The sequence below is a fragment of the Microbacterium yannicii PS01 genome (assembly GCF_000304335.1).
Classification (GTDB): Bacteria; Actinomycetota; Actinomycetes; order Actinomycetales; family Microbacteriaceae; genus Microbacterium; species Microbacterium yannicii_A.
In genome coordinates this window covers 1-56284 of sequence record NZ_CAJF01000023.1, presented here as the reverse complement: position 1 = coordinate 56284, position 56284 = coordinate 1, and the positions used below count along the sequence as shown (strand labels likewise).

Genomic DNA, 56284 nt, shown 5'->3' with positions numbered 1-56284 from the left:
CGCCCGCTCGCATTGCCTCCGCCGAGAACGGTCTCGTCCACGCGTCGAGCGTACGTCACACGGAATCGGCCGCAGATGCGACACCGCCCCACCCGAAGCCGGGTGAGGCGGTGTCGTTGCAGCCTTGCCGGCAGCTCAGCGGCCGGCAGGAGACGTCAGGAGCGCGTGACTCCCCGACGACGGGCGAAGAAGACGTACAGGCCGAGCACGATGATCGCACCGATGATCGATCCGATGATGCCGGCCGGCTGCAGGAAGCCACCGTTCGGGTCGCTGCCGAAGATGAGGAATCCGAGGAAGCCTCCGACGAACGAGCCGACGATACCGAGCACGATCGTCATCAGGATGCCCATGCTCTGCTTGCCGGGGATGATGGCACGAGCGATGAGACCTGCGATCAGGCCGATGATGATGAGGCCGAGAATTGTCCACAGCATGATCTCTCCTTCGGGTTTCGGCGCCGGCGAGGTTCGGCGCTCGAGTTGAGATGCGGATCAGGCTATCCAGGCTGTGAATGTCCACACACGGTCTTGACGGAGCCGCCTTTCCCGAGGTAGGAGAATCGACGCCTAGGACTGCGTGGGACTCTGCGCGTCGCCGGTCGACACCTGCCGGGCGAGCTCTTCGACCTCGGAATCCGGCAGATCGACGCCCGACTGGTCGAGTCGCTGATGCAGCACCTCGACGATCCGCTCGAGCGGCTCGGTCCCCACGTCCGCGCGCGTCTGCGCGACGATCCCGGCGACCTTGTCGACGTCCGGAGCGTTGTTCTGATCCATGGCAGGCAGCCGCTGTTCCTGCTCCGATCCCAGTGCGCCGGGGGTCTGCTGGGCAGAGCTCACGGTGAGCGTATCGCGGCCCTCGTCGTCGCCGTGGTGATCGGTGCCGTCGATGACGCCGATGCCGACCGCCGTGTGGCTCGCGTCGTCGGGCATCCCGGCGTCTCCGCCGGCCTGGCCCGCCGCGTCATCGGTCTGCGCCACGCCGGGAGCGCCGCCGGTTCCCGCTGCTCCACTCGTGGTCTCGTCGCGGGTCGCATCCTGCGATTCCGGCGTATCGGTCGCGCCGCCGGCGTCCCCGCGGTCGGGGTAGTTGACGCCCGGACGCTCGGACTCGTTTCCTGTCGTGCTCATGGTGTTCCTCTCAGGGCTCTTCGCCGCGGTCGGCGTCGGCGGCAAGGTCGGGATCGGCGCCACGGCGGGCTGCCTCCCCCTCGACCGGATCGTCGGGCTGCAGTGCGGCATCCGTCAGCAGCGTGTCGGCATCGGATGCCTCGGCACTGCGCTCCTGGGTCTCCACATCGTCGACCTCATCCCAGCCGCCGGCCGGCTCGGCGTTGATGACGCCGTCAGGCAAGTCGCGTTCCATGGCGCGCTCCTCTCGTCTGTACCAGCGTCCCCCGGCCGGGCCTCCGGCGGCATGGGCTTGACAACGCTGATCAGTCCTGCGAAGTCCCGATCACTCCGTCGCGGCGGCGCGAGTCGCGGACTTGTCCCGGGCGATCGCGTCGCCCACCATCTGGCCACCGCTGCGCAGCAGGGCCCGTCGCCAGGGCAGGGTGCCCTCGATCTCGATCTGGATGGAGATCGACAGAACGGTCCGGATCAGGACGATGAGCCCGAGGATCAGGGCGTCCTCGAGGGACGGCTTCGACGTGATGGTGCGGATCAGATCGGCGGCGACGAGGATCTCGAGTCCCAGCAGAATCGCCGAGCCCAACGCGGTGCGCAGCACCTGGAAGGCCGTCCGGCCGCCCTCGCCGCGGGCGAGCGAGCGCACCCCGAGAACGACGGCGGTGAGGAACCCGGCCAGCATGGCGGTGGCGCCCAGCGCCTCGAAGCCGACTGCGACCGCGGTGAAGACATCCTCCATATGCACGGCGCCAGCCTAGGCCTCGGCTGCACCGAGTGCCGCGACGCGCCGAACGTCTACGCCGAGCGACGCCCCGCGAGGATGCCGCGGCGGTCGGGATTCTCGTCGAACCAGTCGGCAACGTACCAGCAGACCGGGATGACCTGGCGATCGCCGCTGGTCTCGAGCTCGGCGACGGCGCGCTCCACGACCTGTCCGGCATAGCCCTGACCGCGGAAGGTGGGGATCGTGTAGGCGCGGGTCATGGCCACGGTGCGACCGTCGTCGCGATAGTCGAGGACGCTGACCAGCTCGTCGCCACGTCGCAGCGTATAGCGCGAGGCATCCGCTTCCTTCGTGAAGTTCAGCCCGGTCGTGAAATCCTTCTCAGTCACGTTCGTCAGGCTACGCCTCCCCCACCCCACTGCGGCCAGGCCGGCGGGATGTCGCGGCGATCGTCCGGGGAGATCCCGGCGGACTCCCAGGCGTCGCCGCGACAGCCGCCTATTCGGGCAGGACGCCGGTCTTCGCCAGCTGCGCGTACCAGTGGCCGCTGTCTTTCACGGTGCGCTCGAGCGTGTCGAAGTCGACGCGCACGATCCCGAACCGCTTGGCGTAGCCGTAGCCCCACTCGAAGTTGTCCATCAGCGACCACACGAAGTATCCGCGCAGATCGACGCCGCGCTCGATGGCGCGGTGCGCCGCCGTGAAGTGGCGCCGCAGGTAGTCGAGGCGCTCGGGATCCGGGACGGTGCCGTCTTCGGCGACGACGTCGTCGAACGCCGCCCCGTTCTCGGTCACCATGAGGGGCTGGTCGGGGAACTGCTCGTGCAGCGAGACCAGCAGCTCTTCGAGCCCTTCGGGCGCGATGTTCCAGCCCATGGTCGTGTACGGCCCGGGCTGCTGCACGAACTCGACGGCCTGGTCGCAGCCCGGCCACGCCGTGCCGCCGGCGGCCCCCTTGTGCCCGTCGTTCATCTGCTTCGGCGAGACGCCATCCCACAGCTGCACCGTCGCGGTCGAGTAGTAGTTGACGCCCAGCACGTCGATCGGCTGATTGATGGTCTCCAGGTCGCCGTCCTGCACGAACGACCAGTCGGTGACCGATGCCGTGTCTTCGAGGAGGTCCGCCGGGTACTCACCCTTCAGCAGCGGGCCTGTGAACGCGCGGTTCGCGAGTGCGTCGATGCGTCGCATCGCCTCGGCTGCGCCGTCGCCCACTCCCCGAAGGACGTGGAAGTTCAGCGTGATCGAGTAGTCCGGGTCGCCGGTCGAGGTGGCGCGCAGCGCCTGCACGGCTCGGCCGTGCGCGAGGTTGAGGTGGTGCACCGCGGCGAGCGCGGCGGCCGGCTCGTGCCGCCCCGGGGCGTGCCCGCCCTGGCCATAGCCGAGGTAGGCCGAGCACCAGGGCTCGTTGAGGGTCGTCCACGTGTGCACGCGGTCGCCGAGCGCGGCGCCCATGATCTCGGCGTACCGCTCGAAGGCATCGGTGGTCGCGCGCGAGGTCCAGCCTCCGGCATCCTCCAGCGTCTGGGGCAGATCCCAGTGGTACAGCGTCGCGACGGGCCGGATGCCGCGCTCCAGCAGGCCGTCGACCAGGCGGGAGTAGAAGTCGATGCCCGCCTGGTTGACCTCACCAGTGCCGGTCGGGACGATGCGGGGCCACGCGATGGAGAAGCGGTAGGCGCCGAGCCCGAGCTCCTTCATGAGGTCGAGGTCGCTCTCCCACCGGTGATAGTGGTCGCAAGCCACGTCGCCGGTGTCGCCGTTCCACACCTTGCCGGGCGTCTTGCTGAAGGTGTCCCAGATGGAGGGGAGCCTGCCGTCTTCGGCGGCGGCGCCTTCGACCTGGTACGACGCAGTCGCCGAGCCGAACGTGAACCCGGGCGGGAAGACGAGCCCCGAATCGCGGTAGTCAGGGCTGCCCTGGACGGTGCGGGCGGGCGTGGACGGAGTGGAGGTCACGGGGTTCACTCTGTCACCTCCGTGCGGTCGACCGCGAACGTCTCGGAACGGCCGTCGGGCGTCGTGACCGTGACCTCGGCCGTGCCGCTGCCGCCCGCGAACACGCGCAGCGACAGCCCGTCGAGATAGTCGTAGTCCGGTCGATCGGCGCGTGCGCCCCACGGGATCACCGCTCCGGGACGCGCGTAGAGGGGCAGGCTCGCAAAGCCATGGGTCTCGCGCACCCAGCGACCGCCCTCGACCCGCTCGCCGGTGATGAGGCTCGTCCACGTGCCCCCGGGCAGGTAGAACTCCACCTCGCCCGATGCGGAGAACACCGGGGCCACCAGGATGTCGCTTCCGAGCATGTACTGACGGTCGAGGTAGGCCACCGCGGGGTCGTCGGGGAACTCGAGCAGCATCGGCCGCATCACCGGAACACCCGTGCCCGCCGCGTCGACGCCCGCCTGATACAGGTACGGCATCAGGCGCATCTTCAGGTGAGTGAACACGCGCGTCACCTCGACGGCCTCGTCGTCGAACGCCCACGGCACCCGGTACGAGCTCGAGCCGTGGAAGCGGGAGTGGCTGCCGAGCAGCCCGAACGCGGTCCAGCGCTTGAAGACCGCGGCATCCGGCGTGCCCTCGAATCCGCCGATGTCGTGGCTCCAGAACGCGAACCCGCTCATCGCGAGCGAGAGGCCACCGCGCAGCGTCTCGGCCATCGAGGGGAAGGTGGAGGTCGAGTCGCCGCCCCAGTGGACCGGCATCGACTGCCCGCCGGCGGTAGCCGAACGAGCGAACAGCACAGCCTCGCCTTCGCCGCGTGCTTCGACGAGGACGTCGTGCACGGCCCGGTTGTACAGGTGCGTGTAGAGGTTGTGCATGCGCGAGGGATCGGAGCCGTCGAAGTAGTCGACCTCGAGCGGGATCCGCTCACCGAAGTCGGTCTTGAAGCAGTCGACGCCCTGGTCGATCAGGCGGCGGAGGTATCCCTGGTACCAGGCGGTCGCGTCGGGGTTGGTGAAGTCGACCAGACCCATCCCTGCCTGCCAGAGGTCCCACTGCCACACCGATCCGTCGGGGCGGGTCACCAGATAGCCCTGCGCGGCAGCCTCGGCGAACAGCGGCGAGCGCTGGCCGATGTACGGGTTGATCCAGACGGAGACCCGGAGGTCCTTCTCGTGCAGTCGCGCGAGCATGCCCTCGGGATCGGGGAAGGTGCGCGGGTCCCACTCGAAGTCGCACCAGTTGAACTCGCGCATCCAGAAGCAGTCGAAGTGGAAGACCGAGACAGGCAGCTCGCGTGCCGCCATCTCGTCGATGAACGACGTCACCGTGGCCTCGTCGTAATCGGTCGTGAAACTCGTCGACAGCCAGAGCCCGTACGACCACGCCGGCACCACCGGGGGCCGCCCGGTGAGCGCGGTGTACCGCGAGAGCACGTCCTTGGGCGTCGGCCCCGCGATGACGAAGTACTCCAGCACCTCGCCGGGCACCGAGAACTGCACGCGCTCCACGGCCTCGGAGCCGATCTCGTACGAGACGTGGCCCGGGTCGTTGACGAGGACGCCGTACCCGCGGCTCGAGACGTAGAACGGCACGTTCTTGTACGCCTGCTCGCTCGAGGTGCCGCCATCGGCGTTCCACACCTCGACCGTCTGCCCGTTCTTGACCACCGGCCCGAACCGCTCGCCGAGCCCGTAGATCAGCTCACCGACGCCGAGGTCGAGCTGCTCGTGCACGAACGTGTCGGCCTGCGGCACCCGGGCGCCCGCGCGCGCATTGCGCACGACTCCCGGGTCGACCTGCGCGTCGGCGGCGAGCCGTACGTATCCGGCCGACTTGTGGCCGCTGCCGGTCACCCGCCGCCCGTCGATCTCGAACGAGAGGTTCCACGGTGCCCCAGGGGTCACTCGCGCGGTGAGGGCGCCGGTCGTGAGCACACCGCCGTCGTCGGTGACGGTCCCCACGCCCACGCCTCCCTCGACGGCACCGGTCAGCTCGAAGCCGCCGTGCCAGTCTCCGCCTTCATGATGCGCGACGCGCACCCGCACCACGCCTTCCAGCGGCGAGGAGAGCGTGACCGTGAGAACGGGGCGATTGAGGGTGTCGCCGCGCTTGGCGATGACGCCGGTCGGGGCCGTCACTACCAGCGCCTCACCGTCGGCGGGCGACTCGGTCTGCCAGATGTCGTACGCCTCTTGCGCGTACAGGGCGGTGACCCCGGGTCGAAGCTGCCAGAACCCGTCGGTGAACTTCATTACTTGACTGCTCCTGCCGTGATGCCACGCGTGAGCGTGCGCTGGAAGATGAGGAAGAAGATAAGGGTGGGGATGAGGCCCAGCAGGGCCGACGCGCTCGTTGTGGTGACGTCCATGAGGCGGTCGCCCTGCAGCACGCTGATCGCGACCGGGACGGTCTGGTTGGCGTTCGAGACCAGGAACGTCAGCGGGATGAGGAACTCGTTCCACGTCCAGATGAAGAAGAAGATCAGCAGCACCGAGAGCGTGGGCCGGGAGATCGGGAAGATCACACGCCACAGGATCTGCCAGCGGCCGGCGCCGTCGATCGACGCGGCCTCGAGCACCTCCTTGGGGAACGTGCCGTACACGGACGCGAGCAGGTAGGTGCCGAACGCCGCCTGGATCACCGTGAAGATGATGATGACAGACCACACGTTGTTGTAGAGACCGACTGCTTTGAACATGTAGTACAGCGGATACAGCAGCGCCTCCTGCGGCAGCAGGTTCGCCAGCAGGAACAGCAGCACGACCCAGGAACGGCCGCGCACCCGCCCGATGCCGATCGCGAAGGCGTTCAGCACCGAGATGAGGACCGCGAGCACCGCGACGGCGCCGGAGATGAAGAACGAGTTCCACACCTTCTCGGGAAAGTTCACGCGCTCCCAGAACGCTGCGATGCCGTCGAGGTAGATGCCGGTGGGCAGCGACAGCGGTCCGCTGTTGGAGTAGTCCGCCGGCGACTTGAACGAGTTGACGAGGATCAGGTAGAAGGGCGCGATGATCAGGATCGCGGCGGCGACCGCGAACGCCAGCATCAGCCAGTCGACCCCCTTCTTCTTGTACATGCCGCCGCGCCCGCGCCGTGCGCGACCGGGCCCGGTCGCCGACTTCTTGTCGGCGGTCGTGAGGGTCATGGTGGCGGCCATCACAGTCCCGCCCTTTCCTTGCGCTCCGCGGCGTTCTGCGCGCGGATGAAGAGCACCGACACGATCGCGATCACGATCGTCAGGGCCGTGGCGATGGTTGCGCCGTAGCCCACCTGCTGCGACTGGAAGAACTCGGTGTAGGCGTAGTACGCCGGCACGTTCGTGGAGTCACCGGGGCCGCCCCGCGTGAGGACGTAGACGGGACCGAACACCTTGAGCGCCGCGATGGTGCAGGTGAGGGTCACGACATAGATCTCAGGCCGGATGATGCTCACGGTGATCGCACGGAACCGCTGGAACCAGTTCGCGCCGTCGAGTTCGGCGGCCTCATAGAGCTCGGGGTCGACCCGCTGCAGCGCGGCCATGAAGACGACGATCGGGTAGCCGATCTGGATCCAGACCAGCACCACCATGAGGCTCGCCAGGGCGGTGTCGGGGCTGCCGAGCCAATTGCGGGTCAGGGCGCCGAGACCGATGTTCTCGAGGATGGTGTTGAGCGCGCCGTCCTGCGGACGCAGGATCCAGCCGATCACGATGCCCGCGATCGCGGCGGGCAGGATCTGCGGCAGGTAGTAGGTGGCGCGGAGGAAGCTCGCCAGCTTGCCGCCGAACTTGCGGCCGACGAGGTCGAAGAGCAGCGCGGCGAGGATGAGGCCGATGATCGTCGGGAAGACCACCATCGCGACGATCATCCAGATGCTGTTGCCGAACGACGTCCAGAACTTGGCGTCGCCCATCAGCTCGATCCAGTTGTCGAGGCCGATGAACTCCGGCGGCTTGATGCCGCGCCACTCGGTGAAGCTCAGGTAGATGTTCCACACCAGCGGGATGATCACGATCACGGTGAGCAGCACGAAACCGGGCAGCAGGTAGAGCCAGTACGCCCCCGAGCCGCCGCGCCCGCGCTGCGGGATCAACGGCTCCTCGGGAGGAAGCTTGGTGCGCTTGGCCTTCTCGGCCCGCACGAAGGGGACGGCGGTCATGTCCTTCTCCAGGTTCGTCGGGTGTGGGATGCCGCGGCACCGCGTGCTGCGGCATCCCACCGCCGGCTCGGCGAGGCGAGCCGGCGGGGTGCTCGGGCGGCGCGCCGCCCGGGCATGGGATCAGCGGAAGTCCGCCGCGTAGGACTCGTACTCGTCGCCGAGGGACTGCTGCACATCGGCCGGCGTCTTGGTGCCGTTCACGAGTTCCTGCAGCTCGGCCACGAGCGTGTCGTAGAAGGTGGGCGTGGGCCAGTCGGGGTAGAACGACAGCCCGTCCTCCTCGTTGATGGCGTTGAACGCCTGGATGAGCTCGAGGCTCTTCGGGTCGGTGATGTCCGCCTCGTCGGCAGCGACGGGTAGTCCGCCGTTGTTGCCGATGAGTGCCTGGATCTCAGGGCGCATCGTGATGTCGATGAACTCGTATGCGAGGTCCTTGCTGCCCGAGCGCTCCGGCACGACCCAGAGGTTGCCCGACGAGCCCAGGCTGAGCTCGCTGTCAGGGAAGGGGAACACGCCCCAGTCGAAGCCGTCGATCTCGTCGACGAAGCGGCCGTACCACCAGCTGCCCGACACGAAGATGGGCGCGCTGCCGTTGATGAACGAGACCCCGGCGTCCTCGGCCTTCAGGCCCGTGACGTCGGACGAGATGTAGCCCTTGTCGACGTACTCGAGGAGCGTCTCGGTGGCGTACGTGATCTCCTCACCCTCCCAGTCCACGGGGTTCTCGTAGAGCTGGTAGTCGTTGACGAACTGGCGGTCTGCCTGGCTCAGCGCGAGCTGATACCAGAGCTGGCCCAGCGGGTACTCGAGGCCGGCCTCGGCGAGCGGCGTGACGCCCTGGGCCGCGAACGCGTCGAGGACGGCGGTGAACTCGTCGTACGTCGTGGGGATCTCGAGCCCCGCCGCGGCGAAGGTGTCCTTGTTGTAGTAGACCGTGACGAACTCGCCGTAGTTCGGGATGCCGTACCAGGGACCCGATCCCATCACGCCTTCGTCGTCGTACTGCGCGGTGGTCTGCAGCGCCGGGGCGAGCTTGTCGGCCCAGCCGTACTCGTCCACGGCATCGCTGATGTCGGCCAGCAGGCCCTGGCTGGCCAGGAGGCCCGCCGTCGCGTTGCCCTTGTTGTACTCCATGATGTCGGGGGCCTCATCGGAGTTGAGCACCTGGCTCGCGGTGGAGCGGATCTGCTCGAAGCTCTTCGCCTCGAACTCGACCGTCGCGCCGGTCTCCTCTTCGAAGACCTTGATCGCCTCTTCCCAGGCGATGCCCATCGCGCTGTTCTCGCCCTCGAAGTGCCAGAGCGTCAGAGTGTTGTCGTCGGACTCCTCGCCTCCGCCGCCGGCGCACGCCGACAGCGTCAGAGCGCCGATCGTCAGGGCACCGACGGCGGTCAGTGCGCGCCGGCTGCTCTTGCGGGTGAATCGTGCCATCGGTGGCACTCCTTTCTTGGTGACCTGCAGTGGTCGGGACGTGAGGTATGAACTTGTCGAAGCGCTTCGACTCGCGGCAGACGACGCCGAGAGTGGAGCCGTACGGCGTCAGCCGCGCGACGAGGCGGCCGGACGATCGCCGGGAGGAGCGATCGACCCGTGCGAGATGTAGGTCGGAGCGACGAAGCGGATCCCCGGCTCGGGCGGGGTGTCGTCGAGCGCCTGGACGGCGAGTTCGACAGCGAGGTCACACGACGCCTGGGGTACGAGGGGGATGGAGTCGACCGGGATCGACAGGGCCGCCGTGTCGAAGGACGCGCCGACCGTGATCACCGAGACGTCCTGGGGAACGCGAAGCCCGCGCTCGGCGATCTCGGCGAGGATCGACGCCTGGGCCTCTTCGGCGCAGTGCAGCACCAGGCCCGTCGCTCCGGCTTCGAGCATGCGGGCCGCGGACGCCCTGGCGGTCGTCCGGCTGACCTTCTTCCCACCGGAGGTCCCGTAGGTCGCTTCGATGCCCCGCTCGGCGGTGCGTGCGAAGAACGACGCGCGCACGCGCGGCGGGAAGTTCGACTTCTCGTAGGCCGTCTCGACCTGGCCGACAAGGCCGACAGCGGTGTGGCCCGCATCGGCGAGGAGGTCGACCGCGCGGGCGGTCGCCGCCTCGAAGTCCAGATCGACGCAGACGAGCCCGTCCGTGTCATTGGGGATGCCGATGAAGACGGTCGGCGTGGAGATCTGGCGCGCGAGCTCGACGCGGGGGTCGTCGGGAGCGACGTCCAGCACGAGGATGGCGTCGACCAGCCCGTTGGCGGTGACCCTGCGCATGCCGGCCTGCGCTTCTTCGTCCGTCAGCAGCAGCACGTCGTAGTCGTGGCGTCGAGCCGCCACGGCGGTCGCGAGGACGAACGCCATGTGCGTCGGCGCGTGCGTGTCTTTGCGGAGCGGCTCGGTGAGGGCGAAGATGTGCGTCCGCCGGCCGGCGAGCATGCGCGCGCTGGCGTTCGGGCTGTAGCCGAGTTCCTGCACGGCGAACTCGATGCGCGCCCGCGTCGCGTCCGAGACAGGACGCTTCCCGCTCAGGGCGTACGACACCGTGCTGATCGATACGCCGGCGGCCTTCGCGACTTCGTGAATCTTCGCCATCGGACTTCCATTGTCATGAATCATGGCGATGACGAAGCGCTTCGATTTCTCGCGACGTCAGGGCCGTCAGGACAGGATCCCTTCGGAACCCCGCCCTCGAAGAAGGGTTGCACATTTTGGAGCCGAGTGCCTAATGTGATTATCGAAACGCTTCGCGGAAGCGCTTCGATTCGGAGTCGAAGACGGCTCCTACACAGCAATCACATGTCGAGGGAGATGTGCAGATGAAGCGACGGGCCCTTCTGGGAACGACGATCGTGATCGCCGCCGTGGCGATCTCCGGCTGCTCGGGCGGCGGGAGCCAGCCGGAGGGAGACGGCCCCATCACGCTCGAATACTGGGCGTGGGGCACGTCGCAGAAGCCGCTCGTGGACGCGTGGAACGCGTCTCACCCCGACATCCAGGTGAAGCACACCGACGCAGGTGGCGGCACCGACTCGTCGGCCAAGCTCGTCACGGCCACGCGGGCAGGCAACGCCCCCGATGTCGCCCTGGTCGAGTACAACACTCTTCCGGCCATGATCGTCGCCGGAGTCGCGGCCGACATCAGCGACGCGGTGGGCGACCTCGAAGAGGAGTACGCGCCGGGCGTGTGGAGCCAGGCGACCTTCGACGGCGCCAGCTACGGCGTGCCTCAGGACGCGGGCCCGCAGGCCCTCACATACAACAAGGCTCGGTTCGACGAGCTCGGCATCGCGGTTCCCACCACGTGGGCCGAGTTCGCCGATGCCGCGGCAGCGGTGCGCGCGGCCGACCCGGACACCTACATCACGACCTTCGCCCCGGCCGAGTTCGGCGGCTTCGCCGGGCTCGCCCAGCAGGCCGGAGCCGAGTGGTGGACGGTCGACGGCGACGCCTGGACGGTCGGATTCGACGACGAGGCGTCCGTCGCCGTGGCCGACTACTGGCAGGACCTCATCGATCGCGACCTCGTGAAGGCCGAGCCGCTGCTCACGCCGGAGTGGAACGCCCAGCTCAACGAGGGCAACATCCTGTCGTGGCCGGCCGGGCTCTGGGCCGCCGGTGTCATCAACGGCGTCGCGGCCGACATGGCGGGCCAGTGGGCGATGGCTCCGCTGCCGCAGTGGACCGAGGGCGACTCGGCCGTGGCCTTCCAGGGCGGTTCCGCCGCCATCGTCACCACCTCCACCGAGCACGCCGAGGCAGCCGCCGAGTTCGCGGCGTGGGTCGGCGCGTCCGAGGAGGCGTCGGCCATCCAGATCGAGGAGGGGCAGTACCCCGCCTCACTGGCCGGTCAGCAGCTGACCCTCGACAGCGAGCCGCCGGCACTGATGTCTGCCCAGACCGACTACTGGACGGTCGCGGCGCAGATCGCCGCCGACACCATTCCCGAGATCACGTGGGGTCCGAACGTCAACGTGGCATCCAGCGCCTTCCAGGACGCGATGTCGGCCGCGGTGACGGGCGGCACACCGCTGCGCGATGCCCTCACCGAGACCGAAGAGGTCGTGGTGGAAGACATGGAGACGTCGGGCTTCACCGTCGAGGCTCGCTGAGCCAGGCGGATGCCGGTGGCACGACCACCGGCATCCGCCCCTTCCCCTCACTCAAAGGAGAGCATCGTCGTGACCGCCGCCACCGGCCTCCGTCCCGCGAGCCGCCGCCTTCCCCGCTGGGTCGCCCCGTACGCGTTCCTGCTTCCGGCGGGAGTTCTGTTCATCGCCTTCCTCGCCATCCCCATCGCCTACGCGATCTATCTCAGCTTCCGCGGTCTGCGGGTGGCCGGAGAGGGCCCGTTCGGCGTTCGCGAGGAGACCTGGGTCGGGCTGGAGAACTACGCCCGCACCTTCACCGACCCCCAGTTCCTCGCCGGCTTCGGCCGGCTCGCGATCTACGGTCTCATCGCCGTGCCGCTCACGCTGGGGCTGGCTCTGCTGTTCGCGCTCCTGCTCGACCTGCCGGGCGTCCGTGCGGCGCGGTTCTCACGCACCGCGATCTTCATCCCGTACGCCGTGCCGGGCGTCATCGCCTCGCTCCTGTGGGGATTCCTCTACCTCCCCTCGACGAGCCCGCTCAACTGGATCCTCAATCAGCTCGGCCTTCCCGATCTGATCGTGCTGAGCGGCGCGTCCCTCTACCCCTCCGTCGCGAACATCGCGATCTGGGGCGGCATCGGCTTCAACATGATCATCATCTACACCTCGCTGCGCGGCATCCCGAGCGAGATCTACGAAGCCGCACGCATCGACGGTGCGAGCGAATGGCAGATCGCCTGGCGCATCAAGATCCCGCTCGTCGCCCCCGCACTCGTGCTGACCGGGCTCTTCGCCCTGATCGGAACCCTGCAGGTCTACGGCGAGCCGCAGACGCTGCGCCCGATGACGAACGAGATCTCGCAGACATGGGTGCCGCTCATGACGATCTATCGCGACGCGTTCACCCGCGACGATCTCTCGCTGGCCGCCGCCTCCTCGGTCGTGCTCGCGCTGGGCACGCTGCTGCTGTCGATCATCCTTCTGCGTGCCACGCAGAAGAGCGCGTTCGGAGGAAACGAATGACCACGCTCGTCGAACGCCGTCCCGCGAGTCGCGTCACGCTGGAGTCGAGCATCGCCCCGAAGCCACGCCGGCCGAGGTCGTTCCTCGCGACGGCCGTGCTCCTCCTCGGAGCGATCTACTGCCTCATCCCGGTCGTCTGGGTGCTGATCGCCTCGACCAAGTCGAACACTGAGCTGTTCACCACGTTCACGTTCGTGCCCGGCTCCGGGCTCCTCGACAACCTCAGCGACCTGTTCAGCTACGGCGGGGGTCAGTTCGGCCTGTGGGCCGGGAACAGCCTCATCTTCGCCGGTGTCGGCGCCCTGCTCTCCACCCTCATCTCGACCATGGCGGGCTTCGCCCTCGCAAAGTACGAGTTCCCCGGCCGGCAGGTCTGGTTCTACGCGATCCTCGCGGGGGTGCTGCTCCCAGGGATCACGCTCGCCATCCCGCAGTACCTGCTGATGTCGCAGGTCGGACTCGCCGGCACGTACTGGTCGGTGCTGCTGCCGGTCTTGATCTCGCCGTTCGGCATCTTCCTGGCCCGCGTCTATGCGGCCTCCGCGGTGCCGTCCGAGACCATGGAGGCCGCCCGCATCGACGGCGCCGGCGACTTCCGCATCTTCCGCTCCATCGTGCTGCCGATGATGGTGCCGGGCATGGTGACGATCTTCCTGCTCCAGTTCGTCGGGATCTGGAACAACTTCCTGCTGCCGTTCATCATGCTCTCGGACGAGCGGATGTACCCCCTGACCGTCGGCCTCTACACGCTGCTGTCGAAGGGATCGGGCACGCCGTCGCTCTACAGCCTGGCCATCATCGGCGCGGCGGTGTCGATCATCCCCCTGATCATCATGATGCTCGTCCTTCAGCGCTACTGGCGGCTCGATCTCGTCAGCGGCGGCCTCAAGGGATGACGCCGACCCGACCGCCCGGAACGCACATCGCAGCCCAGACAGGAGACCCACGCGCCATGTCGCACTCGCCCTTCGCCCCCGGCCGCTTCCTCTTCGGGGGCGACTACAACCCCGAGCAGTGGCCGCGCGAGGTGTGGCTCGAAGACATCGAGCTGATGAAGCGGGCGAAGGTCAACACCGTCACCATCGGCGTCTTCTCGTGGGCGATGCTCGAGCCGCGCGAAGGCGAGTTCGATGCCGGCTGGCTCGACGACATCATCGCCTTGCTGACGGATGCCGGGGTCGGGTTCTTCCTGGCGACGCCCACCGCGTCGCCGCCGCCGTGGTTCACGATCGCTCACCCCGACGCGCTTCCGCTCCGCGCGGACGGAACCCCCGTCCTCCACGGATCCCGTGACACGTATGCCATCAGTGCGCCGGCGTATCGCGGTGCGGCCCGGCGCGTCGCACGGTTCCTCGGCGAGCGCTACGGCGCCCATCCGGGGCTGCGCGGCTGGCACATCCACAACGAGTACGGCACGATCGACCACGGCCCTCATGCCGCGCGCGCCTTCCGCGCATGGCTGAGCGAGAAGTACGGGACCCTCGAGAACCTCAACGACGCCTGGTACACCGCCTTCTGGTCGCAGCGCTACGACAACTGGGAGGAAGTGCTGCCGCCGCAGCAGACGCAGTACCTGCACAACCCCGCCCAGGTGGTGGACTTCAAGCGCTTCTGCTCCGATGAGATGCTGGCCGCCTACGGCGAGCAGGTCGAGGAGATCCGCGCGACGGGATCGGCCGCACCGGTCACGACGAACTTCATGCTCCCGACGTGGAACCATCTGGAGCAGTGGGCCTGGAGCGACGCCCAGGACTTCGTCTCGGTGGACCACTACCTCGACACCGCCGGTCCGGACGGCGAGGCGCACGTGGCCTACGGTTCGGACCTCACCCGCTCCTGGGCCGGTGGTCCGTGGGTGCTCATGGAGCAGAACGCGACCGGCATCCGGGTCGGCGACCGCACCATCGTCAAAGAGCCCGACCGCATGATCCGCAACTCGGTCGGGTACATCGCGCGCGGATCGCAGAGCTCGCTCTTCTTCCAGTGGCGCGCCGGAGCCGCCGGCTCCGAGATGTGGCACGGCGCGATGGTGCCGCACGTGGGCGGCGACTCGCGCAGCTACGAAGCGATCGTCCGGCTGGGAGAAATGCTCGAGCGGATCGAAGAGGTCGCAGAGCCCCCGGCGGACGGGCGCGTGCTCGAGGCCGAGATCGGGATCGTCTGGCACGCAGAGGGATGGTGGTCGCTCGAGACCCCCCACCTGCCGAACGAAGCCCTCGACTACGCGGACGAGGTCCGAGCCACCCACCGGTCGTTCTGGCGCGCAGGCCTTCCCGTCGACTTCGTCCGGCCGGGAGGCGACGCGCAGCGATACCGTCTGCTGGTCGTGCCCGCCCTCTACGCGATGAACTCCGACACCGTCGCGTGGATCGAGGAGTACGTCGCCGCCGGAGGACACGTGATCGTCTCCTTCTTCTCGGGCGTCGTCGACTCGTCGCAGAGAGTCGTCCCGGGCGGCTACCCGGGCATGCTCCGCGAGCTTCTCGGCATCCGTGTCGAAGAGATCCGCCCGCTTGTCGAGGGCGAGCGACTCGCCCTCGCGGACGGTCTCGTCGGAGAGCTGTGGAGCGAGCGGGTTCACCTCGAGGGCGCGGAGGCGACGACGACCTACACCTCCGGCTCGCTCGCCGGTGCTCCCGCGATCACCCGCCGGGCGCACGGCGCAGGATCAGCCGTGTACGTGTCCACGCGGCTCACGCCGGAGTCGCGCGACGCACTTCTCGCCGACGTCGCCTCGGACCTCGGCCTCCGACCGACGGTCGAGGGGGCGATCGCGCTGGGAGTCGAGGCGATCCGCCGTCGCGGTGCGGCGTCCGACTATCTCTTCCTGCTGCACCACGGCTCGGCTCCCGTTCGAGTCGAGGGCGGCGGCGTCGACCTCGTCACGGGTGCCGAGGATGCGTTCACGCTCGAACCGGGGGGCGTCGCGGTGATCCGCGAGGCTGCCGCAGCGTGGAGCATCACCGCCGCGACGGGGGTGTGACGGCGCGCATCATCTCGCGGCATCCGCCGGCGGGTTCTCCGGCTCCACCCGGAGGAGGCGGAACTCGCGGCGGCGCAGCACCCTCAGCACCAGTCCCTTCAGGGGACCGAAGGCGCGGAGTCCGTCGGCGACGGCGAGCGGTTCGACAGCGAGGATGCGGTACCACCGACCCCGGTGCAGCACCTCTCCCCCGCCGGCCACGACGTTGCGGTACCAGTTCACGCCCGTGCCGTAGGTCAGTTCGGCGACGATCCCGTCGCGGGAGTCCGCGAGGATCAGAGGCGTCTCGAACGTCCTGCCGCTCTTGCGCCCGACATGGCGCACGAGCGAGAACGGGCCGCGACCGGAGTGCGCCATACGCAGCGTCAGCGGGTTGAGCCGGCGCTGGATGAAACTCAGCCACCAGCGTTTGAACGCGCCCGGCGGGCGCGGGGGCGACGGCGTCACATCCTCAGTAAAGCGGTTCGGCCGATCCGGCGATACGCTCGCGGGGCTGGGCTGAGCACTTTGTCACATTCCGTCACGATCAGGCCGCGGCATCCGTGCGATTTGACGTATTACGACAAATTCCGTCATAATCGGCCTCATGACTGACAACGCATGCTCTCTGTCCGCCTGGGAGGCGAACGGGACTGCCGGCATGATGATGGCCGGCCGCGTCGTCATGTGTTGTCGAATGTGCCACTAGCACGGTGACCCCGCCGGACCCCTCCGCCGCTTCTGAAACACGGTAGGTGGGAGTCCCCCGAAGCACCGGGATTCGAGCGTCGATCACGCGCACCCGGAGTGCTTCGCACATCGCCCACCGTCGGGCACCGGCCCCATCGGGCCAGGCCGATACGGCCGCAGAACACTCGAACCCGCCTCTCGCCAGGGTTCCTCCCCCAAGGACATCATCATGTCGACCACCGCCATCCTCGACCGCCCCGCCCCCGTCCGTCACCTCCGCGCCGTGCACCCCGCGCCCGTCGAGGCGCCCGCCGCACCCGAGCCCGAACCCGCCCAGCGGGCCCTTCCCGCCGGCACCGCTCCGCGCGGCTTCGCGCTGTACGTCGGTCTCGACGAGGCCAAGGCCGCCGCGTCGGGCGTGAGCCTGGGCGTCATCGTCGAGGCCCTCCGCCGCACCATCGCCGACCTCGCCCCCGCCGCCGAGACCTACGCGACGGTCGCCCTCGCCCCCGTCGGCTCGGGCGGCCGCGACGTGGACGTCGTGCGCCTCGCGCTGCACGAGCCCTCGGCCATCGCCCGCACGAAGCAGGAAGAGCCCGAGGACGAGGACCGCAACGCCGGCGGCGTCGTGGTCGACATCTCGCGCAAGCGCGTGCTCATCGACGGCGAGTCGGCCGCGTTCACCTTCAAGGAGTTCGAGCTGCTGCAGTACCTCGTGCTGCGCGAGGGTCGCACGATCGAGCGCACCGAGCTGGTGACGTCGCTCTGGCAGGGAGCGACCGAGGAAGAGGCACCCGGTGAGCGCACGATCGACGTGCACGTCCGACGGCTGCGCGCCAAGCTCGGTCGCTACGAAGACATCGTGCGCACCGTCCGCGGCGTGGGTTACCGCTTCGACCGTCACGCCGACGTCGTGATCCGCTACGGCCACGGCACGCCGTCGCCCGACCGCTTCTGACCTCGGGCGCTGTGGTGGTTGGACGGCAGCTGCGGCTCCACGAAGGGGGACGGGATGTCGGAGGGCGGCGCGTAGGGTGAGGGCATGACGACGTCGCTCTCGCGCATTCCTCGGACGAGGGATGCCGCGGCGTCCGTCGCCCGCCCGCGCGCGACGTCGCGCGACCCCCGGCCGGATCACGGCCGGCCTCTCGAGACCGAGTACCGGCCGCGGCATCCGCTCGACCTCCGCCGGACGGTGCTGTACCAGCGCCACGGCGCCGGCGACCCCACGATGACCGTCGCGGGCGCCGTCATCTGGCGTGCGAGCCGCACGCCGCTCGGGGTGGCGACGCTCGCCATCCGCGAGACCCATCCCGGTGTGATCCGAGCCGCCGCGTGGGGGCCCGGGCGCGAGTGGGCACTCGACCAGCTGCCCGCGCTGTGCGGAGCGGACGATCAGCTCGGCGACTTCGACGCGTCGCGGCATCCGCTCATCGCCAACGCGCACCATCGCAACCCGGGCATCCGGCTCTCGCGCACCGATCTCGTCTTCGAGGCCCTCGCGAGCGCGATCTTCGAGCAGAAGGTCACCGGCGTGCAGGCCTTCGCCGCGTGGCGACGCATCGTGACGTGGTGCGGCGAGCGCGCGCCCGGCCCGACGCCGAGCCCGATGTTCGCTCCCCCGACGATCGAGGGCTGGCAATACGTGCCGTCGTGGGCCTGGCATCGTGCGGGACTCGAGCCGCCGCAGTCGAAGGCCGTCGTGCGGGCCGCCCGCCGGGGCGCGTCGATCGAGCGCGCCGTGCTCGCCGCCGACGACGGCGAAGGCGTCGACCGCGTGCTGGTGAGCCAACCCGGAATCGGACCGTGGACCTCGGCCGAGACGCGGATCCGTGCGCTGGGCGACCCCGACGCCGTCAGCGTCGGCGACTATCACCTGGCCCACGAGGTCGGCTATGCGCTGACCGGGCAACGAGTCGACGACGATGGGATGCTGCGTCTCCTGGCACCGTGGGCCGGTCAGCGCCAGCGAGTCATCCGCCTCATCGGTGCGAGCGGCGTGCGGGAACCGCGTCGTGCGCACCGCCTCCACCCCGAGGACCACCGCAACCGCTGACGCGCGAGCAGGGTGAATCGCGCCTGCGGATGGCGTTCGAAAGCCCCTCCGGGCGACTCCTTGCGGATGTCGGAGGCTCGGAGAACACTGGGTCACGCCACGCGGCCGGGCGCGGCATCCATCGCCGAGACACAGGAGTTCGATATGCCCAGCCTCAACCCGTACCTGTCCTTCAAGAACGAGGCCCGCGACGCCATGACCTTCTACCAGAGCGTGTTCGGCGGCGACCTCGCCGTCAACACGTTCGGCGAGTACGAGGGCATGGTGCAGGACCCGTCCGAGAACGACCTCATCATGCATGCTCAGCTCAGCACCCCTGACGGCTTCGTGCTGATGGGCGCCGACACCCCGAGCGGCATGGCGTACGAGAAGCCCGCCGGCATCTCGGTGTCGGTCAGCGGCGACGACGAGACGTCGCTGCAGGGCTACTGGGACAAGCTGGCCGACGGCGGCTCGATCGTGATGCCACTGGACACCCCGCCATGGGGCGGCAAGTTCGGCATGCTGACCGACAAGTTCGGGATCGACTGGATGATCTCGATCGACCCGCAGGAGTGATCTTCGCGCGGGGTGCGGGCACGAGCGCGCCCCACCCCGCGCGGATCCGCCGGATCCGCGCTTCGCGGAGCTCAGGCGTACGCGCTGTCGTCCACAGGAGACGGGGCGGGTCCGACCGCCTCGATCTCAGACCAGACCTCTTCGGGGATCGGGGTGGCCGCGAGCTCGTCCAGCTGCGCACGGCGGCCGGGCGACGAGACCCCGACGATCGTCGAGTCGACCAGCGGCGATCGCAGCGAGTAGTGCAGGGCGACGGCGGGAAGACTGACGCCGTTCGAAGCGCACACCCGCTCGACGCGTCCGACCCACTCCTGCAGGTCCGGCGGCGCCGGACGGTAGCCGTACTCGGCCCCTTCGCGCGGTCCGGTGACGAGAATGCCGGCACCGAACGGCGCGGCGTTGAACACCGTCATGCCGCGCTCGCGAGCATCCGCGAAGACCGGAGCCGCCGACTGGTCGACGAGTGTGAAGCGGTTGTGGATCAGGACGGCGTCGAACACCCCGGTCGCGACGTACCGCGCCATCAGCGGCGCCGGGCCTGCCGCCACCCCGATGTTGTCGACCCGGCCCGACTCGCGCAGTTCGATGAGGGCCTCGACGGCTCCACCCGTGCCCATCGCCTCGTCGAACGTCACCGTGTACGGGTCGTGCAGGTGAAGCAGCGGCAGCCGGTCGACTCCGAGGCGTGCGCACGTCTCGTCGAAGGAGCGCAGCACTCGCTCGCGATCGAAGGCGCCCGTCTCGGAATCGCAGTCGACCTTCGAGAGGACGCGGGTGGCGGCATCCTCTCCGATGCGGGCGATCGCCAGGCCTAGGACGGCTTCGGATCGTCCGGCGGAGTAGTTGTTCGAGGTGTCGACGAACGCGTGCGTGCTGGTGAGCAGATCGACCGCGATGCCGACCGCAGCCTCCTCCTCGGAGGAACCGGGCTCGGTGTTCCGGCCGAGGCCGGAGGTGCCGAGGGTGAGCGGGCTGACGTTGAGTGCCATGGCATCCGTTCCGTGTCGCGCGGGCTTTCCCTCCAACCTATCGATCAGGCGCCGCTGCGCGGTGCCACAGTGGCGCGGGCCATAGGCTGTGGCCATGGCATCGACCGGCAGAGGCTGGACCCGCGGGCACTCCGGCTGGGCGTTCGGCACAGCGCTCATGTTCACGCTCGGCATCGTCTTCGGCCTGATCTGGGGGAACGTCCTTCTGGGCGTGATCCTTGCGGCCGCCGTGTCGATCGGGTGGCTCATGGCCTACGAGTCATGGCGCGGCCGCAACGTCGGGCTCGAGAACCGCGACGACGACGGCGCGCAGGTCTGATCGACCGGCGCGCACCGATCTACCGCCGGCGTCGAGCGCGTCGTATCGTGAGCGCCAGGAGGTGATCGGCATGCGAGCACAGGTAGGCGACCGCGTGGTGATCCATGGTCGCGTGGTCGGGGCGGTCGAGCGCGCGGGAGAAGTCGTCGACGTCCGCGGCAGCGAAGAGACTCCGCTCCTCGTCATCCGCTACGACGACGGACACGAGGCGATCCTGTCGCCGGGAAGCGACTGCGAAGTCCGGCACGCCGGCTGAGCATCCGTCGCGTTGCCCCTCGGCGTTCACCCGCGGAGGCGGTGCTTCCCGTGCGCAGTCGGCGTACCCTAGCAGAATTTTCATTCGGACCACTTAGGGTAGCCTTACCTACATGCGAATGAGAACCCGCCTGCTCCTGCCCGCCGCCGCTCTGAGCGTGTCCGCCCTTGCGCTCGCCGGCTGCTCCGGCAGCTCCGCGGCGTCCGACACCGAGCCGTCGGAGGCCGCCGAGTCGTCGACGATCGTGGTGGAGAACGCCAAGCCGACCCTCACGCTGATCGAGGAGGACGGCGAGTCGTCGTATCAAGAGGACCTCGAGGTCGATCGCGAGTCGGTCGAGGTCGCGGCAGGCCCTACGTCGGTCGTGACGTTCGACATCGCGACACTCGACACGCTCGACGCCATCGGCGCCGGCGATGCCGTCGTCGGAATCCCGGACGTGGTGCTCCCCGACTATCTGTCGGACTACGCAGACCTGCCCAAGGTCGGCACGCTCTTCGAGCCCGACTTCGAAGCCGTGGCCGAGCTCGAGCCCGAGCTCATCGTGACGGCGGCGCGCAGCACCGGTCAGTACGACGAGCTGTCGGAGATCGCGACGACGATCGATCTCACCGGGGCCTACGCCGGCACCTTCGACCCGAGCGCGGGCCTGGAGCGCGCGGCTCAGCTGGGCGAGATCTTCGGCAAGGAGGACGAGGTCGCCGAGGCCACAGCCGAGATCGATGACCTGGTCGCGACGCTGCAGGACGAAGCCGACGGCACCGCCCTGGTCCTGTCGGTCTCGGGCGGCGAGTTCGGCGCCTTCGGCGAGGGCTCGCGGTTCGGCTACTTCTTCGACGAGCTCGGGTGGACCCCCGCGGTGGTCGCGGCCGAGCTCCCGGGCGCCGAGGGCTCACCGCACGGCGACACCGTGACGAACGAGTTCATCCTCACCGCGAACCCCGACTGGATCTTCGCGTTCGACCGCGGCGCCGCCACCGGCGAAGGCTCCAGTGCCGAGGAGACGCTCGACAACGAGCTCGTCGCGCAGACGACCGCCGCGCAGGAGGATCACATCGTCTACCTCCCCGCCAGCGAGCTCTACATCGTGATCAACGGACTCACCGCGATCGAGAACGTGCTGACCTCGGTGCACGAGGCCGTCGCCGGCTGACCCGCCCCGTCATGCACGACCTGTCACACGGGAGCGCAGAGAACTGACTCGACTCTCCCCCACGCTGTGGATCGTCGCGGGGGTGGCCACGGTGGCCGCCCTCGCGACGATCTCGCTGTTCATCGGCGTCGCCGAGCTCGATGGCTTCATCCTGTTCGCGAGCCGCATCCCGCGGACGGTGGCCCTGATCCTGGCCGGCGCCGCGTTCGCGATCACCGGCCTCATCATGCAGCTCCTCGTGCGCAACCGGTTCGTCGAACCGGGCACCACCGGCGCGACGGATGCCGCGAGCCTGGCTCTGCTGGCCGTGCTGCTGACGACGCCCGGGCTTCCGATCTGGGGCAAGGCGATCCTCGCGGCGCTGGGCGCTCTGGTCGGTGTGATCGGGTTCCTCATGCTCGCGCGACGGATCCCTTCTCGCTCGAGCGTGCTCGTCCCGATCGTCGGCATCCTCTACGGCGGGGTCATCGGCGCGGTCACGACCTTCATCGCCTACCGCGGCGACATGCTACAAGAGCTGCTGAGCTGGGGAGTCGGCGACTTCTCGAGCATCCTCCGCGGTCGCTACGAGATCCTCTACCTCGCTGCCGCGGCGGCACTGGTCGCGTGGATCGCGGCCGACCGGTTCACGGTCGCCGGACTCGGCGACGACGCCGCACGGGGATTGGGCTTGAACACCCGGGGCGTGATGGGCCTCGGCGTCACGATCATCGCGCTCGTCACCGGCATCCTGATGGCGGTCACCGGCGCTCTGCCGTTCCTCGGCCTCATCGCACCCAACATCGTCAGCCGCCTCATCGGCGACAACATGCGCCGCGCGGTGCCGCTCGTCGCTCTCCTCGGCGCCGCGATCGTGCTGCTGTGCGACATCGTCGGCCGGGTCGTGCGGTTCCCGTTCGAGCTGCCGATCTCGATCGTGATGGGCGTGCTCGGCGGCGCGGTATTCCTCTGGCTGCTGCTGGGAACCGCGCGACCGGTGGATGCCGCCGGCCTCAGCCCGCGGCGCGGCGCCGGCAGGCAGCAGAAGGCTCTTACGAAGGACCCGGCATGACGACGACGTTCCTCGACGGCGCCCGGCGCGCGACCCGTCAGCTGCGGCATCCGGTCGCCGCGCTGCTGCTCCTGAGCGCCGCAGCGCTCGTGATGGTCGCGCTCTTCCTGTTCACCGATCTCCCCGGCAAGTGGGAGTACGCCCTCGGCCTGCGCGCACGCACGATCGCCGGAATGGTCATCGCCGCGGCGGCTATCGGAGCGGCGACGGTGCTCTTCCAGACCATCACCGCCAACCGCATCCTGACCCCCGGGATCATGGGGTTCGACGCGGTCTTCCTGGCGATCCAGACGCTCGTCGCCTTCGCGGTCGGCCCCGCCCTTCTGGTGGGCGCGCCGCCGCTGATGTCGTGGATCGTCGAGCTGGTCCTGATGACCGGATCCGTCGTGCTGCTGTACTGGTGGCTCTTCCAGCGGCGCAGGCTCGACCTGCACGTGATCGTGCTCGCCGGCCTCGTCCTCGGGGTGATGTTCCGGTCGGTCACGGGCTTCCTCCAGCGACTGCTCGACCCCGATACCTTCGCGATCCTGCAGGACCTCACCTTCGCCAGCTTCACCTCCGTCGACCGCGAACTGCTGCTGCCGACCGGACTCCTCGTCGCGATCGCGCTGGCGTCGCTGTGGCCGATACGCCGTGAACTCGACGTGCTCTCGCTCGGCGAGAGCCGGGCGATCTCGCTCGGCGTGGACCATCGGCGCGTGGTGATGCACGTCATCGTGGCGATCGCGGCGATGGTGGCGGCATCCACCGCCCTCGTCGGTCCGGTCACGTTCTTCGGCCTGATCGTGGCCAACCTCGCGTATGGCGCGGTCGGCCATCGCCATCTGCGGAGCGTCCCCGCCTCGATCGCGATCGGCGTGATCGCCCTGGTCGGCGGGCAGCTCATCCTGGCCCGCCTGCTCGGGTTCGGCACCGAGCTGCCGATCGTGATCGAGTTCGTCGGCGGCCTGTTCTTCATCACCCTCGTTCTCACCGGAAGGGCCCGCTGATGATCCGCACCGACTCGGTGGTCAAGCGCCACGGCTCGTTCGTCGCCGTGGACGACGTCTCGATCGACATCCGTCCCGGTGTCACCGCGATCATCGGACCCAACGGCGCCGGCAAGTCCACGCTTCTGGCCGCGATCGGACGCCTCGTCGGCACGGACGGCGGCCAGATCACCGTCGACGGCCTCGATGTGGCCACGACGAAGTCGCGAGCACTCGCCCGGCGGCTCGCGATCCTGCGGCAGGACAACCACCTCGCGATCCGGCTGAGCGTCGACGACCTCGTCTCGTACGGACGATTCCCGCACGGCGGCTCCGGTCGCACGCACGACGACCGCGTGCACGTCGACAGCGCCATCGAGCTTCTCGACCTCGACGCAGTGCGCGGCCGGTTCCTCGACGAGCTGTCGGGCGGGCAGCGCCAGCGCGCCTTCGTCGCCATGGCGCTCGCACAGGACACCGACCACCTGCTCCTGGACGAGCCGCTGAACAACCTCGACCCGCGCCATGGCGTGGGACTGATGAAGCTGCTGCGCCGGCTGGCCGACGAACGGCGGATGACGGTGGTCGTGGTTCTGCACGACATCAACGTCGCGGCGCAGTACGCCGACGACATCGTCGCGATGCGCGACGGCCGGGTCGTGCACCACGGCGCCGTCGCCGACGTCGTCACCGCCGAGCGCCTGGCGGCCCTCTACGACACCCCCGCGCGCGTCGCGCGCATCGACGACCGCCCCATCGTGATCTGGGAATGACCACGCTGCGGCAAGACCTGAGGAATCCGGAGAACGACATGACTACCACCGCCTTCACTCTCGAGCCGACGGGGATCGAGCTGCGGTTCCGCCGCGTCACGCTCATCGCGCGTGAATGGCTGACTCCCTCGTACGTGCGCGTGCGCCTCGAGAGCCCCGAGCTGGCCGGCTTCACCTCCCTCGGCGCCGACGACCACATCCGCATCTTCTTCCCCGAGGGCGATCCGCTCTCGGTCGAGGAGATGCGCGCGGCCCCGAACCGCGAGTACACACCCTTGGCGTGGGGAGATGACTGGCTCGATCTCGAGTTCGCGATCCACGGCGACCCCGCGTCGGGCACCGCCGGCGTCGCGGCGGCGTGGGCGGCGACCGCGCCCCTCGGCTCGAGCGCGGGAGTCGGCGGTCCCCGCGGCTCGAAGGTCCTGGCGGGTCGTCCCGACGCCTGGCTCCTGGCCGGCGACGAGACCGCGGTGCCCGCGATCCGCCGCTTCGCCCAGGCGATGGATGCCGATGCGATCGGTCGCGTCGTCGTCGAGGTGGCGGACGCGGCGCACGAGCTCGCCATCGACGCTCCTGCCGGTGTCGTGGTCGAGTACGCGCATCGCGGTGACGAGCCCGCGGGCAGCGCCCTCACCGCCCGGTTGGAGGCGTTCACGGAGGCCGACCGGCCCGCCGGCGCGGTCTTCGGCTTCGTGGCGGCCGAGCAGTCGATCGTCAAGGCCGGGCGAGCCCTGCTGCTCGAGCGCTGGGGTCTCGACGCCGCCCAGGTGATCGTGAAGGGCTACTGGAAGCGCGGCGAGACCGAGTACCACGCCCCGCACTGAGGCCGGCTCGGCGTCAGCCGAGCAGCTCGGGCCTCTCGAACTCCTCGCCGAGGACGTGCTGGGCGAGGAACGCGAACACGGTCTCGTACCAGACGATCGCATGCTGAGGCTTCAGCACCCAGTGGTTCTCGTCCGGGAAGTACAGGAACCGGTGCGGCATGTGGCCGTCCTCGTCGGCGTGGTGCTCGGCGAGCTCCGACCACAGTCGCAGGCCCTCGCCGACCGGCACGCGGTAGTCCTTGTCGCCGTGGACGACCATCAGCGGCGTGCGGATGTCGGAGACGAAGCGATGCGGCGAGTTCTCGAGCATCGCCTCTGCCGTGAAGATGCGCTGCCAGTACTCCGAGTCGTCGGTGGTGCCGGCGAACTGATCGAGCGCCCACAGGCTCGCGTGGGTGACGATCGCCCGGAAGCGGTCGGTGTGGCCCGCCACCCAGTTGGCCATGTAGCCGCCGAACGATCCGCCCATCGCCGCGGTGCGCGTCTCGTCGATGTCATCGCGAGCGACCGCCGCATCGGTGATCGACATGAGGTCGGTGTAGGGCTTGCCGCCCCAGCTGTTCCAGCCGCGCGCGATGAAGTCCAGGCCGTAGCCGGTCGACAGCGCCGGGTCGGGCAGCAGCACGGCATAGCCGCGGGCGACCGCGAGGAGCGGCGCCCAGCGCCAGCTCCACGCGTTCCAGCTGTTAAGGGGACCACCGTGGATCCACAGCAGCAGCGGTGCCGCGGCATCCGCCGACGCACCGTCGGGCAGAAGCAGCCAGCCGCGCACGCGGGCGCCGTCCGAGGCGGTCGTCTCCACCTCGGTGATCGTGCCCGGGGCGGCCGGCGCGGGCGCCGGAGTCGCCAGTGTAGTCACCGTGCCGTTCGGGTCGATGCGGACGGGGTGCGGAGGCACGACCCACGACGAGCGCAGCGCCACGAGATCGCCGGTCGTGCGATCCACCGCCACGTGCGTGTACGTGAAGTCGTCGTCCGTCAGCTGACTCGGGGCTGAGCCGTCGAGCGGGAGCCGGAACACCGGACCGCGGCCGTTCGCGTCCGCCGTCGCGACAAGAGCCTCGTCGCCGGCATCGAACACGAAGGACGACGCCCAGCGGTCCCATCCCTCGGCGATCCGACGGGCGGCCGCCCCGTCGAGGTCGGCCACCCACACCTCGTAGTCGGTCGGCGCGGCCGGCGTGCTCTTCTCGGTGCGCAGGAAGGCCAGTCGCGTGCCGTCGTGGCTGATCGTCGGCGCCTCGAAGTCGGCGCCGACCTCGTCGAAGAGCGTGGTGCGCGCGCCGGTGGCCGTGTCGATCGAGACGATGATGCGGCGCCCGCCCCGCTGCTCCGGGCGCTGCAGCGAGACGATGAGGGTCGCACCGTCGGGCGTCAGCGCCGCCTCGGCGTGATCGGCCGAACGTCCGGGCCGGGGCGTGAGGTCGCGCGGACGCGGCAGGGTCGCGGGATACGGCTGCTCGTCGGGGCCGGCGCCGGAATCGGCACCGGCCGCCTCGGCCGCGGCATCCGCCGTCGACTCCGCCTGAGCCGACGATTCGGCGACCGCCGCGGCGACGGTGTCCTGCAGGTCGCCGAGATCGACCGAGAGCAGGTGCGGCTCGGCCGGACCGAGGTCATGGTCCCAGTAGCGGATGGGGTACGCCTCGTGCAGGATCGCCGAGACCTTCCTCTTCTTGCGCCTTCCGCGCAGCGACGCCTCCGCTTCCAGCGACTCCGCACCCGGGAGGAGGGATGCCGCGACCACGACGCGGTCCGCCTGCTCCGCGACCGCGGCGATGCCGTCGACGCCGCCCGCCAGGCGGGTCACGGGTCGCGCCTCGCCGCCGCCGGCCGGCAGCAGCCACAGCTGGCCGGATTCGTCGTCGTCCTCGGACTCGGCGTCGGGGCGGGCCGAGACGAACAGCACGTCTCCCGCCGGGGTGAACGCCGCGCCCGACTCGCCCTTCGCGGAGCGGGTGAGGCGTCGCGGTCCGCCGTCGCCGCGGGTCGGGACGCGCCACAGCGAACGCTCGTATCCGGTGCCGTCCTTCTTCAGCGCGGCGACGGTGAGTACGGCGGTCGTGCCGTCCGGTGACAGGGCGAGTCCTTCGACTCGCGGAAGAGCGATGTAGTCGTCGAGAGAATCGAAGGGAGTCGGCATTCCTCCAACGTAACTCCGCACGCTCCCGTGCGGCCCCGCACGCGCGGTCAGCGCCAGAGCGTGAGCTTGTCGGGGTTGCGCACGAGGTAGACATCGGTGACGCGGCCATCCGCGACCGCGATCGAGATGACGGTGTCTGCGACACCGTCCACCGTCGCGAGGAAGCCGAGTCCGTCCGCGGTCTCGATCGGCGACAGCACCGCCCCGGGCGCGAGCCGCGGAAGTCCCAGCAGGAACCGGGCCACCCTGTCTGCGCCGACGACCGGCCGCAGCGCCGCCGACACGCGTCCGCCGCCGTCGCTGCGTGCGACAGCGTCCGGGTCGAGCACGGCGATGAGTCCCTCGAGGTCTCCGGTCATGGTGGCGGCGGCGAACGCGCGGGCGACGGCATCGTGCTCTTCGCGTGTCGCTGCGCCGCCGCGTTGCTCGTGCACGCGGCGCCGAGCCTTCGAGGCGAGCTGGCGCGCAGCATCCGTGCTTCTTCCCACGGTCTCCGCAATCTCGTCGAAGGGCACGCCGAAGACGTCGTGCAGCACGAAAGCCACCCGCTCCGCCGGCGTCAGCGACTCGAGCACGACGAGCAGCGCGGTCGACACGGCATCGTCGAGGGTCACGCGGTCCAGCGGATCGACCGGGACGGATGCCGCGACCAGCGGCTCGCGCCGGCCGGGCCAGCCGCCGGGCACCGGCTCGGGAAGCCACTCCCCGACATACCGCTCGCGGCGAGCGCGGGCCGACCCGAGCATGTCGAGGCACACGCGGCTCGCCACCCTGGTCAGCCAGGCCCCGGGGTTGCGGATGGCGTCGCGCTCGGCATCCGTCAGTCGATACCAGCGGACATACGTCTCCTGCACGGCGTCCTCGGCATCGGCGACGGTCCCCAGCATCCGGTACGACAGCGCCAGCAGGGTGCGGCGCTCCGCCTCGAGCATCTCGATGTCGTTCACGTCAGCCTCCATCCAACAGCGCCTTCAGGAAAGGCGACGACGTAGCCGTCGCGAATGTGAGCGATCCGCTCACATTCTGTCGGTCCGCGTCGTCGCATATGCATGAGCTCCTCGCATACTCCGTCGCATCCTCTCGTCATCGCCGTCGCCGGCGGCACCGGCGTCGTCGGGCGCCACACCGTCGACGCCGTCCGCGCCCAGGGGCACGAATGCCGCGTCCTCACTCGCGGCCGTGGCGTCGACCTCGTGTCGGGCCGCGGGCTGGACGCCGCCCTCGACGGCGTCGATGCGGTCATCGACACCTCGAACGTGACGACCCTCTCGGCCGGCCGATCCACCGACTTCTTCCGTGCCGCGACGGGCAATCTCATCGCCGCAGCGGAGCACGCCGGCGTCGGGCACCTCGTGCTCCTCTCGATCGTCGGCGTCGACCGCATGCCCTACGACTACTACGCCGGCAAGGTGGCACAGGAGGCGGTGGTCGAGGCATCCGCCGGCCCGTGGACGATTCTGCGAGCGACCCAGTTCCATGAGTTCGCCGGGCAGCTGTTCTCCCGCGCGAGACTGGGTCCGCTGCACCTCGCTCCGCGAGCCCCCGTCCAGCCGATCGCCGCGCGCGAGGTCGGCGAGCACCTCGCGACACTCGCTGCCGGGGCTCCGGGCGGCCGCGCCGACGATCTCGCCGGCCCGCGCGAGGAGCGGCTCGACGACATGGTCCGGCGCTACGCGCGACGCACCCGCCACCGCGGCTGGGTGCCCTCGGTGAGCCTGCCGGGCAAGCAGATGAAGGGGATGCGCGCCGGGTACGCGCTCCCGGACGAGCACGCCGTCCTCGGCACCCAGACATTCGCCGACTGGCTGGACGAGCTCGACTGAACGTCTTTCCTCGCGCGGCTGCAGTCGACACGATGGAGACCTGACACGAAGCGCCGACACGAGGGGACGACGTGAAGCTCGCAATCGCCGGCGGAACCGGGCTGACCGGCGCGCATGTCGTCGACGTGGCCTACGCGCGCGGGCACGAGGTCACGGTGCTGTCACGCGCCACGGGAGTCGAGCTGCTCAGCGGCGCCGGGCTCGCGGGCAGGCTCGACGGCGCCGACGCGGTCATCGATGTGAGCAACGTCACGACGGCGAAGCCGGACGTCTCGGTGTCGTTCTTCGCCGGCGCCACCAAGAGCCTCCTGACCGCGGAGCGCCGAGCCCGGGTGTCGCATCATGTCGCGCTCACCATTGTCGGAGCGGAGGCCGCGCCCGACGGCTACTACGCCGGCAAGCTCGTCCAGGAGAGGCTGATCGCCGGCGGCCCGATCCCGTGGACGGTGCTGCGCGCCACGCAGTTCCACGAGTTCGCCGCCATGCTCTTCCACCGCGGACACGTCGGCGTGCACACCGCTCCTCGCGGCCGGGTGCAGCCCATCGCGGTTCGCGAGGTCGCCGAGCATCTTGTGGACCTGGCCGAGGCGGGGCCCTCCGGAAGAGCCGCCGATCTGGCCGGGCCGCGCGAAGAGAGCCTGTCGGACATGATCCGTGACTACGCGCACGCCATCGGATATCGGAGGCGCGTCCCGGCGGTGACGCCGCCGGGCGCGTACGGCCACGCGCTCACGTCGGGCAGGCTGCTGCCCGGTCCTGGCGCCCTGCTCGGCCGACAGACCTATCCGGAGTGGCTCGACGCACTTCCCGACGCGTGATGCCTGGCGCCGGCCCGGCGCCGGGCCCTACATCTCCTCGTGAGTGTCGGGATCGGCACCCCACAGGCGGCCGCGCTCCAGGGCGCTGATCGCGGCGATCTGCTCCTCGGTGAGCGTGAAGTCGAAGACGTCGGCGTTCTCGCGCTGCCGGTCGGGGTCCGACGACTTCGGGATCGGCGTACTGCCCAGCTGGGTGTGCCACCGCAGCACGACCTGTGTCGGGGTCACCTCGTAGATCGTGGCGAGCTCGTGCAGGAGCTGCTCGGTCAGCAGTTCGCTGCGACGGGCGAGCGGGCTCCAGCTCTCGGTGCGGATCCCGTGCTGCGCGTGGAAGGCGCGCAGCCTCTCTTGCGGGAAGTACGGGTGCAGCTCCACCTGATTCACCGCCGGGACCACGCCTGTCTCTTCGATGAGCTCCGTGAGCATCGACTCGGTGAAGTTCGAGACGCCGATCGAGCGCACCAGTCCCTGCTGCCGCGCCTCGATGAGCCCCTGCCAGGTGTCGACGTACCGGCCCACGCTGGGGTTCGGCCAGTGGATGAGGTGCAGGTCGATGCGGTCGAGGTCCAGCATCCCGAGCGAGCCCTTGACGCTGTCGATGGCCTCCTGGCGGCCATGGTGGCGGCCGGGGATCTTCGACGCCACCAGCAGCTCATCGCGCGGCACTCCGCTGCGGCGCACCGCCTCGCCGACCTCGCGCTCGTTCTCGTAGTTCACCGCGGTGTCGAGCAGCCGGTACCCGGTCTCGATCGCCGAGACCATCGCCTCGACGCCTTCCGTTCCGCGCAGGTTGTAGGTGCCCAGCCCCAGCTCGGGGAACCAGGCTCCGTCGTTCAGCGTCACGGACGGGATCGCGCTCACGATGACTCCCTGGTCGCAGTCACCGGCGCGGGCGCGGTCTGGCGCGATGTCACAGGTCGTCGTCGTCGTCGTCGAGGGTGCCCTCCGTGGCGGCGCGTTCGTCGGCAGCTGCGCTGTCGAGCTGGTTGTCGTCGACATCCGGGTCGAGCGGACGGTCGTCGTCCCCGAGAATGCCATCGCCCGCCTGCGCGTCGTCGGCTCCACGGTCGTCGTCTCCGAGGGGCGGAATGAGGGGGTTCTGGTTCGTCATGGCGTCCTCCGTTCGTTGCTCTCGAACTTAGAACGGGAGTCGGATGCCGAGCACGGGGCTTGCGCGGAAGACACCTGCGCGGTAACTACGCCGCGCCGGCGGCCGCCGGTACCGAGCGGATCCGCTCCCGTGCACCGGGGACGGCGCGTTCTGCTCGTACCCACGACCCGTCCGGCGCGCGCACCTCGTAGGCGGCGAACGCGCACGCGATGCCCTGAGCCGTCATGAGGTCGGCCGAGTCCATCAGCTGGAAGTGCAGGTGCGGCGAGGTCGAGTTGCCGGTGTGGCCGACGCGGCCGATGACGTCGCCGGCGGTGACGGTGTCACCCGGGCGAACCTCGACGCTGCCCGGAATCAGATGCGCGAATCCCGCGTACACGTCGCCTGCGCGCAGGATGACATGGTTGCCGAGGATCGCCGGGATCTTCTCGGGACGGAAGGTGAGGCCGTTCCAGAGCATGCGGCCGAATTCGCGGAACGGATTGATCCACCGGCGCTCGGCGATCCCGTCGACCGCGCTGACGACCTCGGCATCGAACGGCGCGTGCACCGAAGCCCCCCACGCGTAGCACTCGCTCGTGCGCCCACCCACCGTGGAGGCGACGAGACCCGATGCCGGGTGCACATGCACCCCGGGCCGGTCGTCGACCTTCACGAAGTCGAAGGCGTAGCGCTGTCCGAGGATGTCGACGCCGTGGCTGGGCACCCGCGCTGCCGGTGTCGTCACGGCCATCCAGCCGTCGCCGCGGAGGGGGAGATCGACGACGACGGGATCCTCGAGTCCACCGGGCATGACGTGAGCGTAGCCGGGCGACGACTCAGTCGGCGAGGGCGCCCGGCACGGCGCCGAGCAGCGTCTCGGCGGCGCGGCGCAGCTGTGTCAGCGCCGTGGCAGGGTCGACATCGCGCACGAGGGACTGCGCGTTGATGCCGTCGATCATGCCCATGAGCTGCCACGCGACGTCGTGCGTGTTCTCGGTCTGGAAGACGCCGTCCGTGCGGCCGGCATCGATCGCGTCGGCCAGCAGCTGCTGCCACGCTGACATCTGCGCGCGGACGGCGCGGGCGAGCGACTCGTTGCGGCGCGCCAGCGCCCAGCCCTCGACCCACACCACGGTGATGTCCTCCCGCGAGCCGTCCAGCAGCGTCCGCAGCAGCAGGCGCATTCCGGCGACGGAGTCGGTCTCAGTCCGCAGCAACGCGCGGATGTCGCCGATCTCCTCCTCGACGAGGTCGGTGTAGACCGTAGCGACGAGGTCGTCCATCGACCGCTGGTAGTGCGCGATGAGCCCCGACGCGACGCCCACGCGCTCGGCGACAGCCCGCAGGGTGAGCGCGCTCAACCCGTTCTCGCGGGCGATCGCGGTCGCGGCAGCGACGATCTCGGCGGCGCGCTCGGCGGGAGCCTTGCGAGTGCGCGTGCGGGGTGCAGTACTTGACATGTCTCCGCCCGGGTCGGTACCTTCACTTATTGATCGGCTGATCAATACTAGCACTGAGGAGCGATGATGGGCTGGAGGATGCCGCACGAGGGCGATCCGCACGAGCGCACGTGGATGGCGTTCCCCGCCGACGGACCCACGCTCGGCGACGATCCCGCCGAACAGGAGCTCTTCTACTCCGCGTGGAGCGCGGTGGCCAACGCGGTGGTCGAGTTCGAGCCGGTCACGATGCTCGTCGACCCGTCGAAGGCCGACCGCGCACGCCGCATGCTGGACTCCGCCATCGAACTCGTCGAGACGCCCGTCGACGAGTTCTGGTTCCGAGACCACGGTCCGACGTTCGTCGTCGACGACGAGCGGCCCGGTGTGCTGGGAGCGGTCGACTGGATCTTCAACGGCTGGGGTGCGCCGGAGTGGTCGCAGTGGGAGAAGGCTGCCGAGCACGCGCGCTTCACGGCCGGCCTCGTCGGCGCCGAGCTCGTCAGCTCGCTGCTGGTGAACGAGGGCGGCGGCATCCACGTCGACGGCGAAGGCACCGTGCTGCTGACCGAGACGGTGCAGCTCGACCCGCGTCGCAACCGCTTCGCTGACAAGGCGCGCGTCGAGGCCGAACTCGCGCGCACCATCGGCGCGACGAAGTCCGTGTGGCTCCCCCGTGGACTCACGCGCGACTACGACGAGTTCGGCACGAACGGACACGTCGACATCGTCGCGACGATCGCGACGCCCGGCCGCCTTCTGCTGCACGCACAGCAGAATCCGGAACACCCCGACTTCGACGTCTCGCGCGCCCTTCGCGAGTTCCTCGCCGGGCAGACGGATGCCGCGGGCCGCACCTTCGAGATCATCGACCTGCCCGCGCCCGACGCGCTTCGCGATCACGAGGGATTCGTCGACTACAGCTACGTCAACCACCTGGTCGTCAACGGCGGCGTCATCGCGTGCGGCTTCGGCGAGGAGCGCGCGGATGCCCGGGCCCGCGAGATCCTCGAGGCGGCCTACCCCGGCCGGCGCGCCGTGACCGTCGATGCGCGACAGATCTTCGCCGGCGGCGGCGGCATCCACTGCATCACTCAGCAGCAGCCCGAGGTCGCCGCGGCGGCGAAGCGTGCCGGACAGCAGGCTGGCGCAGTCCGATGAGCGCGCAAAGGGGCCAGGCTGGCCGATTCCGCCCCATCGATCCGGCTGCCGGGCACGTTTCGCCGACCGAATGCCGAGAGGTGAGCTCATGTTCCCCGTCGTAGAGAAGTCGATTGCCGAGCTGCGCACAGCCCTCGAGTCCGGCGGCGTGAGCGCCGTCGACCTCGTCGACGCCTACCTCGCACGCATCGACACGTACGACGCACCCGGCACGGCGACCGCGCTGAACGCTGTGATCGTGCGCAATCCCGACGCGCGAGCCGAGGCCGCGGCATCCGATCGTCGTCGCGCCGAGGGGCGCACCCTCGGCCCGCTCGACGGCATCCCCTACACCGCCAAGGACTCGTTCATGGTGCGGGGTCTGACCGTGGCGGCGGGCTCACCCGCGTTCGCCGACCTGGTCGCGCAGCGCGACGCGTTCTCGATCGAGCGGCTGCGTGCTGCCGGGTGCATCCTTCTCGGGCTCACGAACATGCCCCCGATGGCCAACGGCGGCATGCAGCGCGGGCTCTACGGCCGCGCCGAGAGCCCGTACAACGCCGACTTTCTGACGTCGGCATTCGGCTCCGGTTCGTCGAACGGCTCGGGCACGGCGACCGCTGCGTCGTTCGCGGCGTTCGGTCTCGGCGAAGAGACGTGGTCGAGCGGCCGGGCCCCCGCCTCGAACAACGCTCTGTGCGCCTACACGCCCTCGCGCGGCGTCATCTCGGTGCGCGGCAACTGGCCGCTGGTGCCGACCATGGACGTCGTCGTGCCGCACACCCGCACGATGGCGGACCTGCTCGAGATCGTGGACGTGCTCGCCACCGACGACCCTGAGACGCGCGGCGACTTCTGGCGCGCTCAGCCTTGGCTGCGGATTCCGGATGCCTCGGCCACCCGCCCCGCGTCGTACCCCGAGCTGACGCCGACCGACACCGACGGCGCGCGCGCCACCCTCGCCGGGAGGCGATTCGGCGTGCCGCGCATGTACATCAACGCCGATCCCGACGCCGGCACCGACCCGGACGGCGGCATCGGCGGGCCGACCGGCACCCGGATCGAGACGCGGGACTCGATCATCGCGCTCTGGGAGCAGACCCGCCGCGACCTCGAGACGGCCGGCGCGGAAGTCGTCGAAGTCGACTTCCCCGTCGTCAGCAACTACGAGGGCGACCGGCCCGGAGCGCCGACGATCTCGACGCGAGGACTCGTGTCACCCGAGTACCTCCGCCGAGAGATCGTCGATCTCTCGGCCTGGGCGTGGGACGACTTCCTTCGCGCCAACGGCGATCCGTCACTGCATCGGCTGGCCGATGTCGACGGTGCGTCGATCTTCCCCCATCCTGAGGGCGCTCTGCCCGACCGGTACACCGGCTTCGACGACGACATCGCGACGTATCCGGCACAGGTGCGCGACCACCCGTACGACTCGTTCACCGACATCCCCGAGATCGAAGCCGGCGTGCAGGGTCTCGAAGAGACCCGCCGGATCGACCTGGAGGACTGGATGTCGCGGCTCGGCCTGGATGCGGTGCTCTTCCCGGCCGTCGCAGACGTCGCCCCCGCTGACGCCGATGTGAACGAGCACTCCGCGGCTCTCGCGTGGCGTAACGGCGTGTGGGTCGCCAACGGCAACCTCGCGATCCGGCACCTGGGGATTCCGACGGTCACCGTGCCGATGGGAACCATGGCCGACATCGGGATGCCGGTCGGCCTGACCTTCGCCGGGCGCGCGTACGCCGATTCCGAGCTTCTCGCCTGGGCCGCGTCGTTCGAGGCGCTGCGGCCCCGGAGGTCCGCTCCCCCGCGCACCCCCGAGCTCGACTGAGGGAGGGCCGCGTCCCGGTGCGAGGGGGCCTCGGCTGCGACGGTCAGCGAACGCTCGAGCGCAGGTCCTTGCCGGCCCGGCGGGCGGCCTCTTGTTCGCCGGCATCCGCATCTGCACGGCTGCCGGCGTCGGCTCCGGCACCGACGGCGGCCTCGGCGGTGACGGATGCCGCAGCCTCGACATCCGGCGCGCCCTCACCCTCCGCATTCCCTGCCTCGTCGTCGGCCTGCAGGGACGGCGGGGCGGCGGCGTAGGCGGCGGAGAGATCGCGGTAGGGCTTCGACACGAACGCGAGGAGCACGACGACCAGCAGCACCGCGCTCGCCCCGACGAATGCCAGAGCGATGCCGCGCGCCTCGCCCTCGCCGAGCAGCCAGCCGAGCGAATCCTGCCCGGCCTGCGAGTTCATGTACGGGATCAGCCAGAACTGCGCCAGGGGGCCGACGAGGAACGCCGAGACCGGCGCCGCCGCCGATTCGACGCTCGCCGCGAAGCCGAACACGCGTCCCTGCTTCTCGAACGGCACGACCCGCTGCACGATCGTCTGCTCGGCGGCCTCGGCGATCGGCATCAGGCACATGAAGACCAGGATGCCGAGGGCGTAGATCCACCACAGCTCCCGGATCGCGAACGTCATGCCGAGCACCGCGATGCCGATGTTGACGAGCAGCATCGTGCGCACCGGGTTCTTGCCGAGGCCGAACTTGGCGACGAGCCCACCGCCGATGATGAATCCGAAGCTCGTGATGCCGAGGATGATGCCCCACATCTCCACGGAGAACAGCGTCAGTCCGTACGGGTCCATGAGTGCCATGAAGACCCCGCCCACGAGATTGTTGAACGTCGAGAAGAGGATCAGCGCGAGCAGGCCCGGCACGACCATCACCGCGGGGATGACGCCGCGGAAGCCGAAGCCCTTGGGCGCCTCGCCTTCCACATGGGCGATGCCGCGCTCGGGGATCGGCACGAACAGCAGGTGCACCAGGGCGAAGGCGGTCGCCACGATGGCGATCACGACGGTCCACCCCATGCCCAGGAGTCCGACCGACAGACCCGAGAAGACGCTCGTCACCATGAACGCGATGCCGTGCACGGCGCCCACGAGGCCGTTCGCCTTGTCGCGGCGATCGCCGGGAACGAGCAGGGTCACCGTCGTCGAGAGCGCGATGTTGCGCATGTTCTCGACCACGCCGCCGATCAGGATCACGCCGGCGAACACCCAGAACCAGGGTCCGCCCCAGTTGACGAGCACGCTTTCGGGGAACGACAGGTACAGCGCGCCGGCCATGAGGTAGGTCGAGAGGGTGACCACGCTGGAGATGACCATCACGGCCTTCTTCTTCATGTGGTCGACGATGACGCCGAACACCACGCCGAGCAGCGCCACCAGCAGCATGTAGGAGCCGCCGATGATCGCGGTCGCGAGCACCGACCGGGTCTCGAGGTAGGCCCAGAAGGTCAGCGCCCACCACAGGTAGCTCGAGGTGATGTTCGCCAGCGCGGTGTTGATCAGCACCTGGTAGAAGTAGCGCACGGTGCGCGGACCCGGCTTGTACTGCAGGGCCTCTTCGTTCGCCGGCGCCGCGGGCGAGGACTGACTCATGGGGATCCTTGATGTGTGGGGTTCAGAAAAAGGCGAGGAGGGGCTGTACCCTGAATGTGGACACCGTTCACATTCGATGTTCACACCGTACACACTCAGGGAGGACGGCGCAATGACTCTCCCCACACCGGCTTCACGCGGCGCTGGTGCGCCGCGCGGAGCCACCGCGCGCGTGGGCCCGACGGTGCGCACTTATCATCACGGAGACCTCCGACGTGCCCTCATCGACGAGGGGATGCAGCTCGCCCGCACCGGCGGTCCGGGTGCCGTCACGCTTCGCGAGGTGACCCGCGCCGTCGGCGTCTCGCCCAATGCCGCTTACCGCCACTTCGCCGACCGGGAGGATCTCGTTCGCGCCGTCGCCGCCGAGGCCCAGCTCGCGCTTGCCCGTGCGATCGTCGAACGGGCGGCCGCCACGCCACCCGAGCTGCCTGCCGCCGAGTCATCCGTCGAACGACTCCGCCGTGTGGGCCTGGCCTACATCGACTTCGCCCGTGCGGAGCGCGGCTGGTTCGAGATGGCGTTCTCGACCCAGGATGCCGAGCCCAGCGAGGGGATCGTGACGCTCGACGACGAGGTGGTGGCGCCCTTCCAGCTGCTGCTCGACACGCTCGACGAGATGGTGGCCGCCGGAGCCCTCGCCCCCGAGCGCCGCCCTCTCGCGGAATGGGCGTGCTGGTCTGCCGTGCACGGCTTCGCCGAGATCGCCGTGCACGGCCCGGTGCAGTGGCAGCCTGCGCCGGTGATCGATGCGCTCGCTGCGGCCGTCGTCGAGTCGGTCATCACCGGCGTCCGGGGCGCGCCAGCGCCCGCTGCCCTGGCCACGACCGACAGCCGCTGACCACCTCTTGCCTCGGCCGCGTTCCTCCCGCAGACTGCGAGGAGCGGAAGGGCACGAGATGACTGGGCAGGGAACCGTCGACGACCCGTGGCGGCTCACAACCGCCCCGGGCACGAGCGATTACACGATGTACCGCGACGAGGCGGCCGACCCGCCGGCGCTCGTGTGCCAGGTGGGAAGCACGACGTTGAAGTACCACGTGAGCGCCATCGAAGACCTGGCGGCGTGGCTGCGCACGAAGGCCGATTGGGTGCCGCTCGGCGCCGCCGACGAACAGAAGCCCGCTGCCGAGGGAACGCTCGAGGCCTGGGGGCGCGACCCGTCCAACCCGGTCGGCGGCTGGTACGGGCTGCGGAAGGGCTACCGGGGACGATTCGGCATGTATCTGCCGCCGCTCCTCGAAGAGCTCGGGCTGGTCGAGCTGACCCACGACAAGCGCAACAACAGCGTGCGCGCCGTCTGAGCACGCATGCCGAGCAAGCCGGCGTCCGTTCTGCGGCGCGCGTTGTGGTGGGCCGCCGACTACCTCTACGCCGCGAAGCGTCAGCTCGCGATCCTCTCGCTGCCGTGGGCGGCGGGCCGGGCGCGCGCCGTGCCGGCGGCCTGGCACCGAGGTGACGCGGGGCTGCCCGAAGTGCTCCTCCTTCCCGGGGTGTACGAGCACTGGACCTTCCTGCGCCCTCTCGGGGACGCGCTGTCCGACGCCGGTCACCGTGTCCGGGTCGTCCACGGGCTGGGCGTGAACCGGCGCGGCATCCCCGACACGGCCGACAAGCTCGGTCGCCTGCTCGAACGGCTGCCCCCACCTGCCGCCGGCCGCGTGCTGGTCGCCCACAGCAAGGGCGGCCTCATCGGCAAGCACCTGCTCATCAGGTCCGGCGCGGCGGGCGACGCGGCGAGGGAGGCAGCGGCCGGCGGCGATGCGGCGGATGCCGCTGCGAGCGCCACGCCACCCTCGGGGGGTCGCCCGCTGGGTCTTCTCGGCCTGGTTGCGGTGGCGACGCCGTTCGGCGGCGCTCGACGCGCGCGCCTCTTCGTCGACCCGAGCATCCGGGCGTTCCTGCCAGGCGACGAGACGATCGTCAGGCTCGGACGCGACACGTCGGTGAACGGGCGCATCGTCTCGGTCTTCGGCCCCTTCGACCCGCACATTCCGGAGGGCAGCGCCCTCGACGGCGCGACGAACGTCGAGGTCGCGACCCCCGGCCACTTCCGCGTGCTCGGGTCGGCGGCGACCCACCGCGCCGTGCTCGACGGGATCGCCCTGCTGGCGCGCCCGGAAGCCGACTGAGCGAGCGGACGCGCAGTCGCGGCGAGCGTCGGCCAGAGGAGGCCGCGCCGGGCGCCCGGTGCCGCAGGGATCGTGGTCATCGTGGACGAGCCGGATGCCGCTGCCCGTTGCATCGACGGACGCCCGGTGACGGTCGTGCAGCTGCCCGCCTGAGCCTCGCTACGGCGTCGGCGGTAGCGTCGGGACGCTCGCGCCCTCGGCGGGCGCAGCGACCGCCGCCATCCGCCACGCGGCAAGGATCTCGACGTGCCGCAGCAGGAACGCGCGCTCGTCGAGGCGCTTGCGGCGCAGCCAGCCGGTGACCTCGTCGTTGCACTTGCTGGCGTTGCACGAGCGACACGCGGGGACGACGTTCTCGAACGTGTAGCGACCGCCGCGCGAGATCGGCAGCACGCAATCCTTCTGGAACGGTCCGTCGCCGACACCGCAGTAGGCGCAGGCGCCCCAGGCCTCGACGATCGCCTCCCACTCGTCGCCGGTGAGGTCGTTGTCGGCCGCCGCAACGCGTCGCGTCCGGCGGCGAGCCGCGCGGGCGCGGCGGCTCTGACTCACGGGCATGGCCTCACCCTAGGCGACCTGGCGCGCGTGACTCGCGATGCCGCGCGGAGTCCTATGTCGGGCCACTCGCTCACAGCCGGCCGCGTCCGGTCGTGAGCATCGCGAAACCAACACGCCGCCCGGCACGAGTACCGTAAAGGGCGTGACCGCCCCCGTCGATGCCACCGCCACGTCCGCCTGGGCCGAGCTCAGCTCCCTCCGCGATGCGTTCGCGCCTGATCTCCGCGCCTGGTTCGCCGAGGATCCGCAGCGCGTCGAGCGCCTCACGCTGCCGCTCGCCGACCTGCACGTCGATCTGTCGAAGAATCTGGTGACCGACGACATCGTCGCCGCCCTGGTGCGCCTCGCCGAGCAGACCGGCGTCGCCGAGCGCTACGCCGCCATGATCGCCGGCGAGCACATCAACACCACCGAAGACCGCGCGGTGCTGCACACGGCGCTGCGACGCCCCGCCTCGGCATCCCCCGCTCTCGTCGTCGACGGGCAGGACATCGACGCCGACGTGCACGCGGTGCTGGACGCCATGACGGCATTCGCCGACCGCGTCCGCTCTGGCGAGTGGGCAGGTGTGACGGGCAAGAAGGTCACCCACCTCGTGAACATCGGGATCGGAGGCTCCGACCTCGGCCCGGTCATGGTCTCGGCCGCGCTCGAGCCGTATGCCACCGCCGGCATAGAGGCCCGGTTCGTCTCGAACATCGACCCCACCGACCTGGCGCAGAAGACCACGGGGCTCGATCCCGAGACCACGCTCTTCATCGTCGCCTCGAAGACGTTCACGACGCTCGAGACCCTGACCAACGCACGCCTCGCCCGCGACTGGCTGTGGGCCGGCCTCGAGAGCGCGGGCGCGATCGACGGCAGCGACGACGCGAAGACGGATGCCGTGGCCCACCACTTCGTCGCCGTCTCGACCGCGCTCGACAAGGTCGCCGCGTTCGGCATCGACACCGACAACGCGTTCGGCTTCTGGGACTGGGTCGGCGGCCGGTACTCGGTGGACTCGGCCATCGGCCTCTCGCTGATGATCGAGCTCGGACCCGATGTCTTCCGCGAGCTGCTCGCCGGCTTCCACGCCGTCGATGAGCACGTGCGCACGACGCCGCTCGATCGCAACGTGCCGGTGCTGATGGGCCTGCTCAACGTCTGGTACACGAACTTCCTGGGTGCCCAGTCGCACGCCGTGCTGCCCTATGCGCAGCAGCTCAGCCGCTTCGCCGCGTACCTTCAGCAGCTCACGATGGAGTCCAACGGCAAGTCGGTGCGCTGGGACGGGAGCCCCGTCACGACCGATACCGGAGAGGTCTTCTGGGGCGAGCCCGGCACCAACGGGCAGCACGCGTTCTATCAGCTCATCCATCAGGGGACCCGGCTCATTCCGGCGGACTTCATCGCCTTCGCCAACCCCGCGTACCCGCTCGCCGATGACGGCCGTGACGTGCACGGGCTCTTCCTGTCGAACTTCCTCGCGCAGACCAAGGCCCTGGCGTTCGGCAAGACGGCTGACGAGGTCGAGGCGGAAGGCACGACGGGAGCGCTGGTGGCCGCTCGCACCTTCGCCGGCAACAAGCCGACGACGTCGATCTTCGCTCCGGCGCTCACCCCGGCGGTGCTCGGTCAGCTCATCGCCCTCTACGAGCACATCACCTTCACACAGGGCGTCGTATGGGGCGTCAACTCGTTCGACCAGTGGGGTGTCGAGCTCGGCAAGCAGCTCGCCATGCAGATCGCTCCGGCCCTCGAAGGCGACGAGCAGGCACTGACCGCGCAGGACGCCTCGACTCAGGCGCTGTTGGCGTACTACACCGCGCACCGGACGATCTGACGGATCCGGATGCCGCAGCCCCCGGCATCCGTCATCTCCTGGTCTGGGCGGCTGGCGCGACCGTTCGAGGGGCATCTTCCGCGCAATCCCGACCGCGCAACCCGCACGAGCTGACCCGCGGAGACACCTCCCGGCCTGCGTCGCCCGCTCGAGGGTCGCGTCCTGCGAAATCCCCGCCTGGGTACGCGCACGAGCCGACCCACGAGCGCGCACGTGCGGGCCTCTCGGCTCCCCCGCGTACACGATTCGCCCAGCGAACCCGGAGGACTCGTCCAGATCGAGTGCGCAGAATCGGGAACTTGTGCGTCCGACCCGACGGCGCACAACGCCGCTCTGCCGGCGTGCTCCACCCGAAGGATCGTACGTACCCCCATGCACTCAGATCACTCGTCCACGCCCTCTCGCCGTTCGCTCCGTTCCCGCCGCTCGCGCCTCCGATTCGTGCCCCTCGTCGCCGTCGGCGCGACCTTGGGCGTCCTCGCGACGACCGGTTTCGCGGCCGTATCGACATCGACCGTCGCCGCCGCAGCCGCTGCGGCCCCGGCCGCGCTGTCGGCCGTCGCGTCGACCGCGACGCCGCTGACGGGAGGTGAGACGCTCCGCGAGATCACGACGGACGCCGAGACGACGCTGCAGGACGCGCGCCTCGCGCTCGTCGACGCCGACGCCGTCTCGGCCGAGATCACCGGATCGGGGCTCGACCTCGGCGCGGAGAGCACCGCCGTCCCGACGTCGGACCTCCGTGGTGCGATCGAACGCCTGGCCGACCTCGACGTGCTCCCCCTCCTTCTGCTGCCCAACGTCGAGGACGAGGTGTCGACCGAGACGCGTGTCGTCGCCGACCGCGTCGCCGCGCTCCAGGAGCGCCTCGACGCCGCTCGCGCGCAGAAGGCCGCCGAAGAGGCGGCTGCCGCCGCCGCCGCTGCCGCCGCTGCCGAGGCGCAGCGTCAGGCCGAAGCCGCCGCCGCGGCTGCAGCGGCCCTCGCAGCCGCGAACACTCCCGAAGGCGCGAAGGCCACCGCGCAGCAGCTGGCGTCGGCGAACTACGGCTGGGGCGGCAATCAGTTCTCCTGCCTCGCGTCGCTGTGGGAGAAGGAGTCGAACTGGAACTACCAGGCCTACAACGCCTCGAGCGGTGCCACCGGCATTCCGCAGGCGCTGCCCGGCAGCAAGATGGCCAGCGCCGGCTCGGACTGGCAGACCAATGCGGCGACGCAGGTCGCGTGGGGCCTCGACTACATCTCCCGCGCCTACGGCACTCCGTGCGCGGCCTGGGGTCACTCGCAGGCGACGAACTGGTACTGAGCGGTGGGGACGGCGAGGCTAGCCTTCGCCGCCCGCCGGGCCGTTCTGCACTCGCCACGCCGTGACGGCGACCGTCGCGCCTTCGACGATGTCGAGCTCGACCGGCCACGATCCCCGCGTCATGCCGGCGACGGGAGCCGCCCACAGAGTGGCGCCGACGAGCGCCCCGTGTGTGGATGCGGCGTCCCAGCCCAGCGATGCCACCGCGGATCCGCCGGCCGGCACCTCGATCCGCTGCGGACCCGGATCGGATGCCATGAATGAGCTGCCCCGCTCGATCGTGACGTCGAGCAGGTGGTCGTTCTGGTCGCCGAAGGCGATGTCGGGATAGCCCTCGACCACGCACGGCGCGTCGGAGAAGTTCATCAGCTCCACCGACTGGATGCGGTGGCCGGTGGCGGCGTCGCTCGCGCCGAGCAGAAGCGTCGCGCGCTCCGCCGTGCACCATCGGGCGTCGAGGGGTGCGGATGCCGCGGCCTCAGCCGGAACCGGATCGCCCTGCGCTGCCGGGTCGGGCACAGCGCCGATCCTGTCCGCGGCCTCGTGCTGACGGGCGGCCTCCTCTTGGGCCGCGGCTTCGTAGAAGGCGCGCTGGGCGTCGTTGCCCGCCATCGCCGCGGCGATCACCGCGACCACGGCGAGACCGGCGGTCGCGGCGAACCAGGAGCGCCGCACGGGCGAGGTCGCCGCCCGCGGTGAACGGCGAACGGCGAGGAGCCCCGGCATCCATCCCACGACAAGGCCCCACAGCGCGCCCGCGGCGGCAGTCGCCCCGAACTCGCCGCCGAGCAGCCCGCGGGGTCCCACGATCATCACCGAGCTCAAGCCCGCGGCGATATCGAACGCGAGCCCGACGGTCGCGCCCGCCGCGACAGCCGCGAACCACGATCCGACGACCGATGCCGAGCCGTCGCGTGCCACCACCGCCGTGTAGAGCGCATGGCAGGCGGCGACAGCCACGGCGCCGATGATCACCGTCGCTGCCGGCCAGGCGCCTGGCCAGAGCCAGACCGAGAGAGGGACGACGTCCGGGATCACGGTGCCGAGCGCCGCGAGGCCGGCTGCGACCTGGGAGAGCATGCCGCGCACGGCGGCGACCAGGAGCCACAGGCCTCCGGCAGCGAGGCTCGCACGAAGGACGCGGGTGGCAGGCTGAGCGCTCATCCGCTCCATCCTGGCCTACCCGGTGAGCTCAGGCGTCGCGCGAACCGGCTCCGTACAGCTCGGCGATCCTGTGCGAGCTCAGCCAGCCGTCGAAGGTCTCGTGCTGCGGCCAGCCCTCCGGCGAGTCCTGCCACGGCTCCTGCCGCCCGTACGGGAGCAGGTCGATGAGGGGAAAGGTGTGGCTGAGCTGTTCGGTGCCGCGACCGTCGGTGTGCCACGTCCGGTAGACCGTGTCGCCGTCGCGCAGGAAGACGTTGACCGCGAAGCCGGCGCCCTTCGGCGCGCCCATATCGGCACCGAAGGGACTGTCGGCGGTGGAGTACCACTCCATCTGGTTTCCGACCTTGGCCTTGTAGGCGAGCGCCTCGTCGATCGGGCCCTGGGTCACGATCACGAACTTCGCGTCATAGGGCTCGAGGAAGTCCAGTCGCGTGAACTGCGACGTGTACCCGGTGCAGCCCGAGCACTGCCACTCCTTTCCCTCGAACCACATGTGGCTGTAGGTGATGAGCTGGGATCGGTCGCCGAAAACCTCGGCGAGGCGAACAGGACCGTCCTCGCCGACGAGCGTGTACTCGGGCAGCTCGACCATCGGCAGCCGCCGGCGCTGCGCGGCGATCGCGTCGAGCTCGCGCGTCGCCGCCTTCTCACGGACGCGCAGCTCGTCCAGCTCGCGACGCCACGTCTCGGCGTCGGCGACGGGCGGGAGCGGGTGAACGGATGTGCTCAGCATGACGACCTCCGTGGTCGGGGCGATAATATGTTCACACTGTACACATCCTCCGCCCCGCGTCAAGCCTCTCTTCGCTCGCTCGCGTCAGCCTCGAAGCGCGTGCGCCCGGCGACGATCGTCTGAACCACCCGGGCTTCGAGCAGAGCCGGCTCGCCGAGCGCGAACGGATCGCGGTCGAGCACGACGATGTCCGCCGCGAAACCCGGTGCGATACGTCCGCGCCAGGTGTCGTCGCCCACCGACGCCGCTGCGTCGCGCGTCGCGTGACCGATCGCCCGCCCGAGCGGGAGCGCATACTGCGGGTGCACGGCCGGAACGGACGCGTCGAGGGCCGAAGCGCGGGTCGATGCGACGTACATGTTGGCCAGCGCCTCGTACGGCGCCGTGGGCGCATCGGTCGAGAACGCCAGCAGCGCGCCCGCGTCTTCGTACTCCGGCCACGGGAACGCACGGTCCACCCGCTCGTCGCCGAGCATCTCCGCCCAGTTCGCGAAGATGGCGGGGTCGGCGTGAACCGGCTGCATGGACGCCGTCACGCCCAGGCGCGCCATGCGCTCAGCCGTGCCCGGGGCCGCGTACTCGAGATGCTCGATGCGGTGGCGCCGCGGGCGATCGCCGTTGACAGACGCGGCCCGCTCGATCGCGTCGAGGGCGAGATCGCTCGCGAGATCGCCGATCGCGTGCAGAGCGACCTGCAGTCCCGCGGCATCGGCCGCCGCGACCACCGGGTCGAGGCGGTCGGCCGGCCAGATGGGTGCGGCGTTCGTGCCGTCCGAATACGGATGCCGCATCGCCGCCGTGCACGCATCGATCACCCCGTCGAGCACCAGCTTGATCCCGACCACGCGCAGCCACGGTGTCGCGGGGCTCTGAGCCAGCTCCGCCGCGCGGGCGACCTGCGCCAGATTCTCGGCATCGTCGCCGGTGTTGGCCACGAACCAGTGGGCGGCGATCCGGAGCGGAAGCACGCCGCCGCGCCGGTCCTGCGCTCGCTGGAACGCAGCCAGCCCCAGATCGTCGAAAGCCATGTCGACGGCGCCGGTGACGCCCGCCGCGAGGTACGCGTCGAGGACGCGCTCGGCCGCGGCATCCCGTTCCGCGTCGGTCGTGACGGCGTCGCGGTGCGCCCATGCATACTGCGTGGCGGCAGTCTCGAGGAGGAGGCCGGACGGCTCGCCGTCGCGATCGCGCACGATCTCGCCGCCCAACGGGTCGACCGTCTCACGCGTGATGCCGAGCTCGGCGAGCGCCGCCGAGTTGACCCAGCAGGAGTGGTAGTCGTTCGCGTCGAGGTAGACGGGGATGTCGGACACCGCCGCATCGAGCATCGCGGCCGTCGGCTTGCCACCGGGCACGGAGTCGAAGAGCCAGCCCCGGCCCCACAGCACCGTCGCATCCGGGGCGGCGGCGCGTGCGGCGCGGAGTCGTGCCTGGATCTCGTCGAGGCTGCGCGCATCCGTCAGCGGAACCTCGCCCAGAGCGGTCCCCATCATCAGGAGGTGCGTGTGGGCGTCGGTGAATCCGGGCAGGACGAGGCGGCCGTCGAGGTCGACCGTCTCGTCGGCGCCGGGAGCGTCGGCTTGACCGCCCACCCAGGCGATGACTGCGCCGTCGACGACGAAAGCCTCGGCCCATGCCGCAGCCGGATCCGGATCGGCGGTGAAGACGCGGCCGTGGCGATAGAGCGTGCTCACGGACGTCCCTCCTTCGCCAGCGGCGTGCGCACGAGGAGCGCGTACAGGACCCCCGCCACGAGCATGCCTGCCGGGACCGACAGATCGATGAACCCGGTCGCCTGCGCGATCGGCCCCGCCCACACCTCGGTAGCGAGGCACAGCGCGGTGGTCGCTCCGCCGAGGAAGAGCGCGGTGAGTCCGGGAATGCTCCACCCGCCGGTGTACCAGTAGCGGCCTCCGCGCCGGTCGTCGAAGAGATCGACTCCGTCGTAGGCGTATCGCCGCAACAGCACGTCGACGACGAAGATCGCCATCGCGGGTCCCGAGACGACCACGAGGAACTGCAGCATCAGGTTCGCTGCCTCGAGCAGGTTCGACGACAGCACCAGGTAGATCGTGAGCGCGGTGCCCACGACTCCCACGATGATCGCCGCAGGGATGCGGCGCAGGCGGAACCCGATCGCCTGCAGTGCCATGCTCGATGTGTACGCGGTCATGGCGTTCAGCGCAATCGTGTTGACGATGACCCCGACGACGAGGACCGGTCCGAGCCAGCCGGGGAGCAGGTCGAACAGCGCTCGATCGATCCCGGAGTCGAAGGCGGCCGCGCTGAGACCGGTCGCCAGCAGCGCCCCGATCGTCGTGAAGACGATGAAGGGCACCGCTCCGCCCAGCGCGGTGGCGGCGGCGATATGCGCGGGCTTCGTGGAACGCGGAAGGTAACGGGCGATGTCGGGGCTGTTGATGAACGACAGCGGCGTCGACGCGAGGATCGTGAACCCGATGGACATCGCCGACCACGCCTCGACGCCGCTCAGCGGGACGGGCGCCGCGTACTGCCAGTCGACCGTCGGCAGGATGAAGCCGGCGACGACGAGGAAGATCACGAACAGCACGGCCGCCATGGCCGGGTAGGCCCGGAGGATCAGGCCGTGACCGAAGATCGCGACGAGGATCGTGATGGCCGAGACCACCAGTGTCACCCCGATCGGCACCCAGACCGGATCGTCGAGCCCGAGCCGGCGCAGCAGGTCGGCGCCCATGAAGGAAGAGGCGAGCCAGGTGAGCGAGAGGAACACCGCTCCGATGAACCAGCCCACGAATGCCACGAACAGGCGGTTGCCGAGGATCCCGTACATCGCACGGGTGACGACGGAGCCCGATGTGCCGGCCGCGGGACCGCTCGCCGCGATGAGGCCCGGGAGGATCCACAGCACCGAGGCGGCGAGGATCACCGCGATCGCCTGCCACACCTCGAGCCCGAGGAGGATGAGCGTCGCTCCCACCGTGAAGTTCAGGATGCTGACACCCGGCGCGGCCCAGACCAGGAACAGGTCGCGCGCCCGGCCGTGCCGCTCGGCGTCGTCGATCAGTTCGATGCCGCGCGTCTCGGGCCGGCTTGCGGTGTCGACGAACTCGTCGTCGACGGTGTGGAGCTGGGACATGAGCTTCCTCTCCGGACCTAACGTCAGCGTTATTGGTCACGTGCCCAATGGACTATTGGTCACATAGTCAATAGCATGGATTGCATGGCGTCAAGCGCGATCTCCGTCCGATCCCGAAAGCGCCCCGAGGAGCGCCGCGAAGAGATCCTCGCGCACGCGGCCACGATCGCGCTCGATGAAGGGCTCGAACGCATCACGCTGCGGGCGGTCGCGGACCGCCTCGGCGTGCGTCCCGGTCTGATCACCCACTACTTCCCTGCCGCCGAAGACCTCGTCGTCGAGGCCTTCGCGCGGGCCGCCGTGGCCGAGCGCGAGCACTTCTTCCCGGTCGACGGCGACCCGCTCGGCCGCCTGGCGGACTTCGTCGGTCACATCGAGAGCGGCGCGTCACTTCCGCTCGCTCGGCTGTGGCTCAACGCCCGGCATCTGTCGCGTTTCAGTCCGGCCCTCAATGCCGCACTCGAAGAGCAGGACGCCCTCGACCGCGCTCGTCTGGTCGGCCTCATCGAGGACGGCATCGCGTCGGGCGACTTCACCGATCAGGATGCCGAGGCCGCCGCCATACGCATCCTGATCGCCGTCGACGGGGGCGGCTCGTACGTGAACAGCACCGGTGCGGTCGATCATCCGGCACAGAAGCACTTCGTCGCCGAGTTCTCGGAGTGGACGCTCGGAGTCGATCCTGGAGCGCTCCGAACGGCGATCGATGAGCGGCTCGGGAAAATCACGGAAAGATAACGCAAACCCTTGCCCTCGTTACCTCTCCGTTATACGGTTCTTGAACGGTAGTTGTTTTGCTGTGGCAGCTGCCGACATGTGATTGCAGGACACTCTTGGTGCAAGGGACAAGGGCCGGTCGGTTGCCTCTCCGACCGGCCCTTACTCTTGCCCTCCCGCGGTCCCATCCGGAGATTCAGCCGGCGGTACTCGCTCCGAGCCGCGCCTCGATCTCGACGTAGGCGTCGAGCAGGAGCCGCGCACGCTCCGCATAGCGACCGCCCGCCGCATCCTCCGCTTCCAGCGACGACCGCATCTGCCCGATGCTCTTCTCCGCGGCGGCCATCGGCGGCAGCAGCGGCACCGCGGGATCCGTCAGGATCGAGAGCACACACGGCCGGTCCGCCGCCCAGGCGCGTTCCCAGGCCGCATCGAGATCCGCGACGTCCGCCACGCGCTCGCCGGCGAGCCCGAGCATGCACGCGTACTCGTGGTACGGCACGGCCGGCAGACGCTGGCTCTCGTCGAACCGGGGCGCACCCTCCATCTCGCGCTGCTCCCAGCTGACCTCGGCGAGGTCCCGATTGTCGAACACGGCGACAACGAAGCGGGGGTCGGCCCAGTCGCGCCAGCGGTCGGCCACCGTCACCAGCTCGGCAAGTCCCGTCATCTGCATTCCGCCGTCGCCGGCAAGGACGATGACCGGTCGATCCGGCGCCGTCAGCTTGGCGGCGAGGCCGTACGGCAAGCCGCACCCCATGCTCGCGAGCGTCCCGGAGACGTGCGCGGGTACACCCGGAGGAAGGAGGAGCTGGCGGGCGTACCAGTACACGACACTGCCGACGTCGAGCGAGACACGCGCGTTGTCGGGAAGGTGTTGGTTGAGCGCCCGCATCGCCGCCTCGGGGTTCACCGGCTCGGCATCGACTTCTGCGCGTTGCGCGCTCACCGACCGCCACACTGCCACGAACTCCTCCACCCGCGCCCGCCATTCCGTGTCGGCCGCGGGCGGCACAGCCTCGCGCAGCGCGTCGAGCGTGGCGGCCGCGTCGCCGACGAGCCCCACATCGACGGCGCTGCGATTGCCGATCATCGCCGGATCGATGTCGATCTGGACGACTCTCGCCTGGCCCGGCGCGGGATAGAACTCGGTCCACGGATCGTTCGACCCGATGATGAGCAAGGCATCGCACCCGGCGAAGACCTGAGCGCTCGCGGTCGTGCCGAGGTGCCCCATCGTGCCCGCGGCCAGCGAGGACCGCTCGTCGACATAGGGCTTGCCGAGCAGGCTGGTCACGATCCCCGCTCCCAGATGCTCTGCGAGTGCGGCGACCTGATCGACCGCTCCGGCGGCTCCCTTGCCGACCAGGAACGCGGGCCTGCGCGCGGCGGACAGCAGCTTCGCGGCCTCCGCGATCCGGTCGGCGGATGCGCGCACCGACGGGACGTCGAACGTCGGCGCGGTCGGCACGATGCCGTGCTCGTGCGGCAGCTCCGGCGCAGGTTCGGACTGCACGTCGTGAGGCAGGATCACCACCGTCGGGGCACTGGTCGCGCGCGCAGTCCGGAACGCGCGATCGAGGACCATCGGCACCTGCTCGGCGGTGTTCACCTCGACGACGTAGTGCGCCGCGACGTTCGAGAAGAGGGTGCGCAGGTCGATCTCCTGCATGTACCCCGATCCGAGCACGCTGCGGTGCTGCTGTCCGATGAGGGCGACGACCGGGACGCGGTCGAGCTTGGCGTCGTAGAGCCCGTTGAGCAGATGCACGGCGCCGGGCCCCTGTGTGGAGAGCACCACGCCGACTCCGCCGGCGTACTTCGCCTCGCCCACGGCCATGAACGCGGCGTTCTCCTCGTGGCGCGCCTGAACGAACGAGACGTCGCCCTCCGATCGTCGGATGGCCTCGAGCACACCGTTGATGCCGTCGCCGCTGTATCCGTATACGCGCGACACACCCCAGTCCGCCAGCCGCTCGACGATCACGTCCGACACCGTCCGCTCCTGCGCCATCACCGGGTCCACCTTTCGTCGTCCTGGCCGTCACGGTAGGAAGCGCACCACGAGATCACGAGGGGGTTGCGTCGCCGCCGGAGCCTGTGCTGCCGTGTTGATCGAAGAAGTCACGAAAAGGTAACGAGCACCCTTGCTCTCGTTATCTCTTCGTTATAGAGTCCAGGAACGGTAGTTGTTTGCTGTGGCAGCTGCCGGCATGTGATTGCAGGACACTCTTGGTGCAGGGACAAGGGCCGGTCGGTTGCCTCTCCGACCGGCCCTTCACTGTGGTCCAGCGTTGTCAGGTCACGCGCCCGTCTCCAGGCCGCGCCACGCGCAGCCACCGGAAGCCGTACGGCGGGATCTCGAATTCCACCTCGCCCTTCTCGTCCAACGGGATGCGATCGGCGGCGAGCAGGTCGACGAGGGACGCGCCGTCAGGCTCATCCTCGACGGCGAACCGGATCATCGCGGGCACGTCGGCGAAGTTGTGAACCGCCACCATCCGTCCGACATCGGCGCGCAGCGAGTGCACGAGAACCGCCGGAACGCTCTGCGGAATCACTTCGAACTCGCCCCATCCGAGCTCGGGCGAGATGCGGTAGCGCGAGATCAGGTCGCGGAAGAAGTGCAGCAGCGAGCCTCGATCCTCGATCTGGTCCGCGACGTTGATGTGCTGCGGCGCGTAGCCGTCCGTCGGCTGCGGAAGCGGCAGACGTGAGGCTGCGGCATCCGAGAATCCGCCGTTCTTGTCTTTCGACCACTGCATCGGCGTCCGCACCGCCTGGCGCCCCGGAACCTCGGCGTTCTCGCCCATGCCGATCTCTTCGCCGTAGAACAGCACGGGCGTGCCCGGCAGCGTGAACAGCAGGCTGTACGCCATGCGGATGCGACGCGGATCGCCTTCGAGCATCGGGGGCAGCCGCCGAACGATCCCGCGTCCGAACACTCGCTGCTTCTCATCCGGCGCGAAGGCTTCGAACACCTCCTGTCGCTCGTCTTCGCTGAGTTGATCGAGGGTCAGTTCGTCGTGATTGCGCAGGAAGTTCGCCCACTGCGTCTCGATGGGCAGCTTCGGGCGCGAGGTCAGCGTCTCGATGAGGGGTGCCGGATCTCGACGCACCAGAGACAGGTACAGCCGCTGCATGGCGGCGAAGTCGAACTGCATCGTCAGTTCCTGGCCGTCGTCGTCGGCTCCGAAGTAGGCGACCTGCTGCTCGTACGGCAGGTTCACCTCGCCCAGGAGCACTCCCTCGCTCGACCGTCGCTGCAGGAATCGGCGGACGTCGCGAAGGAAGTCATGCGGATTGGCCATGTCGGCGCCCTCGGGCACCTCGAGCAGGAACGGCACCGCGTCCACCCGGAAGCCCGAGACCCCCAGCTGGAGCCAGAACCCCACGGTGCGCGCGATCTCATCCCGCACGCGCGGGTTGGAGACGTTCAGATCGGGCTGGTGCTCGTAGAAGCTGTGCAGATACCACTGACCCGACTTCTCGTCCTTCGTCCAGATGCCGTCGGCTTCGCCCGGGAAGACCGAGTTCTTCTGACCCTTGGGCGGCGGATCGCTTCGCCACACGTAGTAGTCGCGGAACGGCGAGTTCACGCTGCGCTTGGCGGCCAGGAACCACGGATGCCGATCCGACGTGTGGTTGACGACGAGGTCGACGATGACGCGCATGCCACGGTCCCGGGCGGTGCGCACCATCTCGACGAACGTTCCGTGGTCGCCCAGTCGCGGATCGATGCCGTAGAAGTCGGTGACGTCGTACCCGTCGTCGCGGTCGGGTGTCGGGTAGATCGGCATCAGCCAGATGCACGTCACACCCAACTGCGCGAGGTAGTCGATGCGGGAGGCCAGCCCCTGCATATCGCCCACGCCGTCGCCGTTGGAGTCGAGATACGTCTCGACGTCGAGGCAGTAGATGACGGCGGACTTCCACCACAGGTCGCTCGTATCGGTGATCCTCATTCGCCCCAGCGTTCCGCGCCCGGGCCCGGAGGCCAAGCCCCTTCCCGAACCCGGGTGGATCGGCTAGGCCGCGTCAGACGCCGCCGCCTCCTCCGCCACCGCCGCCACCACCGGCCGAGCCGCCGCCGCTCGAGCCGCCGGAGGACGACGCAGACGCGCTGCTGGACGAGAGGTTCGAGATGCCCGACGAGAACGCCGCTGCGTTGAAGCCGGCACTGCCGACGTACCAGGTGGGCGAGTTCTGCTCGCCGTAGAGCACGGCGAGCTCTCGGGCCCACTGCTTCTCCTGCCCGAATACCACCGCGTAGGGCAGAAGCGTCTCGTACAGCTTCAACATCACGCGCGGGTCGCCGGTGTCGACCGGCATCCGCTCGGCGCCCTGCGGCGACTGCAGCATGCGGATGCGGTCGGCCTCTGCCCAGTCGATGAACTGCTTCAGACCGGCGAGGTGGTCGCGGGTCTCGGCGCCCGCTGCGGTGAGGGGCTTGTGGACGATGAGCCCGATGACCAGCAGCAGAACGACCACCGACGCGATGATGAGCGCGATCGGGACGAGCGGCTGCACGCCGTTCTCGAGTGCGACGAACCCCGAGATGAAGACCACGACCACCGCGAGGGCGGCGAGGGCCACGGGCCACGCGCGTGCTCCGGCGGGCACCGGGCGCCGAAGTCCTCGCGTGACCAGCTCCTGGTTCGCTGCCTTCAGGATGTTCTGGGCCGCTGTCGAGAACCGGGTGTCGGTGCGGCCGAACTCGAACTCCTCGCCGGGGATCCCCTGCGGGAAGAGGCCCTGCAGCAGCATCCGCCCGTCTCCGTCCGCTCTCGAGGGATCGAGCAGCACCGCCTTCAGCTTGGTACCGCCGAACATCTTCGCCGCACCCTCTTCGATGCGGATGCTGCCCACGACGGCCTGCTCGAGCACCTCGGCGGGGATGGCCTTCGTGCTCAGCCCCAGCAGAACGGCGCTCTCGAGTGCGTCGATTCCCCGGGGCGGCGTGTACTCGGCGATGATCACGGGCCGGCCCGGTTCGTCGCGCAGGGCACGCCGCCGCGTGCGCACACCGAGGATGATCGCCCCGCCGAGCCCGAGCAGCGCGGCCAGTCCCTGCACCCATCCCCAGGGCGAGGCCAGGTAGGAGGAGTCGAATTCGGTGAAGGTATCGGGCTCGAAGCCGATGGCGACGGTCATCGTCTCGTACGGCGCGACGGGGCCGGCGGATGCCTCGACCACCGCGCCATCGCCGGTGACCGGGCACGTCTGTGTCGAACCCGGCGGCCCGACGTAGCAGGCCTGCTCGCCGGTGCGCGCCGCGGTGATGTCATCGGGGATGACCACGCGTGCGGTGATCCGGCCGAACGGCTGGGCCCAGGCCGTGCCGTTGACGTCCCAGTAGAACTCGTCCGCCGCGGTGTCGGCGAACGCGCGCGTGACGTTTCGCAGCGTGTACGTGAAGACGTACGTCTGGCGGCCGTGGACGTAGTCGTCGGCGCGCGAGGTCATGATGTAGAAGTCGTCCTCCTCCTCGACCTCGGAGGGACGCGTGGCGCCGCTCTCGTCGGTGATCGAGACGAGGTCGGGGTGCAGCGGGGCGCCGAGGTAGGAGTCCGGGATGAGTCGCTGCATCCCCCGGTTCTGATCGTGGTCGGGGAACAGCGCGACGAAGGTCTCGACCACGGTGAGGGTGCTCGTGCCGTCCTCGGCCCGGCCGAGCTGGTACTCGACGTCGAGGCTCTCGAACTCGAAGTCGTTCACATCGGCGCGGGCCGGGGCGGCACCGACGCCGAAGACGGCGGCGACGAGTCCGAGGACGAGGGCGACGATCACTGAGGCGGCCGAGGCCCTCCGGCGCGGGCTATCGAGCGGCATGACCAGTCCAGTCCCCATGTCGCCAGCCTATGGGTCTCACTTCGCTCTAATCTTGTCGGTATGACCGATCGCCGCCTTGCCATCGATGCGTGGGAGAGCCTGTTCCGCGCGCAGCACGAGGTGTTCGGCGACCTGAACGGCGACTTCAAGGAAGACACGCTGAGCCAGGCGGAGTACGACGTGCTGCTGACGGTCACTCGCGGCGAGGACATGACCGCCCGGCTGCGCGATGTGACGGCGAACATGCTGATCAGCCAGCCGAGCGTGTCGCGGCTGGTCGACCGCATGGCGGCGCGCGGCCTCATCTCCAAGTGCGCCGATCCCGACGACGGCCGCGGATCCCTCGTGCGTGCGACCGAGACCGGCGCCTCGCTGTTCCGCCGCATCGCGAGCGCCCACGGCCGGGCCATCGCCGAGCGGATGTCTGGGCTCACCGACGAGGAACTCGCACAGCTGCGCGACCTCACGGCGAAGCTGCGGAAGAAGCAGCCGCACGAAGACTGACCGATCCGGGGTCGCGAGGACTCGGACGCCTCACTTCGTCGGGGTGGCGCGTGGATGCAGCGAAACGCCCGGGTCCACCGGGACCCGGGCGCTTCTCGACGGTGACGCAGGCGATCACTGCTCGATCGGCTGCGGCTCCTCCTGATCGGCCCTGCTCTCGTGGGTCTGCAGCACGTGCTGCGAGGTGTCGGAGGTGACCTCGATCTTGCGCGGCTTCGCCTTCTCGCTCACCGGGATGGTGACGCTCAGCACGCCGTTGTTGTAGTTCGCCGAGATGCGGTCGGTGTCGATGCCCTGGCCGAGGTTCAGCTGTCGCAGGAAGCTGGCTCCCTCGCGCTCGCGCGTGATCCACTTGACGTCGTCGCCGCTGTGCAGCGTGCGCTCGGCGCGGATCGTGAGCAGCTGGCCATCGACGTCGATGTCGACCGAGCCCGGGTCGATGCCCGGCAGGTCGGCGGTCAGCACGTAGTGATCGCCGTCGCGGTAGAGGTCCATCGGCATGCGGCGCGGGCCGCGGCGCGTGTCGAAGAGGCTCGACGCGAGGCGGTCGAGGTCACGGAACGGGTCGTAGGTGGCCATGGTTTCTCCTCTCTGATTGTGAAGTTGAGTCGACTCGACTCAACTGACACCAGATTAGCACTCGAGGAGCTCGAGTGCTAACGAATTCCGCGTTCGCTCTGAACGAACGGATAGCGAGGATCGAGGCTTCCATCAGCTCGCGTGTCTGCGTTCGGAGGGCACTTGGCGGTGCATCCCGACGGCCGTAGCGACAGGAGCTGACCCACGACGGCGAGCTTCAGAGTGTGCCGAAGTTCAGGGGGCACTTCGCGCGGCATCCCGACGGCCATAGCTACAGAA

At 69.6% G+C, this 56284-nt stretch carries 55 protein-coding genes (1 of these 55 cut by a window edge); 25 read left to right on the top strand and 30 right to left on the bottom strand.

Annotation, left to right across the window (positions count from 1 at the left end; translation table 11 throughout):
* The 12 genes from WYM_RS13390 to WYM_RS13335 form a co-directional block, all read right to left on the bottom strand.
* Positions 1–41: the start of a phosphotransferase gene (locus WYM_RS13390; protein WP_040569355.1), read on the bottom strand. Its footprint begins 709 nt before the window's first position; the window shows 41 of its 750 coding nt (coding positions 1–41); the start codon lies at positions 39–41; its stop codon lies off the left edge, out of view.
* Positions 42–155: 114 nt separating this feature from the next.
* Positions 156–437: a GlsB/YeaQ/YmgE family stress response membrane protein gene (locus tag WYM_RS13385; protein ID WP_019181355.1), complete on the bottom strand. Its 282-nt coding sequence runs from the start codon at positions 435–437 to the stop codon at positions 156–158.
* 132 nt (positions 438–569) lie between these two features.
* On the bottom strand, positions 570–1133 hold the full coding sequence (locus WYM_RS22245; protein ID WP_019181354.1) for a hypothetical protein: 564 nt from the start codon (positions 1131–1133) through the stop codon (positions 570–572).
* A 10-nt stretch (positions 1134–1143) separates the two neighbouring features.
* Positions 1144–1368 carry a hypothetical protein gene (locus WYM_RS13375; RefSeq protein WP_019181353.1) on the bottom strand — a complete coding sequence of 75 codons (225 nt, stop codon included), beginning with the start codon at positions 1366–1368 and terminating at the stop codon, positions 1144–1146.
* A 90-nt stretch (positions 1369–1458) separates the two neighbouring features.
* Entirely contained in the window at positions 1459–1872 is a 414-nt protein-coding gene (locus WYM_RS13370; RefSeq protein ID WP_019181352.1) for a DUF1622 domain-containing protein, read from the bottom strand.
* Between the two features lie 56 nt (positions 1873–1928).
* Entirely contained in the window at positions 1929–2246 is a 318-nt protein-coding gene (locus WYM_RS13365; protein ID WP_019181351.1) for a GNAT family N-acetyltransferase, read from the bottom strand.
* Positions 2247–2355: 109 nt separating this feature from the next.
* Entirely contained in the window at positions 2356–3825 is a 1470-nt protein-coding gene (locus WYM_RS13360; protein WP_019181350.1) for a family 1 glycosylhydrolase, read from the bottom strand.
* A complete protein-coding gene (gene yicI / locus WYM_RS13355; RefSeq protein ID WP_019181349.1) occupies positions 3822–6059 on the bottom strand; it encodes an alpha-xylosidase in 2238 nt (745 codons plus the stop codon). Before yicI ends, WYM_RS13360 begins: the two co-directional genes overlap by 4 nt.
* Entirely contained in the window at positions 6059–6955 is an 897-nt protein-coding gene (locus WYM_RS13350) for a carbohydrate ABC transporter permease (RefSeq protein WP_026059810.1), read from the bottom strand. Before WYM_RS13350 ends, yicI begins: the two co-directional genes overlap by 1 nt.
* A gap of 11 nt (positions 6956–6966) precedes the next feature.
* Positions 6967–7950, bottom strand: a complete 984-nt coding sequence (locus WYM_RS13345; RefSeq protein WP_019181347.1) for a carbohydrate ABC transporter permease — start codon at positions 7948–7950, stop codon at positions 6967–6969.
* A 120-nt stretch (positions 7951–8070) separates the two neighbouring features.
* Entirely contained in the window at positions 8071–9381 is a 1311-nt protein-coding gene (locus WYM_RS13340; RefSeq protein ID WP_019181346.1) for an ABC transporter substrate-binding protein, read from the bottom strand.
* A gap of 108 nt (positions 9382–9489) precedes the next feature.
* Positions 9490–10527, bottom strand: coding sequence for a LacI family DNA-binding transcriptional regulator (locus WYM_RS13335; RefSeq protein WP_019181345.1), 1038 nt, complete (start codon positions 10525–10527; stop codon positions 9490–9492).
* A gap of 224 nt (positions 10528–10751) precedes the next feature.
* Here WYM_RS13335 and WYM_RS13330 point away from each other — a divergent pair, with 224 nt between their 5' ends.
* From WYM_RS13330 to WYM_RS13315, 4 genes are all read left to right on the top strand, one after another.
* The gene (locus WYM_RS13330) at positions 10752–12044 is read left to right on the top strand and encodes an ABC transporter substrate-binding protein (protein WP_040569354.1); all 1293 of its coding nucleotides are present in this window, start codon (positions 10752–10754) and stop codon (positions 12042–12044) included.
* A 69-nt stretch (positions 12045–12113) separates the two neighbouring features.
* Entirely contained in the window at positions 12114–13046 is a 933-nt protein-coding gene (locus WYM_RS13325) for a carbohydrate ABC transporter permease (protein ID WP_019181343.1), read from the top strand.
* On the top strand, positions 13043–13942 hold the full coding sequence (locus tag WYM_RS13320) for a carbohydrate ABC transporter permease (protein ID WP_019181342.1): 900 nt from the start codon (positions 13043–13045) through the stop codon (positions 13940–13942). Before WYM_RS13325 ends, WYM_RS13320 begins: the two co-directional genes overlap by 4 nt.
* A gap of 56 nt (positions 13943–13998) precedes the next feature.
* Positions 13999–16029 carry a beta-galactosidase gene (locus WYM_RS13315; protein ID WP_019181341.1) on the top strand — a complete coding sequence of 677 codons (2031 nt, stop codon included), beginning with the start codon at positions 13999–14001 and terminating at the stop codon, positions 16027–16029.
* Positions 16030–16038: 9 nt separating this feature from the next.
* Here WYM_RS13315 and WYM_RS13310 read toward each other — a convergent pair whose 3' ends face one another.
* Positions 16039–16476 carry a hypothetical protein gene (locus WYM_RS13310; protein WP_019181340.1) on the bottom strand — a complete coding sequence of 146 codons (438 nt, stop codon included), beginning with the start codon at positions 16474–16476 and terminating at the stop codon, positions 16039–16041.
* A gap of 451 nt (positions 16477–16927) precedes the next feature.
* Between WYM_RS13310 and WYM_RS13305 the strand changes: the two genes are divergently transcribed.
* From WYM_RS13305 to WYM_RS13295, 3 genes are all read left to right on the top strand, one after another.
* Entirely contained in the window at positions 16928–17656 is a 729-nt protein-coding gene (locus WYM_RS13305) for a winged helix-turn-helix domain-containing protein (RefSeq protein WP_019181339.1), read from the top strand.
* 84 nt (positions 17657–17740) lie between these two features.
* Positions 17741–18754: a DNA-3-methyladenine glycosylase family protein gene (locus WYM_RS13300; protein WP_019181338.1), complete on the top strand. Its 1014-nt coding sequence runs from the start codon at positions 17741–17743 to the stop codon at positions 18752–18754.
* A 144-nt stretch (positions 18755–18898) separates the two neighbouring features.
* Positions 18899–19312, top strand: coding sequence for a VOC family protein (locus WYM_RS13295; RefSeq protein WP_019181337.1), 414 nt, complete (start codon positions 18899–18901; stop codon positions 19310–19312).
* 71 nt (positions 19313–19383) lie between these two features.
* Here WYM_RS13295 and WYM_RS13290 read toward each other — a convergent pair whose 3' ends face one another.
* Positions 19384–20301, bottom strand: a complete 918-nt coding sequence (locus tag WYM_RS13290) for an aldo/keto reductase (RefSeq protein WP_019181336.1) — start codon at positions 20299–20301, stop codon at positions 19384–19386.
* Positions 20302–20395: 94 nt separating this feature from the next.
* On the opposite strand from WYM_RS13290, the gene WYM_RS13285 reads away from it, so the two are divergent.
* The 7 genes from WYM_RS13285 to WYM_RS13255 all read left to right on the top strand — a co-directional run bounded on the left by WYM_RS13285 (position 20396) and on the right by WYM_RS13255 (position 25645).
* On the top strand, positions 20396–20620 hold the full coding sequence (locus WYM_RS13285) for a hypothetical protein (protein WP_019181335.1): 225 nt from the start codon (positions 20396–20398) through the stop codon (positions 20618–20620).
* A gap of 70 nt (positions 20621–20690) precedes the next feature.
* Positions 20691–20876, top strand: a complete 186-nt coding sequence (locus WYM_RS13280) for a DUF1918 domain-containing protein (protein WP_026059809.1) — start codon at positions 20691–20693, stop codon at positions 20874–20876.
* A 112-nt stretch (positions 20877–20988) separates the two neighbouring features.
* Positions 20989–22029: a siderophore ABC transporter substrate-binding protein gene (locus WYM_RS20240; RefSeq protein ID WP_040569348.1), complete on the top strand. Its 1041-nt coding sequence runs from the start codon at positions 20989–20991 to the stop codon at positions 22027–22029.
* A gap of 82 nt (positions 22030–22111) precedes the next feature.
* Entirely contained in the window at positions 22112–23080 is a 969-nt protein-coding gene (locus WYM_RS20235; protein WP_019181332.1) for an ABC transporter permease, read from the top strand.
* A complete protein-coding gene (locus tag WYM_RS13265; protein WP_019181331.1) occupies positions 23077–24069 on the top strand; it encodes an iron chelate uptake ABC transporter family permease subunit in 993 nt (330 codons plus the stop codon). Before WYM_RS20235 ends, WYM_RS13265 begins: the two co-directional genes overlap by 4 nt.
* Entirely contained in the window at positions 24069–24821 is a 753-nt protein-coding gene (locus WYM_RS13260) for an ABC transporter ATP-binding protein (RefSeq protein WP_019181330.1), read from the top strand. Before WYM_RS13265 ends, WYM_RS13260 begins: the two co-directional genes overlap by 1 nt.
* A 38-nt stretch (positions 24822–24859) precedes the next feature.
* A complete protein-coding gene (locus tag WYM_RS13255) occupies positions 24860–25645 on the top strand; it encodes a siderophore-interacting protein (protein WP_040569351.1) in 786 nt (261 codons plus the stop codon).
* Between the two features lie 13 nt (positions 25646–25658).
* On the opposite strand, the gene WYM_RS13250 is transcribed toward WYM_RS13255, so the two are convergent.
* A complete protein-coding gene (locus WYM_RS13250; protein ID WP_019181328.1) occupies positions 25659–27788 on the bottom strand; it encodes a S9 family peptidase in 2130 nt (709 codons plus the stop codon).
* Between the two features lie 47 nt (positions 27789–27835).
* Positions 27836–28735 (bottom strand): RNA polymerase sigma factor SigJ, encoded by a 900-nt coding sequence (sigJ, locus tag WYM_RS13245; protein WP_019181327.1) that lies wholly within the window; start codon positions 28733–28735, stop codon positions 27836–27838.
* Positions 28736–28837: 102 nt separating this feature from the next.
* On the opposite strand from sigJ, the gene WYM_RS13240 reads away from it, so the two are divergent.
* Positions 28838–29611 (top strand): SDR family oxidoreductase, encoded by a 774-nt coding sequence (locus WYM_RS13240; RefSeq protein WP_019181326.1) that lies wholly within the window; start codon positions 28838–28840, stop codon positions 29609–29611.
* 71 nt (positions 29612–29682) lie between these two features.
* Positions 29683–30429 carry an SDR family oxidoreductase gene (locus tag WYM_RS13235; RefSeq protein ID WP_019181325.1) on the top strand — a complete coding sequence of 249 codons (747 nt, stop codon included), beginning with the start codon at positions 29683–29685 and terminating at the stop codon, positions 30427–30429.
* 27 nt (positions 30430–30456) lie between these two features.
* Here WYM_RS13235 and WYM_RS13230 read toward each other — a convergent pair whose 3' ends face one another.
* The 4 genes from WYM_RS13230 to WYM_RS13215 form a co-directional block, all read right to left on the bottom strand.
* The gene (locus WYM_RS13230; protein ID WP_019181324.1) at positions 30457–31290 is read right to left on the bottom strand and encodes an aldo/keto reductase; all 834 of its coding nucleotides are present in this window, start codon (positions 31288–31290) and stop codon (positions 30457–30459) included.
* Positions 31291–31339: 49 nt separating this feature from the next.
* Positions 31340–31540: a hypothetical protein gene (locus WYM_RS13225; RefSeq protein WP_019181323.1), complete on the bottom strand. Its 201-nt coding sequence runs from the start codon at positions 31538–31540 to the stop codon at positions 31340–31342.
* An 85-nt stretch (positions 31541–31625) separates the two neighbouring features.
* On the bottom strand, positions 31626–32333 hold the full coding sequence (locus WYM_RS22390) for a M23 family metallopeptidase (protein WP_019181322.1): 708 nt from the start codon (positions 32331–32333) through the stop codon (positions 31626–31628).
* A 25-nt stretch (positions 32334–32358) separates the two neighbouring features.
* The gene (locus WYM_RS13215; protein WP_019181321.1) at positions 32359–32982 is read right to left on the bottom strand and encodes a TetR/AcrR family transcriptional regulator; all 624 of its coding nucleotides are present in this window, start codon (positions 32980–32982) and stop codon (positions 32359–32361) included.
* A gap of 66 nt (positions 32983–33048) precedes the next feature.
* Between WYM_RS13215 and WYM_RS13210 the strand changes: the two genes are divergently transcribed.
* Both WYM_RS13210 and WYM_RS13205 read left to right on the top strand, forming a co-directional pair.
* A complete protein-coding gene (locus tag WYM_RS13210; protein ID WP_026059807.1) occupies positions 33049–34122 on the top strand; it encodes an agmatine deiminase family protein in 1074 nt (357 codons plus the stop codon).
* 88 nt (positions 34123–34210) lie between these two features.
* On the top strand, positions 34211–35932 hold the full coding sequence (locus WYM_RS13205; protein WP_157525192.1) for an amidase: 1722 nt from the start codon (positions 34211–34213) through the stop codon (positions 35930–35932).
* A 43-nt stretch (positions 35933–35975) separates the two neighbouring features.
* Here the strand turns inward: WYM_RS13205 and WYM_RS20230 are convergent, their stop codons facing one another.
* Positions 35976–37535 carry an MFS transporter gene (locus WYM_RS20230; RefSeq protein WP_019181318.1) on the bottom strand — a complete coding sequence of 520 codons (1560 nt, stop codon included), beginning with the start codon at positions 37533–37535 and terminating at the stop codon, positions 35976–35978.
* A gap of 112 nt (positions 37536–37647) precedes the next feature.
* Here WYM_RS20230 and WYM_RS13195 point away from each other — a divergent pair, with 112 nt between their 5' ends.
* The 3 genes from WYM_RS13195 to WYM_RS13185 are packed head-to-tail and all read left to right on the top strand — an operon-like array spanning position 37648 to position 39667.
* Positions 37648–38376 (top strand): TetR/AcrR family transcriptional regulator, encoded by a 729-nt coding sequence (locus WYM_RS13195; protein WP_157525190.1) that lies wholly within the window; start codon positions 37648–37650, stop codon positions 38374–38376.
* Between the two features lie 58 nt (positions 38377–38434).
* Positions 38435–38839, top strand: a complete 405-nt coding sequence (locus WYM_RS13190; RefSeq protein ID WP_019181316.1) for a DUF6855 family protein — start codon at positions 38435–38437, stop codon at positions 38837–38839.
* A gap of 6 nt (positions 38840–38845) precedes the next feature.
* Positions 38846–39667, top strand: coding sequence for an esterase/lipase family protein (locus tag WYM_RS13185; RefSeq protein ID WP_019181315.1), 822 nt, complete (start codon positions 38846–38848; stop codon positions 39665–39667).
* A 159-nt stretch (positions 39668–39826) separates the two neighbouring features.
* Here the strand turns inward: WYM_RS13185 and WYM_RS13175 are convergent, their stop codons facing one another.
* On the bottom strand, positions 39827–40225 hold the full coding sequence (locus WYM_RS13175) for an HNH endonuclease (RefSeq protein WP_019181314.1): 399 nt from the start codon (positions 40223–40225) through the stop codon (positions 39827–39829).
* A 142-nt stretch (positions 40226–40367) separates the two neighbouring features.
* Here WYM_RS13175 and pgi point away from each other — a divergent pair, with 142 nt between their 5' ends.
* A complete protein-coding gene (gene pgi / locus WYM_RS13170; protein ID WP_019181313.1) occupies positions 40368–42050 on the top strand; it encodes a glucose-6-phosphate isomerase in 1683 nt (560 codons plus the stop codon).
* Positions 42051–42491: 441 nt separating this feature from the next.
* The gene (locus WYM_RS13165) at positions 42492–43355 is read left to right on the top strand and encodes an outer membrane phospholipase A (RefSeq protein ID WP_040569349.1); all 864 of its coding nucleotides are present in this window, start codon (positions 42492–42494) and stop codon (positions 43353–43355) included.
* An 18-nt stretch (positions 43356–43373) separates the two neighbouring features.
* On the opposite strand, the gene WYM_RS13160 is transcribed toward WYM_RS13165, so the two are convergent.
* From WYM_RS13160 to WYM_RS13145, 4 genes are read right to left on the bottom strand one after another with little or no spacing between them, the layout of a single operon-like run.
* Positions 43374–44519: a DUF4232 domain-containing protein gene (locus WYM_RS13160; protein ID WP_019181311.1), complete on the bottom strand. Its 1146-nt coding sequence runs from the start codon at positions 44517–44519 to the stop codon at positions 43374–43376.
* Positions 44520–44547: 28 nt separating this feature from the next.
* On the bottom strand, positions 44548–45252 hold the full coding sequence (locus WYM_RS13155; protein ID WP_019181310.1) for a DUF899 domain-containing protein: 705 nt from the start codon (positions 45250–45252) through the stop codon (positions 44548–44550).
* Positions 45253–45311: 59 nt separating this feature from the next.
* Positions 45312–46946 (bottom strand): amidohydrolase, encoded by a 1635-nt coding sequence (locus WYM_RS13150; RefSeq protein ID WP_019181309.1) that lies wholly within the window; start codon positions 46944–46946, stop codon positions 45312–45314.
* The gene (locus tag WYM_RS13145; protein WP_019181308.1) at positions 46943–48373 is read right to left on the bottom strand and encodes a purine-cytosine permease family protein; all 1431 of its coding nucleotides are present in this window, start codon (positions 48371–48373) and stop codon (positions 46943–46945) included. Before WYM_RS13145 ends, WYM_RS13150 begins: the two co-directional genes overlap by 4 nt.
* A gap of 84 nt (positions 48374–48457) precedes the next feature.
* On the opposite strand from WYM_RS13145, the gene WYM_RS13140 reads away from it, so the two are divergent.
* Positions 48458–49111, top strand: a complete 654-nt coding sequence (locus WYM_RS13140) for a TetR/AcrR family transcriptional regulator (protein WP_019181307.1) — start codon at positions 48458–48460, stop codon at positions 49109–49111.
* A gap of 175 nt (positions 49112–49286) precedes the next feature.
* Here WYM_RS13140 and WYM_RS13135 read toward each other — a convergent pair whose 3' ends face one another.
* From WYM_RS13135 to WYM_RS13125, 3 genes are all read right to left on the bottom strand, one after another.
* On the bottom strand, positions 49287–51104 hold the full coding sequence (locus WYM_RS13135; protein WP_040569346.1) for a thiamine pyrophosphate-requiring protein: 1818 nt from the start codon (positions 51102–51104) through the stop codon (positions 49287–49289).
* Positions 51105–51387: 283 nt separating this feature from the next.
* On the bottom strand, positions 51388–53055 hold the full coding sequence (locus WYM_RS13130; protein WP_019181305.1) for an alpha-amylase family protein: 1668 nt from the start codon (positions 53053–53055) through the stop codon (positions 51388–51390).
* A gap of 73 nt (positions 53056–53128) precedes the next feature.
* Positions 53129–54940 carry a DUF2207 domain-containing protein gene (locus WYM_RS13125; protein ID WP_237739415.1) on the bottom strand — a complete coding sequence of 604 codons (1812 nt, stop codon included), beginning with the start codon at positions 54938–54940 and terminating at the stop codon, positions 53129–53131.
* A gap of 42 nt (positions 54941–54982) precedes the next feature.
* Here WYM_RS13125 and WYM_RS13120 point away from each other — a divergent pair, with 42 nt between their 5' ends.
* Positions 54983–55426 carry a MarR family winged helix-turn-helix transcriptional regulator gene (locus tag WYM_RS13120; protein ID WP_019181303.1) on the top strand — a complete coding sequence of 148 codons (444 nt, stop codon included), beginning with the start codon at positions 54983–54985 and terminating at the stop codon, positions 55424–55426.
* A gap of 114 nt (positions 55427–55540) precedes the next feature.
* Here WYM_RS13120 and WYM_RS13115 read toward each other — a convergent pair whose 3' ends face one another.
* Positions 55541–56005 carry an Hsp20/alpha crystallin family protein gene (locus WYM_RS13115; protein ID WP_019181302.1) on the bottom strand — a complete coding sequence of 155 codons (465 nt, stop codon included), beginning with the start codon at positions 56003–56005 and terminating at the stop codon, positions 55541–55543.
* Between the last annotated feature and the right edge of the window lie 279 nt (positions 56006–56284).

Bases quoted from the DNA above. Each gene is read 5' to 3' on its own strand.
- WYM_RS13385 (WP_019181355.1), bottom strand. From the start codon at position 437: ATGCTGTGGACAATTCTCGGCCTCATCATCATCGGCCTGATCGCAGGT.
- WYM_RS22245 (WP_019181354.1), bottom strand. From the start codon at position 1,133: ATGAGCACGACAGGAAACGAGTCCGAGCGTCCGGGCGTCAACTACCCC.
- WYM_RS13375 (WP_019181353.1), bottom strand. From the start codon at position 1,368: ATGGAACGCGACTTGCCTGACGGCGTCATCAACGCCGAGCCGGCCGGC.
- WYM_RS13370 (WP_019181352.1), bottom strand. From the start codon at position 1,872: ATGGAGGATGTCTTCACCGCGGTCGCAGTCGGCTTCGAGGCGCTGGGC.
- yicI (WP_019181349.1), bottom strand. From the start codon at position 6,059: ATGAAGTTCACCGACGGGTTCTGGCAGCTTCGACCCGGGGTCACCGCC.
- WYM_RS13350 (WP_026059810.1), bottom strand. From the start codon at position 6,955: ATGACCCTCACGACCGCCGACAAGAAGTCGGCGACCGGGCCCGGTCGC.
- WYM_RS13345 (WP_019181347.1), bottom strand. From the start codon at position 7,950: ATGACCGCCGTCCCCTTCGTGCGGGCCGAGAAGGCCAAGCGCACCAAG.
- WYM_RS13340 (WP_019181346.1), bottom strand. From the start codon at position 9,381: ATGGCACGATTCACCCGCAAGAGCAGCCGGCGCGCACTGACCGCCGTC.
- WYM_RS13335 (WP_019181345.1), bottom strand. From the start codon at position 10,527: ATGGCGAAGATTCACGAAGTCGCGAAGGCCGCCGGCGTATCGATCAGC.
- WYM_RS13330 (WP_040569354.1), top strand. From the start codon at position 10,752: ATGAAGCGACGGGCCCTTCTGGGAACGACGATCGTGATCGCCGCCGTG.
- WYM_RS13320 (WP_019181342.1), top strand. From the start codon at position 13,043: ATGACCACGCTCGTCGAACGCCGTCCCGCGAGTCGCGTCACGCTGGAG.
- WYM_RS13315 (WP_019181341.1), top strand. From the start codon at position 13,999: ATGTCGCACTCGCCCTTCGCCCCCGGCCGCTTCCTCTTCGGGGGCGAC.
- WYM_RS13305 (WP_019181339.1), top strand. From the start codon at position 16,928: ATGTCGACCACCGCCATCCTCGACCGCCCCGCCCCCGTCCGTCACCTC.
- WYM_RS13300 (WP_019181338.1), top strand. From the start codon at position 17,741: ATGACGACGTCGCTCTCGCGCATTCCTCGGACGAGGGATGCCGCGGCG.
- WYM_RS13295 (WP_019181337.1), top strand. From the start codon at position 18,899: ATGCCCAGCCTCAACCCGTACCTGTCCTTCAAGAACGAGGCCCGCGAC.
- WYM_RS13290 (WP_019181336.1), bottom strand. From the start codon at position 20,301: ATGGCACTCAACGTCAGCCCGCTCACCCTCGGCACCTCCGGCCTCGGC.
- WYM_RS13285 (WP_019181335.1), top strand. From the start codon at position 20,396: ATGGCATCGACCGGCAGAGGCTGGACCCGCGGGCACTCCGGCTGGGCG.
- WYM_RS13280 (WP_026059809.1), top strand. From the start codon at position 20,691: ATGCGAGCACAGGTAGGCGACCGCGTGGTGATCCATGGTCGCGTGGTC.
- WYM_RS20240 (WP_040569348.1), top strand. From the start codon at position 20,989: ATGCGAATGAGAACCCGCCTGCTCCTGCCCGCCGCCGCTCTGAGCGTG.
- WYM_RS13265 (WP_019181331.1), top strand. From the start codon at position 23,077: ATGACGACGACGTTCCTCGACGGCGCCCGGCGCGCGACCCGTCAGCTG.
- WYM_RS13260 (WP_019181330.1), top strand. From the start codon at position 24,069: ATGATCCGCACCGACTCGGTGGTCAAGCGCCACGGCTCGTTCGTCGCC.
- WYM_RS13255 (WP_040569351.1), top strand. From the start codon at position 24,860: ATGACTACCACCGCCTTCACTCTCGAGCCGACGGGGATCGAGCTGCGG.
- WYM_RS13250 (WP_019181328.1), bottom strand. From the start codon at position 27,788: ATGCCGACTCCCTTCGATTCTCTCGACGACTACATCGCTCTTCCGCGA.
- WYM_RS13240 (WP_019181326.1), top strand. From the start codon at position 28,838: ATGAGCTCCTCGCATACTCCGTCGCATCCTCTCGTCATCGCCGTCGCC.
- WYM_RS13225 (WP_019181323.1), bottom strand. From the start codon at position 31,540: ATGACGAACCAGAACCCCCTCATTCCGCCCCTCGGAGACGACGACCGT.
- WYM_RS22390 (WP_019181322.1), bottom strand. From the start codon at position 32,333: ATGCCCGGTGGACTCGAGGATCCCGTCGTCGTCGATCTCCCCCTCCGC.
- WYM_RS13215 (WP_019181321.1), bottom strand. From the start codon at position 32,982: ATGTCAAGTACTGCACCCCGCACGCGCACTCGCAAGGCTCCCGCCGAG.
- WYM_RS13210 (WP_026059807.1), top strand. From the start codon at position 33,049: ATGGGCTGGAGGATGCCGCACGAGGGCGATCCGCACGAGCGCACGTGG.
- WYM_RS13205 (WP_157525192.1), top strand. From the start codon at position 34,211: ATGTTCCCCGTCGTAGAGAAGTCGATTGCCGAGCTGCGCACAGCCCTC.
- WYM_RS20230 (WP_019181318.1), bottom strand. From the start codon at position 37,535: ATGAGTCAGTCCTCGCCCGCGGCGCCGGCGAACGAAGAGGCCCTGCAG.
- WYM_RS13195 (WP_157525190.1), top strand. From the start codon at position 37,648: ATGACTCTCCCCACACCGGCTTCACGCGGCGCTGGTGCGCCGCGCGGA.
- WYM_RS13190 (WP_019181316.1), top strand. From the start codon at position 38,435: ATGACTGGGCAGGGAACCGTCGACGACCCGTGGCGGCTCACAACCGCC.
- WYM_RS13185 (WP_019181315.1), top strand. From the start codon at position 38,846: ATGCCGAGCAAGCCGGCGTCCGTTCTGCGGCGCGCGTTGTGGTGGGCC.
- WYM_RS13175 (WP_019181314.1), bottom strand. From the start codon at position 40,225: ATGCCCGTGAGTCAGAGCCGCCGCGCCCGCGCGGCTCGCCGCCGGACG.
- WYM_RS13160 (WP_019181311.1), bottom strand. From the start codon at position 44,519: ATGAGCGCTCAGCCTGCCACCCGCGTCCTTCGTGCGAGCCTCGCTGCC.
- WYM_RS13155 (WP_019181310.1), bottom strand. From the start codon at position 45,252: ATGCTGAGCACATCCGTTCACCCGCTCCCGCCCGTCGCCGACGCCGAG.
- WYM_RS13145 (WP_019181308.1), bottom strand. From the start codon at position 48,373: ATGTCCCAGCTCCACACCGTCGACGACGAGTTCGTCGACACCGCAAGC.
- WYM_RS13140 (WP_019181307.1), top strand. From the start codon at position 48,458: ATGGCGTCAAGCGCGATCTCCGTCCGATCCCGAAAGCGCCCCGAGGAG.
- WYM_RS13135 (WP_040569346.1), bottom strand. From the start codon at position 51,104: ATGGCGCAGGAGCGGACGGTGTCGGACGTGATCGTCGAGCGGCTGGCG.
- WYM_RS13130 (WP_019181305.1), bottom strand. From the start codon at position 53,055: ATGAGGATCACCGATACGAGCGACCTGTGGTGGAAGTCCGCCGTCATC.
- WYM_RS13125 (WP_237739415.1), bottom strand. From the start codon at position 54,940: ATGGGGACTGGACTGGTCATGCCGCTCGATAGCCCGCGCCGGAGGGCC.
- WYM_RS13120 (WP_019181303.1), top strand. From the start codon at position 54,983: ATGACCGATCGCCGCCTTGCCATCGATGCGTGGGAGAGCCTGTTCCGC.
- WYM_RS13115 (WP_019181302.1), bottom strand. From the start codon at position 56,005: ATGGCCACCTACGACCCGTTCCGTGACCTCGACCGCCTCGCGTCGAGC.